The organism is Serinicoccus shuyuelongi (assembly GCF_045032955.1).
GTDB lineage: Bacteria > Actinomycetota > Actinomycetes > Actinomycetales > Dermatophilaceae > Ornithinicoccus.
The window spans coordinates 57672-114780 of record NZ_JBJFZU010000003.1 but is presented as its reverse complement, the minus strand read 5'-3'; the positions used below and the strand labels follow the sequence as shown (position 1 = coordinate 114780).

The following is a 57109-nucleotide window of genomic DNA, read 5'->3' as shown; positions in this document are numbered from 1 at the left end:
ACCCCGCGCCGAAGAAGGGTCTCTTCGGGCGCACCAAGAAGCCCAAGAAGGTCAAGGACCCGAACAACCCGGGACGCATCGCGCAGATGCGCCAGGTCTTCACCATGACCCGCAAGGCCGACCCGGCCGCGGTCTGGTGGATGGCCCTGGCGGCCCTCGCCGTGCTGGTCGTCGCCGTCCTGATAGGCCTGTGGTGGGGCCAGGTCGCCTACATGCTCATCCTCGGGGTGCCGCTGGCCGTCCTGGCCGCGGTCATCGTGCTCGGCCGGCGCGCCGAACGGGCTGCCTTCGCCCAGATCGAGGGCCAGCCCGGGGCCTCGTCGGCCATCCTGCAGCAGCTGCGACGCGGCTGGTTCTACGACCAGGAGCCGGTGGCCGCGGAGGCCGGCGGCCAGGTGCGCGGTATGCGCGACCTGCACAACGCGGCCATGGTCTTCCGGGCGGTGGGACGGCCCGGGGTCGTGCTCATCTCCGAGGGGCCGAAAGGGTCCGCACAGCGGCTGTCCAAGGCCGAGCAGCGCAAGGTCTCGCGGGTGGTGGGTGACGAGGTGCCGGTGCACACGATCAACGTCGGCAAGGGCGAGGGGCAGACACCCTTGCGCGACGTCGTGAAGACCATCAAGAAGCTCCCCAAACGGCTCTCCAAGGACGAGGCGCTGGTGGTGCAGCAACGGATGAAGGCCCTGGGCGGTAGGCAGCGCTCCTCCGTCCCCGCCGGCATGGACCCGACCCGTCCCCCACGCGCCAGCCGCAAGTCCCTCCGGGGGCGCTGACAGCCTCCCAGCACCCTCCCTGAGGCCCGACCGTCGAGAGACGGTCGGGCCTCTCTCGTTCCCGCTGGTTCATCGTTGTCATACCCCTGCTTTCTTGCGTCCTTTCCCTGGCGTCACCGAACGCATTCCTTACCCGTTCTCGGCGACCGATTCTGCACCACCTGCCACATCGTTCACCCTCCCTCGCGCGCGCGGATTCATCCGCGCGGGCGCGCGTACGTCGCCGGATTCAGTTCCGTTCAACGTCTCATGGTGACGATTCGTTCAAGAAAGGGCAACAGGAACGCGTCGATCTTCACCCTTTGGGGTGATTTCGTCACGACTTGGCAAAGAGCCTTGCCGCCCTTCTTCTCGTCACATATCTTTCGTAGCGACTTGGGACGACGAAAGGACGACGGAATGTACAAAGTTGGCGGCGGAGGAGCTGTGGCTGCCGGTGGAGGACTTGCCTACACCGGAGCACCACTCTTTGCTTATGCGCTCGTGGGCGTGGCACTCCTGGTGCTCTCGCTCATGGCGTACCGGTTCGCCTCGGTGCGCGGCGAGGGCTGATAGTGCACCCTGTCCAGGACGAGCAGGACGCGAACGCCCCCGTGGCGCACGCGCCCCGGCTGCAGCCGCACGTGCGCAGCTCACGGCCCACGGCCGTGCTGCTGCTGGTGCTGGCCGTCGCCCTCGTCCTCGGCGGCCAGACGGTCCGCTCGCTCGAGGCAGGGGCGCAGGCGCTGCTGCTGAACGTGGTGGGCATGAACGCCCAGGCCCTGGGCCAGGCGGTGATCTTCCCCCTCGACGGTCGCTGGGTCGGGGTCGGGTTCACCCTCGGCTGCAGCGTCGCCCCGCTGACCGCGCTCTTCCTGGGCGGGAGCGCCGTCGCCGCCTGGGTGCGCCCGCTGCGGCTGCGCTCGGTCGCCCTCGGGGTGGGCGCCCTGGTCCTCGTCTTCGTCCTCGCCAACCAGATCCGCATCGCCACCATCGTGGCGATGATGCGTCTCCTCGGATTCGAGCGAGGATACGAGGTCAGCCATATCTTTCTGGGTTCGGCGATCAGCACCCTGGGTTTCGTGGCGGCCGTGATCGTGTTCGTGCGACTGGTTCTGCGTGAGCCGGCCGTCGTTTCCCCGGCGGGCACCTCGTGAGCCTGACGCTGGCCCCCTGGATCGACGTCCTGGCGCTGGCCCTGTGCATCACCTTCCTCAGCTATGTGCTCGCCATCCTGCTTCCTTTCGTGCGTCTCGAGGAGACGCCCGAAGGTGACGCCGACGAGCTGGACTGGCACCTTCTCATTCCCTGCCTGAACGAGGAGGCCGTCATTTCCCGGACCATTTCGCGGCTGCGTCGGACGCACCCCCGCGTGCATGTCTGGGCCATCGACGACGATTCATCCGACGCCACCCTGGCGCTCATCGAGGCGGCCGCCCGCGACGACGACCAGGTGCACCTGGTGCGGCGTACCGCGCCGGAGGCGCAGCAGGGCAAGGGGGCCGCGCTGAACGCCGGCTGGCGCGCGATCCACCAGTACCTCACCACCACCTCCGGACAGGCATACCCGACCCGGGCGGAGCAGACCATCGTGGGCGTCATCGACGCCGACGGGATGCTCGACCCTCGGGCGCTGACGGTGCTCAGCGGGCCGCGACTGTTCGGCGACGCGAAGGTCGGCGCCACCCAGCTGCAGGTCCGGATGATCAACCGCGGCGTCGAGGGGCGCATCGACGCCTCCGACCCGGCCGCCCCCACCTGGCTGGGGCGGATGCTGGTGACGCTGCAGGACATGGAGTTCCGCACGGTCATCGCCGCCATGCAGCACCTGCGCCGCACCCTCGGGTCGGTCGGGATGGGTGGCAACGGCCAGTTCACCCGGATGTCGGTGCTGGACACCATCGCGCAAGAGCACGGCACGCCGTGGCACGGGGCGCTGCTCGAGGACTTCGAGCTCGGGCTGCACGTGCTGCTGGCCGGTCGGCGCAACGAGTACTGCAACGACGTGTGGGTCGCCCAGGAGGGTCTGCCCTCGGTCCGCGCCCTGGTGCGGCAGCGGACCCGGTGGGCCCAGGGCGGTATGCAGTGCTCGCGCTACCTGCCGGCCGTGCTGCGGTCCCGGCACCTGACCACCCCCGCCGCGCTGGAGATCTGCTACTTCCTGCTCATCCCGTGGACCCAGCTGGTCGGCACGGTCGTCTACACCGCGGCCTGGACGTTCGTGGCCACCGTCGCGTTCTCCTCGGTCGGCGGGGTCGGCGGCTGGTTCCTCGGCGGCGCGTGGGGCCTCATCCCGCTCATCGTCGCCTTCGGGATCGCCCCGCTCGCGCTCTGGGGTCCGGTCTACCGGATCAAGGCCGAGCCGGGCACCGGCAAGGGCGGCGCGGTCCTGCTCGGGCTCGCCTACTGGCTCTACAGCTACCTGATGATCATCTCCGTCTGGCGGGCGGCCTTCCGTCTCCTGCGCAGCCGGAGCGACTGGGTCAAGACCGACCGCATCTACACAGACCTCCACCCGGAGCCCATCCCCACCCCATCCATGAAGGAGAAGCATGAACAGCACACGTCCTAACCGCTCGGCACGCCGACTGGCGCTGGCCGCGATGGCCGGAGGGATGGCCACCATCCTCGGCGCGACCGCCGCCTCCGCCGCACCGTTCGCCACCCAGGCGAGCGCCCAGGCGCTCTACGTCGGGGTGCTCGACCCGGCGGTGGTCATCGACACCGGCACCGAGACGGCCCAGAACGACGGCAGCGAGGACTCGGTCACCGCGTCCGAGGAGCCGCTCCTGACCGTCCTGGACGGCCAGGACGTCGTCACCGCGGGGGCCCTCGGCGAGGTGGCGGTGGCCAACAACGACGGCACCAGCGCCGCCTGCGCAGGGGTGGTCGGCGAGGGTGGCTCGGTCGACGTGGGCGACCCCCTCGACTGCGGCATCCCCGGCACCGACCCGGTGGAGATCCAGCTCGCCGACGTGGTGGGCGCGGTGTCGGCCTCCATCCAGGCCGACGCGATCACCGCCACCTGCACCGGAGCCGCGGACGGCACGGTCACCGGCGACGCGGTGCTGACCAACGCCCAGCTGGTGGTGTCGGCGCCGCCGCTCGTCAACGTGGAGGTCGACCTGGCATCCGACGTGGCGCCGAACACCAACGCCCTCGACGTGCTCTCCCCCACCGTGGCGGCACTGCTGTCGCCGCTGGTGGACGTCACGCTCAACGAGCAGGTCCCGCTGGACCCGGAGGAGTCCGGTGACGGCTACTACGGCGGCCTGAGCGTCACGGCGATCAGCGTCGACGCCCTGGACGGCGGCCTGGCCGACGTGGACCTGGGCACGGTCACCTGCGGGCCGAGCGCCGACCTGGCCCTCGTCCCCGCGGTGCCGCTGGCCGGTCTGCCGATCGCCCTGGGCACGCTGGCCGTCGCCGGCGGCGGTGCCGCCCTCGTGACCCGCCGTCGTCAGCGCCCCACCAGCTGACAGCGGCGTACGCGCCCGGTCACCCTCGTCCCAGGGGTGGCCGGGCGTTCCGCTGCCCTGCGGCTCCCCGGGGGACGGTGACCGCTCGCCGGCTACCGCTCGACGGTGCCGTCGTTGAAGGGCATCAGCGGTGCCAGCGCCGGGAAGACCCACCCGAAGAGGACCACCACGGCACCGGCCAGCGCGAGCAGCACCAGCAGCAGACGCACCGGGACGGGCCCGGGCAGGTGGCGCCAGATCCAGGCATACATCAGCGGTTCACCCCTCGCCCACGGCCCGGGCGTCCCCCAGCTCGGGCGGCGGCCCCGCCGAGCGCGGCACCGAGCGGTCCAGGACCGCATACCCGATCAGACGCTCCTGCGCGCTGAACCGGGGGTGACAGGCGGTGAGCACCATCCGCGCCTCCTCCGGCTCGGCCTTGGGCTCCCCCGGCACCGGGGCCAGCACCTGCCAGCGGCCCGGGTCCACCACCTCCAGCTCCTCGAACCGGTAGACGTGGTAGTTGGCTGCCGTCTCCACCACGATCGGGTCACCGGGTGCCATCTCGCCCAGGTCCCACAGCGGTCGGCCGTAGGTGGTCCGGTGGCCGGCCAGGGCGAAGTTGCCCACCTGCCCCGGCCCCGCGGTGTCCGGGTAGTGGCCGAGGACCCCCTGGTTCAGGACGTCGCCCTCGGTCCCCTCCTTGACCACCCGCTCCTCGCCGATGGTGGGCAGGTATGCCACCGCGAGCGCGTCCCCGTACTCGAAGGTGGCCGGGTCCGGTTCCGGGAGGGGCTCGCCCGGTGTCTCCTGCGGTGCCTGGTCGTCCTCCGAGCCCTGCTCCGGGGCCGGGCTGCTCGGCGCGGCGGGTGCTGCCGCGGCGAAGTCCGAGCGCACCTGGGCCAACGTGTCGGAGGCCTGGGCGTTGGCCTGGACGTCGGTCCACCACCCCTGCCAGACGACGAAGAGCAGCAGCGTCACCCCGACGGTGAGCAGGAGGTCACCCAGCCCCTGCGCCCCGCGGCGCAGCAGGGTCGGCAGGGTCCTCGCACGGGACCTCGGCATGGCCCTCCTCCACGTCGGTCGTTGGGCTGTCCTCGATGGTACCGAGTCGCGCGCGACCTCCCGGGCCCGAAACGCTCCCGTAACACCCGGGTGACTCTGCGGAAACCCCCTCCCTCTAGGTTTGAGGTCACCGAACCCCTACCCCGAGCTCTCGCGTGGTTCGCGACCAGGAGGACACATGTTCAACAACGCTGACGAGGTCATCGCCTACATCAAGGACGAGGACGTCAAGTTCATCGACATCAGGTTCTGCGACCTGCCGGGTGTCATGCAGCACTTCAACGTGCCGGCCGCCACGTTCGACGCCGAGGCGTTCGAGACCGGTCAGATGTTCGACGGATCCTCGATCCGCGGCTTCAAGTCGATCCACGAGTCCGACATGAAGCTCATCCCGGACCCGGAGACGGCATACCTCGACCCCTACCGGGTCGAGAAGACGCTGATCATGAACTTCTCCATCGTGGACCCGTTCACCGACGAGCCCTACGAGCGCGACCCGCGCCAGATCGCGCGCCGCGCCGAGGAGTACCTCGCCTCCACCGGGATCGCCGACACCGCCTACTTCGGTGCCGAGGCCGAGTTCTACGTCTTCGACGACGTGCGCTTCTCGACCGGCCCCAGCGGTGGGTACTACCACATCGACTCGGTCGAGGCCGCGTGGAACACCGGTCGCGCGGAGGAGGGCGGCAACCGCGGCTACAAGACGCGGTACAAGGGCGGCTACTTCCCCGTCCCGCCGGTCGACCACTTCGCCGACATCCGCGACCAGATGGTCCTGGACCTGGGCAAGGTCGGCCTGGACGTCGAGCGTGCGCACCACGAGGTCGGCACCGCGGGCCAGCAGGAGATCAACTACAAGTTCAACACCCTGCTGCACGCCGGCGACGACATGATGAAGTTCAAGTACGCCATCAAGAACCGTGCCTGGGCGGCCGGCAAGACGGCCACCTTCATGCCCAAGCCGGTCTTCGGTGACAACGGCTCCGGTATGCACACTCACCAGAGCCTCTGGAAGAACGGCGAGCCGCTGTTCTACGACGAGAACGGCTACGGCGGCCTGTCCGACATGGCGCGCTGGTACATCGGTGGCCTGCTCGCCCACGGCCCGGCCCTGCTGGCGTTCACGAACCCGTCGCTGAACTCCTACCACCGCCTGGTGCCCGGCTTCGAGGCCCCGATCAACCTGGTCTACTCGGCCCGGAACCGTTCGGCCTGCGTCCGCATCCCGATCACCGGCAGCTCCCCCAAGGCCAAGCGCATCGAGTACCGGGTGCCGGACCCCTCGGCCAACCCGTACCTGGCCTTCTCGGCACAGATGATGGCCGGCCTGGACGGCATCAAGAACCGGATCGAGCCGCCGGCGCCGGTCGACAAGGACCTCTACGAGCTGCCGCCGGAGGAGATGGCCGACATCGCCCAGCTGCCGACCTCGCTGCCCGAGGTGCTGGAGGCCCTGGAGGACGACCACGCCTTCCTCACCGAGGGAGAGGTCTTCACCGAGGACCTGCTCGGGGCCTGGGTCGACTACAAGCGCGCGCACGAGATCACCCCGATCCGGCTGCGCCCGCACCCGCACGAGTTCGAGCTGTACTTCGACATCTGATCGACGCACGCCCGGCATCTGAGTCGGGCCGGAAGGGGCAGGTGGCGGTTGCGCCACCTGCCCCCTTCACGCGTCCCGGATGGGATCATGACCGGCATGAACCGCCTGGAACGGTGGGAGGCGCGCACCCAGACCTTCATGCTGGTCCTGGCCTTCGTCTTCCTCCTCGCCTTCGCCCTGCCCATCGTCGACCCGAACCTGCCCGCGCCCGTGCGGCGGACCAGCCTGGTGGTGCAGGACGTCGTCTGGGCGATCTTCCTGGTCGACTACGCCTACCGGCTCGTCGTCGCGCCGAAGAAGTGGGCCTTCGTGCGGGCCCACCTCATCGACCTGGCCGCGGTCGCCCTGCCCGCCCTGCGCCCGCTGCGTCTGGTGGCCGCGCTCTCGCTGCTGCACCAGGCCGCCGGAAACAAGCTGCGAGGCCACGTCGCGATGTACGTGAGCGCAGCCACGGTCATGGTCGTCACCATCTCCTCGCTGGCCGTGCTCAACGCCGAGCGCGGCTCGTCGGAGGCCACCATCACCCGGTGGCAGGACGCCCTGTGGTGGGCGGTCGCCACGGTCACCACCGTGGGCTACGGCGACTTCTACCCCGTCACCCTGGAGGGACGCCTCTTCGCCTTCGGCCTGATGCTCTGCGGGATCGGTCTGCTGGGCGTGGTGACGGCGAGCCTGGCCTCCTGGCTGCTGGAGCGGATCGCCGACGACGACAGCGACGACGGGGGCCCCGACCCGGCCACCGCCCAGGACGTCCGGGAGCTGAGTGCGCAGGTGCAGGCCCTGCGGGCGGAGGTGCTGGCGCTCAGGCCGGACGGCGGCGCGAGCCCGCCCCGCTGAGGCTCACAGCACTGCCCTCAGCCGTGCCGCGACGTCCTGCGCCTGACCCTCGGCATACCGGACCCGGGGCCAGAAGAAGCCGCGCAGCCCGTCACCCTTGGTGCGGGGGACGACGTGCACGTGCAGGTGCGGGACCGACTGGCTGACCGTGTTGTTCATCGCGACGAAGCTGCCCTGGGCGCCGAGCACGTCCTTCACCGCGGCCGCCGTCTCGCGCGCCGCGGCGAAGAGCGGGACCAGCAGCTCGTCCGGCAGCTCGGTCAGCGTGTCGACGTGCACCCGCGGCACCAGCAGCACGTGCCCCGGGAAGACCGGCCGCACGTCGAGGAACCCGACGACCTCGTCCCGTTCCAGCACCACCTCGGCCGGCTCCTGGCCCGACACGATCCGGCAGAAGAGACAGCTCATGCCGGGCACGCTACGCGGCCGACCCGCCGAGCACCTCGCGGGCCGCGTCCCCGACCACGGCGGCCATCTCCTCGACCTCGGCGTCGGTGACCACCAGCGGCGGCCCCAGCAGGAGGGTGTCACCGCGCACCCCGTCGGCGCAGCCGCTCCCCGGGTAGACGAGGACCCCGCGGTCCCGGCAGGCCTGCTGCAGCCGTTCGGTGACCCGCTCCGAACGCTCGAAGGGCTCCTTGCTCGCCCGGTCGGACACCAGCTCCACCGCCTGCAGCAGCCCCCGGCCACGAACGTCGCCGACGGCCTCGACACCGCCGAGCTCGCGCCGCAGCGCCTCGTGCAGCCGCTGCCCCTGACGGGCCGAGGCCCGCACCAGGTCCTCGCGCTGCAGCACCCGGAGCACCGCGAGACCGGTGGCGGCACCCACGACGTGGTGGGAGTAGGTGTAGCCGTGCACGAAGCCGGAGCCGGACAGCACCTCGTGCACGGGACCGCTGGCCACCGCGAGACCCAGCGGCCAGTAGCCGGAGGCGGTCCCCTTGCCGGCGACCAGCAGGTCTGGTCGCAGACCCCAGTGGTCGCTCGCGAACCAGGTCCCGGTCCGGCCGAACCCGGTCATCACCTCGTCGGCGACGACCAGGACCCCGTGCTGCCGGCATACCTCGGTGACGGCGTCCCAGTAGTCGTCCGGGGGGACGCAGGCACCCAGCCCGGCACCGGAGATCGGCTCCGCGACGAAGGCCGCCACCCGCCCAGGCCCGATCCGGGTGATCAGCTCCTCCAGCGCCTGTGCGTGCCGGCCGGCGCACCCGTGCGGGTGGTCCTCGCCGAAGGCGCACCGGTACTCGTACGGCGTCCCCGTGTGCCGGGCGTGGTCCAGCCACGGCAGGTAGGGCGCGCGCAGCCCGGCCCGGCCGGAGACGTCCAGGGCCCCCCGGGTGTTGCCGTGGTATGCCCCGTCCCGGCCGATCACCACGTCCCGGTCCTCGCCCCGGGCGCGGTGGTAGGAGCGGGCCATCTTCAGCGCCGACTCCACCGCCTCGCTGCCCCCGGAGACCGGGTAGAGGTGCGGGTCGTCCATCGGCAGCAGCGGGGCGAGCGCCTCGGCATACTCCTCCAGCGCCTCGCTGGCGAAGGTGGAGCCGTGCACGTACGCGACCCGGCCCGCCTGCGCCGCGGCCGCCTCGACCACCTCGGTGACACCGTGGCCGATGCCGACGACGATCGCGCCACCGGCCGCGTCCAGGTAGCGCCGACCGTCGACGTCGAACAGCTCGCTGCCGCGGCCGTGGCTGATCCGGGGCCGCTCGGCCCCACCGCGGGAGAAGATGTGCCGGTCGCTCACCGGCGTCTCAGCGCTGTGCAGCCGCGGCGACCGCCTCGCCGAAGATGCGCAGACCGGTCCGCGCCTCCTCTTCGGTGACCACCAGCGGCGGGGACATCCTGACCACGCTCTCGCCGGCCTCCAGCACCAGCAGACCGCGCTCGTAGGCGGCTTGCTGGACCGCGGACGACACGGACCCGTCGGTGAACTCCACGCCGATCATCAGGCCGACACCGCGCACGTCGACCACCAGCTCCGGGTGCCGGGTCTGGATCTCGCGCAGCCCGGCGAGCAGCATGTCGCCGACCTCGGTGGCGTGCGCCAACAGGCCCTGCGACTCGATGACCCGCAGGGTGGCCAGGCCCGCGGCGCACGGCACCGGGCTGCCGCCGTAGGTGGACCCGTGCGTCCCGACGCCCCAGGCCTCCATCAGCGAGGCCCGCGCGATGATCGCGCCCAGCGGCAGACCGGAGGCGATCCCCTTGGCGGAGAGCAGCATGTCCGGCTCGACCCCCGTTTGCTCGATCGCCCACATGGTGCCGGTGCGACCCATCCCGCACTGCACCTCGTCGGCGATGAGCAGGATGCCGTGCTCGTCGCACAGGTCGCGCAGGCGACGCATCCACCCCTCGCCGGGGACGATGTAGCCGCCCTCGCCCTGGATCGGCTCGACGAAGATGGCTGCCACCTCGGTGGGGGCCACGTCGTGCCGGAAGATCTTCTCGAGCTGCTCGAAGGTGGCGTTGTCCTCGGTGCCGGCGCGGACGGCGGCCGGGTCGGCATAGGGCACGTGCAGCACGCCGGGAAGCAGCGGCCCGAAGCCGGCGTGGTACTTCGGCTTGGAGCTGGTCAGCGACACGGCGCCGTAGGTGCGGCCGTGGAAGGCACCGTAGAAGCTGATCACGTAGGGCCGCTTGGTCGCGTACCGGGCCAGCTTGAGCGCACCCTCGACCGCCTCGGCACCCGAGTTGGTGAGGAAGACGCGCACCTGCTCCGACATCGGCGCGGTGTCGGCCAGCGCCCGGCACATCTGCGAGTAGACGGGCAGGAAGAAGTCGCTGGCCGAGTAGTGCAGCAGGTCGGCGGCCTGCTCCTGCACCGCACGCACCACCTCCGGGTGCGCGTGCCCGGTGGAGTTCACCGCGATGCCGGCGTTGAAGTCGAGAAACAGGTTGCCGTCCACGTCCTCGATCCGGGACCCCAGGCCCCGGCGCGGCGCGAACGGGTATGCCCGCGGCAGCGACGGGCTGGTCACCGCCTGGTCGCCCTCGACCACCTCGCGGGTGCGGGGTCCGGGCAGCTCGGTGCGCAGGTCGGGCACCGGGCGCGAGGGATCGGCCCAGCCGGTGCCGGTGTTGGTGGGGGTGCCGGTGAGGGTGTCGGTCATCAGGGTCTCTTTCACAACGATGTCGGGTGGGACGAGTGGGGCCGGGCGTGGTCAGCCGACGACGGTCTGGGACTGCTCGCGCATGAAGAGCTGGACGTAGTGCAGGCCGCCACCGGCCTTGCCGGAGCTGCCCGAGCCCTTCCAGCCGCCGAACGGCTGCACGCCGGGCCAGGCGCCGGTGGTGGCCCCGGCCGGGCGGTTCACGTAGACAACGCCGGCCTCGATGCGGGCCAGGAACTCCTCGATCTCCTCCTGCCGGCCGGAGAACAGCCCTGCCGTGAGACCGAAGACGGTCTCGTTGGCGTGCCCCAGCGCCTCGTCCAGCGAGTCGACCGGCGCGACGACCGCGAGCGGGACGAAGAGCTCCTTCTCGAAGAGCTCGTCGTCGGCGGGGAGCCCGGAGATGAGGGTCGGCTGCACGTAGTAGCCGGGGAGCCCGTCCCGTCCCTGCAGCACCTCACCACCGGTGACGACGGTGCCACCGGCCGCGCGGGCGTGCTCGACCGCGTCCCGGAAGCGCTCGACGGCGTCGGCGTCGATGACCGGGCCGGTGAACGTCTCCCGCTCCAGGGGGTCACCGACGACGACCTCACCGAGGGCGGCGCCCAGGCGCCGGACCAGCTCGTCGTGCACGGACCGGTCCACGTAGACCCGGGAGCACGCCGAGCACTTCTGCCCGGAGGCCCCCGCGACCGAACGGGTGATGCCCTTCGCCGCGGCGTCCAGGTCCGCGGTGGCGGTCACGATCGTCGGGTTCTTCCCACCCATCTCGGTGATCACCGGACGGGGGTAGGAACCGCGGAAGGCGTCGATCACAGACATCCCCCCGGTGTAGGAGCCGGTGAAGGTCAGCCCGTCGACCCCCGGGTGCGCCACCAGGGCCTTACCGACCTCGTCGCCGCCCGGGAGGATCTGCATCAGGCCCTCGGGCAGACCCGCCTCGAGCATCGTCTCGTAGAGCTTCCAGGCGACGTGGGTGCCCTGCACGGACGGCTTGAGCACCACCGCGTTGCCGGCGACCAGCGCCGCGGCGGCCGGGCCGGCGGCCAGCGCCATCGGGAAGTTGAAGGGGCTGATCACGGCCCAGACGCCGTGCGGCTTGAGCACCGACCGGGTCAGCTCGGTGCTGCTGAGCTGCTCCATCGCGGCCTCGAAGCCGCCGTTGTTCTCGACCTGGTCGCAGTAGTAGCGGAAGAAGACCGCCGACTCCTCCACGTCACCGAGTGCCTCGAGGCGGTTCTTGCCCACCTCCATGGTCATCAGCGCCGCCATCTCCGGGGCGCGCTCGCTGATCAGGTCGGCCACTGCCCGCAGCACCCGCAGACGCTCCTGCCAGGGGGTCGCTGCCCACCGGACGCCCGCCGCTCGGGCCGCGGCCACCGCGCTCTCCAGTGCCTGCGGGGACGCTGCGCTCACCCGGGCGATCAGCACCGACGGGTCGGCCGGGCTGTGCACCTCGACCGGGTCGCCGGGCGACGGGTCACCAGGTGCCCCGATCTGTGCCCCCAGCCATCCCCGGGCGGTCCTGACGCCGTCGTCGTAGGCGGCGTTCAGCTCCTCGTTGTCAGCGGTCAGCGTGGCGTAGGTCACCTGGGTGGTTCCGGACACAGCGGCGTCTCCTCATCGCTCGTGACACGTGCAGTTCATCCGTCACTATGCCAGATTGACAGGACGATTCACTGTGCCATCGACGTTCTACCGGAAGATCTCCGGCGTCTGACGCCAGCGATGCTACCTCAGGAGAGGCGTCGTCGCACCGAGCTGGTCCAGCACGAAGGCGATCTCGAAGGACGCCTCCCGCCAGGCGTCATACCGTCCGGTGCGACCACCGTGACCGGCCACCATCTCGGTCTTCAGCAGGATCGGGCGCTCCTCCTGGTCGCTGGTCACGGTCTCCCGCAACCGGGCCACCCACTTGGCCGGCTCGACGAAGAAGACGCGCGTGTCGTTCAGGCCGGTGGTGGCCAGGATCGCCGGGTAGCCGACCGGGCGGATGTTCTCGTACGGCGTGTAGGAGCGCATCAGGGCGTAGATGTCCGCGGACTCCAACGGGTTCCCCCACTCCTCCCACTCCCCCACGGTCAGCGGCAGCGCCGGGTTGAGGATGGTGGTCAACGCGTCGACGAAGGCCACCCCGGCGTGCACCACCCGGAACTTCTCCGGCGCCAGGTTCAGCACCGCCCCCATCAGCAGGCCCCCGGCCGAGCGGCCCTCGGCGGCGAGCCGGTCGGGCGCCACCCAGCCGGTGTCCACCAGGTGCTCGGCACAGGCGACGAAGTCGGTGAAGGTATTGTTCTTCAGCTCCATGCGGCCGTCCTCGTACCAGCCGCGGCCCATCTCCCCACCACCGCGCACGTGGGCGACCGCGTAGACGACGCCGCGGTCCAGGTAGGACAGCCGGGAGATGGAGAAGTAGGGGTCGACGGAGATCTCGTAGGAGCCGTAGCCGTAGAGCATCCCGGGGTGGTTCCCGTCCGGCTCCAGGCCACGCCGGGACACCAGCGAGATGGGGACCCGGGTGCCGTCCGGGGCGGTCGCCCACAGCCGCTGCTGCTGGTAGTCGGCAGGGTCGTACCCACCGAGCACCGGCTGCCGCTTCACCAGCGTGAGTCCGCCGGTGGCCAGGTCGAGGTCGTAGACGCTGCGCGGGGTCACCATCGACTCGAGCTGCACCTGCACGGTGCTCGCCTCGAAGGTGGGGTTGGCGCCGGTCTCGATGGAGTAGACCTCCTCCTCGACCGGGACCTGGTAGCCGGAGCCGACCGGGCGACCGTGCCCGGACAGCGGCAGCACCTGCAGCTGGGTGAGGCCCTCCCGGCGCAGCGACAGCACCAGGTGCCCGGCGAAGGCCTCGACCCCGCTCATCCGCACCCCGTCCTCCCCCGGGACGACCGTGCTCCACTCCTGCGCGGAGGTGGCACCGATGGGCGCCACCGCGAGCTCGAAGTCGCGGTGCGCGCGGTTGTGCACCACCCACAGGTGCTCACCGGCCGGCTCGACGTCGTACTCGACGCCCTCCTCGCGGGGTGCCACCACCCGCAGCTCGCCGGTCGGGTCCTCGGCGTCCAGCAACCGGCACTCGGAGGTGTTCTTGCTGCCCAGCCAGAGGATGACGTGCCGGTCGTCGCGCGAGGCGCCGATCCCCATCCAGAAGCGCTCGTCGTCCTCCTGGTGGACCAGGACGTCCTGCTCGGCGGGGGTGCCGACCTCGTGCCGCCACACCTGGAAGGGGCGCCAGGCCTCGTCGACCCGGGTGTAGAAGAGGTGGTCCCCGGCGGTGGACCAGGCGGTGCCGTAGCCGATCCCGCGGACCGCGTCGTCGATCACCTCGCCGCTGGCCAGGTCCTTGACCCGCAGGTCGAAGCGCTCGTCCCCGGTGGTGTCGACGGCATACGCCAGGCGGTCACCGGCCGGGCTGACGTCGAAGGCGCCGAGGCTGAAGAACTCCTCCCCTGCCGCCTCCCGGTTGCCGTCCAGGAGCACCTCCTCACCCTCCGGCGCCAGACCCGGGTCCAGCTCGGGACGCTCCGGGGCCACGCCGACCGCGATCCGGCCGTGCACCGCGTACTGCTCACCCTCGATGGTGCGGGCGTAGTACCACCAGTCCCGGTGGCGGACCGGGACCGAGAGGTCGGTCTCCTGGGTGCGTCCCTTGATCTCCGCGAAGACGGCGTCCTGCAGCGGTGCCAGGTGCTCGGTGCGCGCCCGGGTGTAGGCGTTCTCCGCCTCGAGGTGAGCGATCACGTCCGGGTCGTCCTTGTCCCGCAGCCACTCGAACGGATCGTCGACGTCCTCCCCGTGGTGCGAGCGGACGGTGTCCACGTGGGCTGCGGCAGGAGGGGTGGGTCGACCAGTCACCCGGCCACGCTACCCCGGCCCGACCCGCGGGTCCGCCGTGGGCGGTGCCCTCCCGTCTACGGTGGAACCATCATGATCCAGCAGCCGATCCGTCACCGCCGCGCCTGCTGGGTGGTCCGCGGCGCCGGGCGCGGGGGCGCCCCGGGGCTGCGCCGTTCCCGGTATGCCCGGATCACCCTGCGCGAGGCCGAGGGCCTGCTGCTCGGGCCCGAGGGCGCCGACATCACCGAGGTCCACGGGGCCGCCCCGACCGCGCACCCGTTGTCCGGGCTCGAGGACTGCACCGGCCAGTGGGTCGGTCTGCTCGCCGACGAGCGGGACGCCACCTGGGTGGCGATGACCGACTTCCACGGCTTCGGCCACCTGTTCTACTACCTGCACCGGCACGCCGACGGCCAGGACGTGTACCTCGGCACCACCCTCGACGTGCTGGTGGACCGGCTCCGCTCCGACGGGATCACCCTGTCCGTGGACTGGGCGTACACCGCCACCACCCTCGCCTCCACGCACACCCTGATGCGCAACCACTGGGCGGAGGAGACCCTGGTGGCCGGGGTCAGCTGCCTCAAGCCCGACCAGCTGCTGATCATCTCCGGGACGGGCGTCGGCACCGTGCCGCGGCCGATGACCGACGACCCGCAGGGACGTTCCTCCGCCGAGCTCCTGGAGGCGGGCATCGCGCGCTCCACCGCGCTGCTGCAGCAGATGGGTGGCGCCTTCGAGGACCTGCGGGTCTTCGCCTCCGGCGGACGGGACACCCGGGTGGTGCTGGCCCTGCTGGCGGAGGCCGGGGTGCTGCCCCGGGTGAGCTTCGCGTCCGCCGACCCGGTGCGCTGGGCCGAGCCCGCGGCGCGACCGGGCCTGTGGCGCGACCTGGTGGTGGCCGACGAGCTGCGCCGGGAGTTGGGGCTGCCCTGGTCCGTCGAGCCCGAGCACGAGGACCGGATGATGGGCCTGGAGGAGAGCATCGCCCACCACCAGAGCTTCTACGCGGGCAGCCAGTGGGCGTTCGCCGCCGAGCGCCAGCTGCGGTGGCCGGTGCGGCCCTACGTCGCGGTGCGCGGTGGCGCCGGTGAGGTGATGCGGACGGCGTACTCCGCGATCCGCCGCAGCACCCCCTGGCAGGTGATGACCGACACCCCCGGGACGCTGCGCCCGGACATCAACCGGCTGCACAAGATGGTCGTGCACCCCGAGGCGCGGCTGGGTGCCGACCTGAGGGACGCCGGGCGGGAGGTCTTCGCCCGGGCCTTCTCCTCACCGGTGCCCGGAGCCGCCATCGGGGAACAGCTGGACGGGCACTACCGGCTGCACCGCAACCGCGTCCACTTCGGGCACGTGCTGCACTCGCTGCACCGTCGTTCGCCGGCGTTCTACCCGTTGGCGATGCCCGAGTTCCTCCGGGCCGCCCAGCTGACACCCTTCGAGCAACGGGACCTCGGGACGACGGCCTTCGACGTCATCGAACGCCTGCAGCCACGCCTGAACAGGCACCGGTTCGCCGACGGCACCTGGCCCGCCGCGCTGTGGCAGCAGCGGGACCCCACGTTCACGGAGCGACCGGAGCCGCCGCAGGGGCCGTTCCGCCCCGACGACCTCCCCGACTACTTCGCTCAGGAGGAGGTCAACCACGGGCGACGCGGGCACCGCAGCGGCGCCCACCGGTTCGAGATCCGCGGCGCGACCCAGACCGAGGCCGTCCGGCTGCTGTGGCGCACGCACGACCTCGCTCCGGACGACCTGCCCGCCGACCTGACGGCGCGGCTCGGCGAGCTGGTGGGGCTGGGGGGCGTCAACGCCGCCTCCACCCTCGTCCGGCTGCGTTCGGTGCTCCGCGCGATCGACTCCCCGGTCACCGACACCCCACCGGCCGCGCTCGAGATCCGACTCTCGCCATGCCCGCGTGGGCGTGGACCGCTGGCGGTGCTGCGACGACGAGAGACCACACCCCCGGAGGTGGTGCGCACCGGCTCCGGAGGCTCGGTGCGCTCGCTGGCCGACATCGTGGACCTGCGCCCCAGCGCGGGGCTGGAGACGTTCGACGCCGACCCCGCCACCCCGCCGGCCGTGTTCTGCCACGCGGCCTTCACCGACGGTCGGCTGGTGGCTCAGCGGGTGGGTGGTGAACGGGCCGGGTGGACGTTCGACCACACCTTCACCCTGCTGCGGGGCAGCACCGTGGTGGCCGAGGAGTCGACCGGGCCGGAGCCGCACGTGCTGCTCGCCACCGCTCCGAAGCCTGGGCGGTACCGGGTACGGCTCACCGCCAGCTGCGCCTCCCGTCCCGAGGTCACCTTCCGGCCGCTGTCGATGCCGGTCGAGGTCCCACGACCCGACTGACCGGTGCTGGCATGCCCTGCGAGGCCAGCCTCGTCGGTCGGGGGCGGTGGGGGGCGTGGTGGTGTGGCCGGCCGGTGGGGGCCGGCGTTGGGGCGGGGTGGTCAGGTGTGCCAGCGGACGGTGCCGCCGGTGATGGTGGCGTGCAGGTCCAGCTGGTGGACGAGGGTGTGGTGGCGCCCGCAGAGCAGGGCCAGGTTGGTGGTGTCGGTGTGTCCGCCGCGGGCCCACCCGTGCAGGTGGTGGCTGTCGCACCATTGCGGTGGGGTGCTGCACCCGGCGAACGTGCACCCGCCGTCGCGGGCGGCGAGGGCTTTCCATTGCCCGGGGGTGGCGTACCGGGCGGTGCGGCCCAGCACCAAGGGTTCTCGGTCGGTCGACAGCCAGATGGGTGTCACGTCCGCCGTGCACGCGAGCTGCGCGGCCTGGCGTGCTGGGACATGTGCGCCGGTCGCCGTGGTCGCGGGGCCGGTAGGTGTCCCGGTGGTCTGGTCGAAGGGGATCATCAGGATCACTGCTGCCCGTGCGCTCGAGGGTGCCGCACCCGGGCGGGACAGGCCGCGGCCGATGACGGCCAGCAGCGCATCGAAGCGGCGCTGGCCCGGGGTCCGCTCATCGGGTTCACCACTGGGGCCGGGGGCGGGTGCGGCGAGGTGGCAGGTCAGCACCCCGTCCAGGGTGGCTGCGGCACTGTCGGGGGCATCGATCGTGAACCGGGTCAGGCCCGGGCCCACGGTCCGGTGGGTGATGGTCCGCAGCTCGTGCGCTGCCCGTTCACGCTCACCCGGTGCGGCCTCGATGAGCAGGTCGTGCACCAGACGCTGGCACACCACCGCCAGGTCCCGATCGGCCAGGTCGACCCGTGCCGCAGCGGCCGTGGCGAGGTCGGTGTACGCCTGGCGTTGGTCCGGGTCCAACGACGACTCCAGGCGCAGCAACGTGCGCGCCACCACCGCACCGCGGTGCACCGCGACCTCACCCCTGGTGACCGCGTCGGCCAGCACGGCGCCCGTGGGGCTCGCCCCGAGCCGGGCCAGGACCGCCACCCGGGACGCGGCCTCGGTACTCAACCACGGGATCCGTACCCGCAGCCAGTCCACCAACGACAACCCGACCTGGGTGTGCAACCCCCGCCCGTAGGCCTCCCGGGCCAGGGTGAACGCGACCGCCTCAGCCTGGGCCTGCACCCGCCCGACCTCCTCCAGGCACGCCACGAGCTGCTCATCCAGGACCTGCACCACCTCATCGCCCGACAGGGCGGCACGGCGCAACCCCCGCCGTGCGGCGTCCAGACCGCCCTGCACCTCACGCGCCGGCAGATCACCGCACTCACCCCGCAACGAGGCGACCACGTCATCCATCACCAGTTGGAACTCATCCCCGTCCAGCCCCTCATCCCACCGGGCCTCGTCCACCCCAGGCTCCACCCCGAACCCGGCCACCGACACGTCACCCGCGCCGCCGCCTTCCCCCCTGAGAACCTCCATACCTCAACCAACCACACCCCACCGACAGACCCGCTGACCTGCGCCTTCGCCGGCACATCCGCTCATATCAGCGTCACACGACCGCCTCCGTCGACCGATCCGTCCGGCGGACGGCATACTCCTCGATCACGACGCCCGACGTGAAGGACCGGGTCCGGGTCAGGTCGAACGCATGCGGCCGGTACGGGCCGGTGCCGAACAGGGGGACGCCGGCGCCCAGGACGACGGGGTGGCGCTTCAGGACCAGCCGGTCGATCTCGGGCAGCAGCGCGCCCGCCAGGTCCCCGCCACCGCACAGCCAGACATCCAACCCGTCCTCCTGCTTCAGGCCACGGACCAGGGCCAGCGGATCGTCGGTGAGGGTGATCGCCGGGTCGACCTCACGCGAGCGCCGGCTGGCGACGACCTGGCGCAGGTGCGGGTAGGGGCTGGTGATGCCCTGGTCGAGTGCGGGGGTGAGCGTGTTCCACCCCATGACCACCGTGTCGAAGCGGGTCCTCGGTGGTTCGGTGCCCCGTGCGGCGTGCGCATGTGCGGGAAGGGCGTCGGCGTACTCGCCGAACACCACCGGCGCGTGGCCCCCGTCGACGAGGAACACGTCGAACCCACCAGCGGGGTCGGCGATGTAGCCGTCCACGCTGACGGCCACGTAGTACACGAGTGCGCGCATCACCTCTCCTATCACGACATCTGTTGTGGCTAAAGTACAACAGACGTCGTGGTCTGGCTAGCATGGGCACCATGGTCCGCAACGACGAACGACGCTCCGGCCTCGCCGACGCCGGTATCCGGGTGCTCGCCGAGGAGGGGGCCCGTGGTCTCACCCATCGCGCCGTCGATGCGGCAGCAGGCACGCCCCGCGGCACCGCGTCGAACTACTTCCCGACCCGCGACGCACTCGTCTCGGCGCTGGTGGACCGCATCGAGGAGCGGCTCACGCCGGATCCCGAGGCCGTCCCCTCGGCGGGCGTCCGGCCTCCCGACCGGGCTCTCTTCGCCGACTACCTGCGTGACGTCGTACGACGGCTCAGCGCCGACCCGCACGTGTCGCTCGCGCTCTTCGAGCTGCGCCTGGAGGCCGCTCGCCGACCCTCCGTCGCCGCGACGCTCGGGGCCTGGCGACAACGGGCGTTCCAGCAAGACGTCACCTTCAACGACGACGCCGGCCTGCCCGGCGGGCGGACCGAGATCGCCCTCTTCCACTACGCCGTCGACGGGTTGATGCTCGACCACCTCACCGTGCCGCTCGACACCGGGCTGTCCGTCGACGCCGCGGTCGACGAGCTCGTCGACCGCATCCTCCGCTGAGGGGCCCTACGTCCCGACGCTCGCCGGGCCGAGCAGGGCCTTCAGGTCGCCGAAGAGCTCCGGGGTGGCGGTGACCCGCAGGCTCTCGTCGAGCTTGAGCAGGACGGTCCGCCCGGGCTGCATCAGGTTCACGTGCACGTCTGTGGTCCCCGGGTGGTCGGCCAGCACGCCCTTCAGCTTGTGCGCGAGGCCGTCGGTGACCCGGGTCAGCGGCAGGTTGAGGACCACCGGCCCGCGGGGACCGGTCTTGATCTCGGGCAGGCTCATCTCGTTGGCCATCAGCTCGGCCCCGTCGTCGCCCTTCTTCAACCGCCCCTTCACCACCACCACGGTGTCCTCGGCGAGCATCGTCGAGATGGTCATGTAGGTCCGCGGCCAGAAGACGACGTCCAGCGAGCCGGCCATGTCCTCCACCGAGGCACGGGCATACGGCTCACCGTTCTTGGTGCGCTTGAGCGCCAGGTTCGTCAGCAGCCCGGCCACGGTGACGAAGTCCCCGTCCTTGGCGCCGTCCTCGCCGACCAGCTGCAGGATCGAGGCGCTGGCGTGCTGGCTGAGGATGTGCTCGATGCCGTTCAGCGGGTGGTCGGAGACGTAGAGCCCGAGCATCTCGCGCTCGAACGCCAGCCGGGCGGTCTTGTCCCACTCGATGCTGGGCACGGGCGGCAGGGTGACGATCTGCAGACCGGCACCCTCCTCGCCGTCGCTGTCGTCGAACCCGAAGCCGGAGAACAGGCTGTCCTGGCCGATCGCCTCCTGCTTCTTCTCGTCCGCCAGCGCGTCGACATACCTCTCGTGCACGGTGACCAGACCCTGCCGGGCGTGCCCGAGGCTGTCGAACGCCCCGGCCTTGCACAGCGACTCCACGGTGCGCTTGTTGCAGACGACCGCGGGGCACTTGCGCAGGAAGTCCTCGAAGGAGGTGAAGCTGCCCTTCTCCTCCCGGGTGCGGGTGACCGCCTCGACCACGTTGGCCCCGACGTTGCGCACCGCCTGCAGCCCGAAGCGGATGTCGTCGCCGACGGCCGCGAAGGTCCCGATCGACTCGTTGACGTCCGGCGGCAGCACCGGGATCCGCAGCCGCCGGCACTCGGCCAGGTAGAGCGCGGTCTTGTCCTTGTCGTCGCCGACGCTGGTCAGCAGGGCCGCCATGTACTCGGCCGGGTAGTTCGCCTTGAGGTAGGCCGTCCAGTAGGAGATGAGCCCGTAGGCCGCGGTGTGCGCCTTGTTGAAGGCGTAGTCGGAGAACGGCACCAGCACGCCCCACAGCGCCGCCACCGACTGCTCGGTGAAGCCCTGGGCCTTCATCCCGTCGGAGAAGGGGATGTACTCGGCGTCGAGCACCTCCTTCTTCTTCTTGCCCATCGCCCGGCGCAGCAGGTCGGCGTTGCCGAGCGTGTAGCCCGCGAGCTTCTGGGCGATCTCCATCACCTGCTCCTGGTAGATGCAGAGCCCGTAGGTCGTCTCCAGGATCGGCCCGAGCGCCTCCTCCATCTCCGGCTGCAGCTTCCCCTTCAGCTGCGGGTCCAGGGGGGTGTTCTCCTGCTTGCCGTTCTTGCGCAGCGCGAAGTTGGTATGCGCGTTCACGCCCATCGGGCCCGGCCGGTAGAGCGCGAGCGCCGCGGAGATGTCCTCGAAGTTGTCCGGCTGCATCAGCCGGAGCAGCTGGCGCATCCCGTTGCCGTCCAGCTGGAAGACGCCGAGCGTGTCGCCCCGCCCGAGCAGCTGGTAGGTCTTCGCGTCGGTCATGTCCTTGGACAGCACGTCCAGGTCGATGTCCTCCCCCCGGTTGTCCTTGATGTTGTGGATCGCGTCGTCCAGGACGGTGAGGTTGCGCAGCCCCAGGAAGTCCATCTTGACCAGCCCTAGCGTCTCGCACGTCGGGTAGTCGAACTGGGTGATGATCTGGCCGTCCTGGTCCCGGCGCATGATCGGGATCAGGTCCAGCAGCGGCTCGCTGCTCATGATGACGCCGGCCGCGTGCACACCCCACTGCCGTTTCAGGCCCTCCAGGCCGCGCGCCGTCTCGAAGACCTCGGCGGCCTGCTCGTCGTCGGCCAGCAATTCACGGAACTCGCCGGCCTCGCCGTACCTCTTGTGCCCGGTGTCGTGGATCCCGGACAGCGGGATGTCCTTGCCCATCACGGTGGGGGGCATCGCCTTGGTGAGCCGCTCCCCCATCGCGAAGGGGTACCCCAGCACCCGGGAGGCGTCCTTCAGGGCCTGCTTCGCCTTGATCGTGCCGTAGGTGACGATCATCGCGACCCGGTCGTCGCCGTACTTGTCGGAGACGTAGCGGATGACCTCGGAGCGTCGCCGGTCGTCGAAGTCGACGTCGAAGTCGGGCATCGACTTGCGCTCCGGGTTGAGGAAGCGCTCGAAGATCAGCCCGTGCGGGACCGGGTCCAGGTCGGTGATGCCCATCGCGTAGGCGCACATCGACCCGGGTCCCGAGCCACGTCCCGGCCCGACCCGGATGGCGTTGTCCTTGGCCCAGTTGATGAAGTCGGCGACCACCAGGAAGTAGCCGGGGTAGCCCTTGCCGATGATGACCTCGGACTCGTACGCCGCCTGCTTGCGCGCGTAGTCCGGCACGCCCTCCGGGAACCGGCGGTGCAGCCCGGTCTCGACCTCCTTGATGAACCAGCTGGTCTCGTCCTCCCCCTCGGGCACCGGGAAGCGCGGCATGAAGCGCCCCTCGCCCTCGGTGAAGGAGACGTCGCAGCGCTCGGCCACCAGCAGCGTGTTGTCGCACGCCTCGGGCAGCTCGCGCCAGATCTCGCGCATCTCGGCGGCGCTCTTGAGGTAGTAGCCGTCGCCGCCGAACTTGAACCGGTTGGGGTCCTGCATGGTGGAGCCGGACTGCACGCAGAGCAGCGCCGAGTGCGCGAGCGCGTCCTCCTGCGCCGTGTAGTGCAGGTCGTTGGTGGCCAGCAGCGGCAGCGACAGGTCCTTGGCCAGGCGCAGCAGGTCCTGGCGGACGACGCGCTCGATCTCGATGCCGTGGTCCATCAGCTCGAGGTAGTAGTTCTCGGCGCCGAAGATGTCCCGGAAGTCGGAGGCCGCCTGGACCGCCTTGTCGTACTGCCCCAGCCGCAGCCGCGTCTGGATCTCCCCGGAGGGACAGCCGGTGGTCGCGATCAGCCCCTGCCCGTAGGTCTCCAGCAGCTCGCGGTCCATCCGCGGCTTGAAGTAGTAGCCCTCCATCGAGGCCAGCGAGGCCATCCGGAAGAGGTTGTGCATCCCGTTGTTGTTCCGGGCCAGCAGCGTCATGTGGGTGTAGGCACCGCCACCGGAGACGTCGTCCCGGGAGCTGCTGTCCTTGTCCCCGTACCGGACCCGGGTCTTGTCGGTGCGGTGGGTGCCGGGGGTGACGTAGGCCTCGAGGCCGATGATCGGCTTCACGTCGTAGCGCTGGGCCGTCTTCCAGAACTCGTAGGCACCGAAGATGAACCCGTGGTCGGTGGTCGCGATGGCCGGCATACCCAGCTCGGCGGCCTTCTCGAACATGTCGGTGATCCGCGCTGCACCGTCGAGCATCGAGTACTCGGTGTGGTTGTGCAGGTGGACGAAGTTCTTCTCAGGGGTGGTCGCGGAGGCCTGGGCCGACGGGACACGGGTTGGCGCTGACATCACCGATGATCTTAGTTCGCCCCACCGACAGGTATGCCGCCCCGGTCGGCTCCCGGACGTCCCGGCACCCCCGGGTCAGGGGCGGATCCGCTCCAGGGCGCGCTCCAGGTCCTCCGGGTAGCCGGAGGTGAACTCCACCCGTTCCCCGCTGCCGGGGTGGTCGAAGCCGAGTGCGGTGGCGTGCAGCCACTGCCGCTCCAGCCCCAGCCGGGTCGCCAGCGTGGGGTCCGCGCCGTAGGTCAGGTCCCCGCAGCAGGGGTGCCGCAGCGCCGAGAAGTGCACCCGGATCTGGTGGGTGCGCCCGGTCTCTAGGTGCACCTGCAGCAGGCTCGCCCGCCGGTGCGCCTCCAGCAGCTCGTAGTGGGTGATGCTGGGACGCCCCTCGGAGCGCACCGCGAACCGGTAGTCATGACCCGGGTGGCGTCCGATCGGGGCGTCGATGGTGCCCTGGTGCGGGTCCGGCAGGCCCTGGACCAGCGCGTGGTAGGTCTTGTCCACGTCCCGGTCGCGGAAGGCCTGCTTGAGCACGGTGTAGGCACGCTCCGACTTCGCCACCACCATCAGCCCGCTGGTCCCGACGTCGAGCCGTTGCACTATGCCCTGACGCTCCGGAGCCCCCGAGGTGGAGATGCGGTAGCCGGCCGCTGCCAGGCCCCCGACCACGGTGGGGCCGGTCCACCCCACGCTGGGGTGGGCGGCGACGAAGGCGGGCTTGTCGACGACCACCATCTCGCTGTCGTCGTGCACGATCCGCATCCCCTCGACGGGCTCGGCGACGACCGGGATCTCGGCGGCGGGGGTGGGGGGCAGCTCGACCTCCAGCCAGGCTCCCGCGCTCACCCGGTCCGACTTGCCGACGACGCGGCCGTCCAGCTGCACGTGCCCCTCGGCCGCCAGGGTGGCAGCGCGCGAGCGGGAGAGCCCCAGCACCCGGGCCAGCGCGGCGTCGACCCGCTCCCCCTCGAGACCCTCGGGCACGGGCATCGCGCGCGACTGGTTCACGAGCCGCCACCGGTGCTGGTGGCGTCGTCGGTCGTCGTCGACGCGGTGCTCCCCTCACGGGTGCCGTCGGGGTGCAGCCCGCGCAGGGACAGCAGCACGATGAGCACGGCGGCGGTGGTCACGCCCATGTCCGCGACGTTGAACACGGGGAAGTTCGGCAGCCGGAGGAAGTCGACGACGTGCCCCAGCCCGAACGACGGGTCGCGCAGGTAGCGGTCCGTGAGGTTGCCCACCGCGCCACCCAGCAGCAGACCGAGGGTGAGGGCCCAGGGCAGGCTCCGGGTGCGCAGCGCCACCCAGACGATCCCGATCGATATCAGGGTCGCCACCGTGGTGACCACACCGGTCCAGCTGGTGCCCATCGAGAAGGCGGCGCCCGAGTTGTAGATCAGGTGCAGCTGCAGCACCTCGCCGACCACGGGGACGGACTCCCCCCGGGTGAGCGCGCGCTCGGCCCACAACTTGGTGGCCTGGTCGATGCCCCACCAGAGGACCGCGACCACGAACACCACGAGGGTGCGGCGGGGCGGGAGGACGGTTACCGGCGTTCCTGCTTCTGCTTGCATGACAGGCATAGCGTCGCACGCGGGAACGCCTGGAGCCGCATCTTGCCGATCGGTGTGCCGCAGGACTCGCAGTCACCGTAGGTGCCGGCGTCGATCCGGGCCAGGGCCTGTTGGTGCTGGTCGACCAGGTTCCGGGCGTTGTTGGTGACCGACAGCTCGTGCTCCCGCTCCCAGGTCGCGGCGCCCGCGTCCGCCTGGTCGTCCCCGGCCCCGTCGCCGAAACTGCGCTTGAGGTCGACGAGGTCCTGCTCGGCCTCCTCCACCTCGGCCCGCAGCCGTTCCATCTCACCCTCGAGCTCGCCCCGCACCTCGGCCAGCTCCTCGGCGGTCCAGGGATCTTCGCCCTCTCGGACGCTCAGCACCTCGTGCCGGTCCCCTGCGCCTGCCCCACCCTGCTCGCGCGTCGCCGCGCCACCCTGCTTCGCTGTCACGGCCACCGCTGTCCTTCGTCGATGAGAGGCGTCCGCGCCGGATGTCGGCACGGACATGGCGTGAGGATAGTTCAGCCCCGAGATGCTGACAACGTAGAACGACACCACCCCGGGCCCACCTCCCGCATACCCCGTACGCAGGAACGCCCCGACCGTGGCCGGGGCGTTCCTGCGTGCGGGTATGCGGGACGGGTCAGTCCCGGTGGCCGTCCAGCTTCTCCATCTGGTCGGTGAGGAAGGCGCGCAGCCGGTCCCGCAGGTCGGCCTCCTGCGTGCGCAGGCTCTGGATGGTGGCGCCCAGCGAGGTCTGCTGACGCTCCAGGTCCTCCAGCACGCTGGCCCGCTGCTGCTGGGCCTCCGCGATCAGCTGGTCGTGGGTGCGCTGACCCTCGTCGAGCAGACCGTCGCGGGTCTGCTCACCGGTGCCGACCAGCTCGTCGTGACGCGTCTGGCCCTCCTCGACCAGTCGGTCGTGGGTCTCCTGGCCGGTGCGCTCCAGCTCGGCCCGCCGCTCGTCCGCCTCGGCGACGACGGTGGAGCGGTACTGGTCGCCCTCCTCCACCAACCGGACCTTGGTGCTCTCGCCCTCGGCCACGTGCTGGTCGTGCAGCCGCTGCGCCAGCGAGATGATCGCGCTGGGGTCCTCACCCTCGGTGCCGGCCGCCGTGGCGCCCACCCCGCTCAGCTCGGCCGCGTTCCGCTCGGCGTCGTCGGCGCGCTCCTGCGCGGCGTCCAGCTGCTCCTGCAGCTCCTGGACGCGGGCCTGCTCGGCGGCCACCTGGCCACGCAGCTCCTCGAGCTCGGGGGCGGAGGACCCGTCCCCGGCGGTGGTCACCGTGGTGCCGACCGTAGCGTCAGCGCGCTCCTGCGCGACCCGGGCCCGCTCCTCCGCCTGGGCGCGTGTCTCCTGGCACTCGGCGAGCTGACGGCGCAGCTCGGCGACCTCGTCGTCGGACGACTCCTGCGAGGCGTCCCCGGTGTCGACCGGCGCGGCGGCGGCGCCGGTGTCGGCACTGCTGATGCCGCGCCCGGCACGGCAGTCCTCGAGGTCGGTGCGCAGGCCGTCGTTCTCGGCGATCAGCCGGCGCAGCTCGACGACGACCTCGTCGAGGAAGTCGTCGACCTGGGTCTCGTCGTAGCCGCGGCGCAGGTGGGTCGCGCTGAAGCTCTTCTTGATCACGTCCTCGGGGGACAGCGACATGTTTCACCTCTGTCAGGGAAGTCACCGACGCGCCCGGGACGTCCGGGGGCGGATGCGGTGACGTGCGGTCGTGCAGGTGGCGGAGTCACTCTAACGCAGACTCCGGCGCGGCCCCTAGCGTCGCGCACGACGGGTCCGGGACCTCGGTTCGGGGCCTCAGAACGGGAGGGAGGCCGCCAGCCCGCGGGCGATGCCCACGGCGATGATGAGGACCAGGAAACCGAGGTCGAGGGCCACCCCGCCCAGCCGCAGCGGGGGGATCACCCGGCGCAGTGCGCGCAGCGGCGGGTCGGTCAGCGAGTAGATCCCGTTGGCCAGCACCAGCACCGGGCCCTTGGGGCGCCAGTCGCGGGCGAACACCTGCACCCAGTCGAAGATCAGTCGGCCGATGAGGACGAAGAAGTAGAGGTTGAGCAGGAGTGCGAGGATCTGGCCGACCATGGGGGCAGCCTACGTCAGCACCCTGGGCGTTCCCCGCACCACCGCGCCCGTCACCTCTCGGCACGGGTGGCCGGGGTTCAGCTCTGGTTGAACGGCCCCGTGGGGTTGCGGGGGGGCTCGCTGGGGGTGCCGGTGTCCACCGCGACGTAGGAGGGGCTCAGCAGGAAGACCTTGCTGGTGACCCGCTCGATGGAGCCGTGCAGCCCGAACGCCAGACCGGCGGCGAAGTCGACCAGCCGCTTGGCGTCGGAGTCGTCCATGTCCGTGAGGTTCATGATCACCGGGATACCGCCGCGGAAGGCCTCCCCGATCGTCTTGGCCTCGTTGTAGGTGCGGGGGTGGATCGTGGTGATGCGGTTCAACTCGCCGACCTCCGGCTCGCGGACGACCTGGGAGACAGGGGTACGGGTGGGCACAGCAGCGGCCTCGACGTGCGCCGGCTGGTCCTCGCGCAGCGCGCGCACGGTGGCGTTGTTGCCCCGCGTGGTCGGCTCGTCCTCGGCATACGTGTCGTAGTCGTCGAACCGCTCGTCAGACTCGGCCAGGCCGAGGTACTCCATGGTCTTGCGCAGTGCCCCGGCCATGTGTGCGAGCTCCTTGGTGCGTACGGGTGGTGACTCCCGTGGTGAAACGGACAGGGACGACGCTACCGGGGGTCGGGACGGGAACCCAGGATTGCGCTCCCGACACGCAGGTGTGTCGCGCCCGCCGCGACGGCGACCTCGAGGTCCCCGCTCATCCCGGCCGACATCCACGTCGCCTCCCGCTCCGGGCCGGTCCCCGCGGTATGCCGGATCCGCTCACCGAGCGCGGCCAGCCGGTCGAAGGCGGACCTGACCCCGGCCTCGTCCAAACCCAGGGGGGCGATCGCCATCACCCCGCGCAGGCGCAACTGCTCGGCCTCGGCGACGGCACCGGCGAGCGCGTCCAGGTCGGCCGGGGCGACGCCGCCCCTGCCGGCCTGCTCCCCCTCCCCCAGGTCGACCTGGAGCAGCACGCCCAGCGGCCCGTCCACCTCGCCGTCGGCCCGCGCCTGGACGCGCCCGGCGTCCAGCGCCGACACCAGCCGGGCCCGGTCCACCGAGTGGACCACGTCGGCATACCCGGCGACCCGGCGTGCCTTGTTGCGCTGCAGCTGCCCCACGAAGTGCACCTGCAGGCGCTCCCGGACGGAGGCGGGCAGCGAGGCGACCTTCTCCCCCGCCTCCTGGTCCCGGCTCTCACCGATGTGCTCGACGCCGAGCCCGGCGAGGATCTCCACGTCGGCGGACGGGAAGAACTTGGTCACCGCGACCAGGGTCACCTCGTGCGGGTCCCGGCCGGCGGCCGCGCAGGCCGCGTCGATGCGTGACCGGACGGCGCCCAGCCGCTCCCGCAGCTCCTCGGACCGACCCATCTCAGGCCGCCTGCTCGGGCGCCAGCAGGCGGACGACCCCGGCGAAGCGACCGGTGCTGCCGTCCCGGCGATAGGAGTAGAGATCGGGTCGCTCCCGGGTGCAGCCCGGCAGCCGGCGCAGGACGACGCCGGCTGCCGTCAGCTGGTCGACCACCCCGGCCCCCACGTCGATCGCCGGGGTCCCCGACCGGCTGACCGCGACGGCGGCCGGGACGACCTCCGCCGCCCGGTCGCGGAGCTCGGCGGGGACCTCGTAGCAGAGGGGGCACACGGAGGGACCGACGACCGCCTCGAGGTCCCGCGCACCCAGGTCGGTGAGGGCCTGCACCGCCGCGGGCACGACGCCCGCGAGCAGGCCCGGCCGGCCGGCGTGCACGGCGGCCGCGAGGCCTGCGGTCCGGTCCACCAGCAGCACCGGGACGCAGTCGGCGACCAGCACCACCAGCGCCTCGTCGGCGCGGTCGCCGACCAGGGCGTCGGCCGCCGGGGCGGGCGGTGCGGCGTCAGTGGACGCCGTCGTCAGGGCGGTCGAGGCGGTCGCGACGGCTGTCCCGGTCCCGGTGCCAGGGGTGAGCGCGACGGAGCACCCGTGCTGCTGGTCCATCAGGCGCAGGTCGCCGAGCCGCAGACCCAGCGCGTGGGCGAGGCGGTGCCGGTTGGTCTCCACCGCCTCGGGGAGGTCACCCACGTGCGCGCCGAGGTTCAGCTCGCCGTAGGGCCCTCGGCTCGACCCGCCGTGCCGGTCGGTGACCAGCCACTCCACGCCGTAGCGGTCACCGTCCGGCTCGATCCGCTCTCTCCAGAAGAACACGGTCTGCAGGGTAGCGGGCGGCGCCGGCCGGGCCTCACATGCCCGAGAAGGTGTTCATCGTGTTGATGATCGCCGGACCGAGGACCACGATGAAGAGCACCGGCAGGATGAAGAGGACCAGCGGGAAGACCACCTTGACGGGCACCTGCATGGCCTTCTCCTCGGCCCGCTGGCGGCGCTTGGTCCGCATCTCCTTGGCCTGGGTGTTGAGCACCCGGGCGATCGAGATGCCGTGCTGCTCGGCCTGGATGATGGCCCGGACGAAACGGCGCAGGTCGGGGACGTGCACCCGGTCGGCCATCGCGCCGTAGGCGACCCTGCGGGGGGCACCCACCTGGATGTCCTGCAGCAGCCGGATGAACTCGTCGGCGAGCGGCCCCTGGCTGTTGCGTGCCACGTGCGCGAGCGCGGCCTCGAAACCGAGCCCCGCGTCGACCGAGATGGTGAGCTGGTCCATCACGTCCGGCAGCGCCTGCTGCACGGCCTGTCGGCGCTTGATCCCGGCGTTGTAGAGCAGCAGGTCGGGCAGGAACCAGACCGCCAGCACCACAGCTACCCAGAACAGCAGCGCCCTCAGGCCCGGGGACACCCCCACCAGGAGCACGGCGACCCCGGCCGTGACCGCCGTGCTGACCAGCTTGGTGACGAGCACCCGCTCCAACGGCCAGGCGGCCGGGCGGCCGGCCAGGGCCAGCGACCGGTCCAGCGCCCGGACCCTGCCCGCCGGGGTGAGGCTCGCGGCCAGCTGCACCAGGCCGCCCCCGGACACCTGCGGGCCGTCGGGGGCCGTCTGCCCACCGAGGTCCCGCTGCAGGTTGACCAGGGCGCGCTCGCGCACCGGGTCGGGGCGGGCGGTGAAGGACCACACGAGCAGGGGCAGCGCGAGGGCGATGCAGGCGGCGGCAAGCAGGACGACAGGGGCCATCAGAACGTCACCGTGATGACCTTGCGCATCCACAGCGCCCCGATGCTGAGCATGACGGCGCCGAGACCGATCATCAGGAAACCCAGGACGTTGCTGACCATCGGTGCCAGGTAGCCGGGGTTGATGACGAGCAGCAGCAGCATGACGGCGAACGGCAGCCCCAGCAGGACCAGCGCGGACAGCTTGCCCTCGGCGGCGAGCGCCTTCACCTGGCGGCGGATCTGGTTGCGCTCCCGGATGGTCTCCCCCACCTGGTCGAGGACGTCGGCCAGATTGCCGCCCACCTGCCGGTGGATGGCGATGGCCTGGGCCACCCACCGGAAGTCGTCGCTGTCCATCCGCTCGCCCGCGTCGTTCAGGGCGTCGCCCAGGTCGCGGCCGACCCGGGTCTGGTTGACCACCCGGGTGATCTCGGTGGCGCCCGGCTCCTCCAGCTCGGTGGCGAGGGAGTCGAAGGACTGCAGGATGCTGTGCCCGGCCCGCAGGTTCCCGGCCAGCAGCTGCAGCATGTCGTCCAGCTGATCGGCGAAGGCGCTGCGCCGGGCGCCGGCGCGCATACTGACGAAGACGACCGACCCGGCCACCGTGAAGCCGGCCAGCAGCACCCCCACCACGAGGTTGCCGACGACCAGCCCCACGGCCAGCGCGGCCAGGGCCGCCGCCCCGACGAGCAGCACGAACTCGGGCAGGGCCACCTTGATGCCGGCCAGACCGAGGGCGGTGGCCCACGCCTGGGTGCCTCCCCGGCGGGCCAGGGTCCGCTCGATCACCACCGTGGTGGCCCCGGCCGCCTGGGTGAGCAGGCCGGGCTCCTCCGCGGCACCGTAGCGGCGGCGCGCCACCGGGAGCCGGCCCGAGGGCACCACGAGCAGCCATACGGCGAGCGCCAGCGCGGTCGCCAGGGAGGCGGCGCCGGCCCACAGCGCCACCCCGGCGGGCAGCGCGCTCACCGTCGACCGCCCGTTCGCAGCACCACGTCGAAGATCCCCGGGGGCAGCGAGATCCCCTGCTCCTCGAAGCGTTCGGTGAAGTGCGGGCGCACCCCGGTGGACCGGGTGGAGCCGAGGAACTTGCCGTCGGCGTCGACCCCGGCCGAGAAGTCGAACGCGAACGCGTCCTGCAGGGTGACGATGTCCCCCTCCATGCCCTGGACCTCGGTGACCTGGGTGACCCGCCGGGTCCCGTCCCGCAGCCGGGTCAGCTGGACGATGAGGTCGACGGCGGAGGAGATCTGCTCCCGGATCGCCCGCAGCGGCAGGTCCATCCCGGCCATCAGCACCATCGTCTCCAGCCTGGACACCGCGTCCCGGGGGGAGTTGGCGTGCAGCGTGGACAGGGACCCGTCGTGGCCGGTGTTCATCGCCTGCAGCATGTCCAGGGACTCCCCGCCGCGGACCTCGCCGACGATGATCCTGTCGGGGCGCATCCGCAGCGAGTTGCGGACCAGGTCGCGGATGCTGATCTCGCCGCGGCCCTCGATGTTGCGCGGCCGGCTCTCCAGCCGGACCAGGTGCTCCTGCTGCAGCTGCAGCTCCACCGCGTCCTCGATGGTGATGATCCGCTCCTCCGCGGGGATGAAGGAGGACAGCACGTTGAGCATGGTCGTCTTGCCGGTGCCGGTGCCGCCGGAGACGAGGATGTTGAGCTTGGCCTCGACGCAGGCCCGGAGCAGGTCCACCATCTGCGGGGTGAGGCTGTCGCGGTCGACGAGGTCCTGCACCCGCATCGGCACCTTGCCGAACTTGCGGATGGTGAGGGTGGACCCGGAGAAGGCCAGCGGGGGGATCACCGCGTTGACCCGGGACCCGTCCTCGAGGCGGGCGTCCACCAGCGGGGACGACTCGTCGATGCGCCGGCCCACCTTGCCCACGATCCGTTCGATGACGCGGCGCAGGTGCTCCTCGGAGGTGAACCGGGCCCCGGACCGGGTGAGCCGCCCACCGACCTCGACGTAGATGTTGTCCGGTCCGTTCACCATGATCTCGGTGACCGCGTCGTCGTCCAGCAAGCGCTGCAGGGGCCCGTAGCCGAGCACGTCGTCGGTGACCTCGGCCACCAGCCGTCGGCGCTCGTCCGCGCGCAGCGGCACCGAGGTGCCGTTGATCAGGCCGGTGACCTCCCGCCGGACCAGCGCCTGGAGCTGATGCTCGTCCAGGGAGGTGTCGGAGATCCGGGACCCGAGCCGGCTGAAGAGCTGCTCGCGGGTCTCGGCCTTGATCTTGGCCAGCGCGTCGGTCTGCGGCTCGGCGGGAGCAGGGGGCGGCGTCTCCGGGACGGGCCTGGCCTGTGGTGCGGGCGGGGGCACCGGCGCGGGGGTGGGCTCCCCGGACGGGGCAGGGGCGTCACCGTCCTGCTCGTCCGGCGCCGGGGGGACGGCCGGAGGCGTAGAGGGTGGTGGGCTCTCTGGGGTCCCTGGGGTCTCGGGGTGTGCCGCGGCGGAGCCGGGACGCTCCCGGGTCGCCCGCAGCCGGTCGGCGAGGTTCATCGGCCCAGCCTTCCCCGGTGCCGGCCGCTAGGGCCGCCACCGTCGGTGACCGGCGCGAGCCGGCTGATGAGGGTCTGCAGGCCCTTGCTGACGGCGTCCCGTGGCTGGCCCAGCACGATCGGGCGGCCCTCGTTGGTGGAGCGCACCACCTTGCGGGACCGGGGCACCACCAGGTCGACGCCGCGCCCGATGGTCGCCTCGACGTCGGCGACGGACAGCCCGCCGGAGGTGTCGGCCATGTTGACGACGACGTGCCGGGTCGCCGGGTGCAGGTCCAGCTCGTCCAGCAGGGCCAGCTCCTTGCGCAGCCCGCGGACCCCCGGGACGTCCAGGCCGGTCACCAGCACCAGGTCGGTGGTGTGGTCCAGCGCCGCCAGGGTCTGCTCACCGAGCCCCGGCGCGGTGTCGATGATGACATAGCGGAACTCCCGCTTGAGCAGCTCCACCAACGCGGAGACCTGGGCGGTGCTGATCCGGTCCGCCTCCACCGGCGAGGCCACCCCCGGGATGACGTGCAGCCCCGAGCCGTGCCGGCTGAGCAGGCTCTTCATCGCGATGACGTCCCGGGCCGCTGCGCCGGTGACGAGATCGCCCAGGGTGGAGGCCGGCTCCAGGTCCAGCGCAGCACCGACGTCCCCGAACTGCAGGTCCAGGTCCAGCAGCACGGTGCCCTGCGGCGACTGGCCGGCCAGGCCGACGGCGAGGTTCGTCGCGATCGTCGTCTTGCCGACCCCGCCCTTCGGCGAGGCCACGGTGATGACCCGTCCGGTGAAGACGTCGTCCACCCGTGGCCCGGGGGTGCGGGTGGCGGAGGCCTCCTCGGTGCGCCGCAGCACCCATCGCAGGTCCTCAACCCCCAGGTCCGGGCTGAGCACGTCGCGGACCCCGGCGCGCATCGCGCGCAGCGCCAGCTCCTCCCCCCGGGTCGTCGCCAGCAGGACGCCCACCTGCGGGAACGCCTGCTCCAGGCGGGTGGAGAGGTCCATGCACCGGTCCGTCACGGCGTCGTCCTCGCCGACGTCGACGAGCACGACCCGCACCGCGTCCGGATCGGTGGCCAGCGCCAGCAGCTGCGCCGGACCGGCCGGCAGCTGCTCCGGCGCCAGCACGGTGAGGTCGTCACCGACCGCGGTGCGGACCCGTCGGGCCAGGTCCCGCGACGGACTGACCAGCATCACCCGGCTCACTCGAGCACGCTCCGGGCCCGGTCGGGCAGCCCACCGACGATGGCGTCGATCGGTTCGTCGTCTGCGCTCTCGGGCTCCAGGGTGAACCAGACCAGACCGTGGTCCATGGCGTAGATGACCCGGGCCGCCTCCTGCGCCTCCAGGGCGATGGTGACGTTCAGGCTGTCCTGGGCCGCCTCCGCGGAGACCTCCTCCCCCTCCAGCGCGGGCGGCGGGGCCACGTACCCGCCTTCCACCCGCACCACGAGGGCCTTGTGCATCAGCAGGTCGGTGAAGTTGATCTCCTCGGGGTCTTCCTCTGTCCCCTCGTCCGTCCCCTCCTCGGTGGCGTCCGGGGCCGGTGCGTCCGGGTCCGGGATGAGCTGCCCGTCGTCGGTGAGGACGTACCCCGGGATCGGGGCGAAGCTGAAGCTGCCGAAGACCCCGACCCGGTCCCCGGGGGCGATGTTGCCGCCGAGGGCGCGTGGGTTCTGCAGGGGCACGGTGAGCTGGTGCAGGTCCTCGGCCTCCTCGGGCAGGGTGAAGGCGTCCCGGGAGCGCAGCTCCTCGGGGGTGAGGAACCTGCTCGCGAGCAGCTGCTCACCGGCCGCGACGTCGACGACCGCCACCGTGCCGTCCAGGTCGTCCACGTCGGTGAGCACCCCCTCGGGGAGGAAGGTCCGGGGCACCTGTCGGACGGTCACCGCCCCGGTCAGCGCCTCACCGGTGGTGCCCTGGTCGATCGCCACCTCGGCCACCAACACCTCGACGGTCTCCTGGTCCTCCATGGCCCGCCGGTCGGCGGACCCGGCGTAGGAGAGCACCAGCAGCACCCCGACGCCGGCCAGGACCAGGGCGGCGACGGCGGCGATGACACGACGGATCACGGGGGGGTCTGCTCTCTGTGGTGGGTCAGTCGACCAGGGTGACGACGGAGGCGCCGAGGTTGGGGCCGGTGCCGTACTCGAAGGCGTCGGCCAACGACACCCACTCGACGAAGCGGCCCCGGATGCAGCGGTCACTGCCGCTGCAGGGCGGCGAGGAGCGCAAGCCGCCGAAGTGGAAGCCGTGCAGCTCGAAGGCGGCGAACGCATGGATCCGGTAGGCACGGTCACCGGCCGGGGAGGAGGAGGCCGTGCACCCCGGGGCGTTCCCCGGGTTCTTGGTGACGCACTCGTCGAAGATGGGCAGCAGCACCACCTCGCCGACCAGCGGGGTCAGGTCGCTCGCCGAGCAGTCCTTGGGCGTGTTGCCGGTGGTGGCCTCGACCCAGCCGTCGACGCTCACCTCGGCGCCGCAGCCGCCGCCGTCACCGATGTAGCCGAACCCACCCGGCATGGTGTTGCCGCTGGTGGGAAGCACGCACTCGGCGTCCGAGGACTTGGTCAGGTAGACCGTCGCAGCGGTCCCCGAGCTGCCTCCCTGCTTGTCGAACTGGCACAGCGAGAAGGTGAGCGGAAGACCGGAGACGCCGCGGGTGGGCGCCCCCCAGACCGCGGTGGCCGTCTCGCGGACGGTGAACGAGTCCACCCCGAAGAGCCGGACGAAGGCGTTCTCCGACTCCGCGGAGACGGTGGCACGGACCTGGGTGGCCGCCGGGTAGTCCACCGCGGTGGTCACCGTGTCCACCTGGTGCCGGACGTTGGCGGTGGCGAGGTCGTGCGCCATCGGCTGGTCGCCCGCCCCCGGGCAGGTCAGCTCGTCGGTGGCGCAGGCCTGGGCCAGGCCCAGCGCGGCGGCGTCGGCACCGTTCTGCGCCTCCTGGGTCTTGGCGTAGGCGGCGGTGACGTCCACACCCAGCCCGACGAAGCCGATCAGCACGACGAGCAGCAGGGACACGATGACCGCGACCGCGCCGTCGTCCGGGCGCGCCAGGGGTAGCGGGGCACAGCGTGAGCGTCGGGTCAGCCGTTGCATCGCATCGCTCCCTGGGCACCGAGGGTGAAGCTGCCGCCGAAGAAGCCGGTCACCGAGGTGGCGACGTAGGAGCCCTCGACCACCTCGCGACACCCGGGCGTGCCGGGGGTGCCCTCCCGGCTGATGCTCACGGTCGCGGCATCGGGGTCCCCGCCGAGCGGGGAGAAGGTCGCGTAGAACTGGGCGCTGGCCTCACCGGTGTCGTCCCGGACCGCCATCGTGCGGGCCGCGTCGCGAGATGCCTGGGCCAGGCTGGCCTGGATGCTGAAGAGTCGGCCGAACTCCAGGATGCCCATGAGCAGGGTGACGAGCAGCAGCGCGACGAGGGCGAACTCGACGGCGGCGGCACCGCGGTCACGGGGCGGTCTGGGCAACGGGCGCTCCTGGCAGGGGTCAGAGCAAGGGCTGCGGGAAAAGGCAGAACACGAGGTGCGGGAAAGAACGACGACCGGGGCGCGGGGTCAGGGCCGCGCCCCGGTCATCGAGGTATGCCGTGGGTCACTCGTCGCCACCACCGACGGTGCCAAGCCGCTCCCCGACGCCCTCGAAAGCGTCATTGAGCTGACCACCGAGAGCCAGCACCGCAGCGATGATGACGACCGCGATGAGGGCCACCATGATGCCGTACTCGACGGCGGTGGCGCCGCGCTCCTTGTCGGCGTCCTGCAGGCGGGCCTTGAGGGTGGCGAGGGCGAAGAAGATGCTGGACATGACGATTCCTCCAGGGAAAGGGGGGACGGGGCGATGCCGCCCTCACGTCGTCAGAGTGCCGGCATCTGGATCTTTTGTGATCGGCCGGGCATTCACTCCGGCCGAGGCAGACTCTGTCATGAAGAATGCATTCTCCACAAGTGGTGAATGATGCATTGATGGTCACGATCTGGTAACGGACATACCTTGGAGCGAAACCCCAAGAATCCTTGACCAACCCTTTACCCAGAATGGTCAGGACGGGCGAAAAGGTGTGCTTTCATGCGGGCCATTCCGTCGGACCGTCCGCCGAGCTTCCGCCGGTGAGGACGGACAGGACGCAGACGGCAGCAGGCCCCCACCGTGGCGGTGGGGGCCTGCTGGCCGGCGGCTCGGACGAGCCGGGGAGGTCACTTCAGGAAGTCGGGCACGTCCAGGTCGTCGGAGTCCTCGAAGGTCACCTGGCGCGGCGGCTGCGCGGGGCGCTGCTGGGCCGGCGGGGCCTGCGCGGAACGCTGGTCGTCTCCGCCCTCGGACCCCTCGGGACGCTGCTGCTGGCCGCCCTCGTCGCTGCCGGCGCGCTCCGGCTGGGCCTGCGGCTGCGCGGGACGCTGCTGCTGGGCGGGCGGCGCCTGCGGGGGACGCTGCTGCTGGGTCGGCGCCTGCGCGGGGGCCGTGCGGGTGGCGCCACCGCCCGGCTGCACCTGACCGAGCGCCCGCTCGTCGCTACGGGTCTGCGGGGAGCCCCCGTCGAAGCCGGCGGCGATGACGGTGACCCGCACCTCGTCGCCGAGGGAGTCGTCGATGACCGCCCCGAAGATGATGTTGGCCTCCGGGTGGGCGGCCTCCTGCACCAGGCGGGCGGCCTCGTTGATCTCGAAGAGGCCCAGGTCCGAGCCGCCCTGCACGGACAGCAGGACACCGTGTGCACCCTCGATGCTGGCCTCCAGCAGCGGCGACGAGATCGCCAGCTCGGCGGCCTGGACCGCCCGGTCCTCGCCCCGCGCCGAGCCGATGCCCATCAGCGCCGAGCCGGCCCCCTGCATGACCGACTTCACGTCCGCGAAGTCCAGGTTGATCAGGCCGGGGGTGGTGATCAGATCGGTGATGCCCTGCACACCGGAGAGCAGCACCTGGTCCGCGCTGCGGAAGGCGTCCAGCATGGAGACCGTGCGGTCCGAGATGGACAGCAGCCGGTCGTTGGGAATGACGATGAGGGTGTCGACCTCGTCCCGCAGGGTGGCGATGCCGGACTCCGCCTGGTTGGCCCGGCGGCGACCCTCGAAGGTGAACGGGCGGGTCACCACACCGATGGTCAGCGCACCCAGCGACTTGGCGATGTGGGCCACCACCGGCGCACCACCGGTGCCCGTGCCGCCGCCCTCACCCGCGGTGACGAAGACCATGTCGGCACCGCGCAGGGCCTCCTCGATCTCCTCGGTGTGGTCCTCCGCCGCGCGGCGCCCGACCTCGGGGTCGGCACCCGCGCCGAGGCCACGGGTCAGCTCCCGGCCCACGTCGAGCTTGACGTCGGCATCGCTCATCAGCAGGGCCTGGGCGTCGGTGTTGATCGCGATGAACTCGACCCCCTTGAGGCCGACCTCGATCATCCGGTTGATGGCGTTGACGCCGCCACCACCGATCCCGACGACCTTGATGACGGCCAGGTAGTTCTGCGCTGCGGACACGGTGGACCTTTCGAAACGGGTGCGGGTTCTCACGCCGCGATGCGGTGCGTAGCGCGAGCATACGCGGGACGTCCGTGCCCGACCGTGAGCGTGAATCTCAACTTCAGGTCGAGGGTCGAGGTCGGCTCAGCCCGTACCCTCGGGGAGCCCGGTGACCACCGGCGCGTCGGGCAGCCGCACGTCGATCGTCATCTCCAGACCACCCTGCGGGTCGATCGTCTCCTGGCCCATCAGGGCGGTGACCACGTTCCACTTCTTCTCGTTCTCGACCGGCGGTCCCCACAGCAGGGTGACGACGCCGACCTCCATCTCGATCGAGCCGTCCCCGTCCACCTGGGGCGCCCCCAGCTCCCCCTCGAGCTCCTCGTCGTCCGGGCGCAGCTGCCATAGGTCCACCAGCCCGGTGACCGTCTCCCGGTCCAGACCGGTCGGGTCGCCGCGCAGCGCGATCACCGGCAGGTCGTCCTCGACCTCCTCCACCTCGTCAAAGACGACACCGGAGGCGTCCGCCAGCCAGGTCGCGCCCTCGCCGAGCAGGGCCACCGCCGGCTCACGCTCCTGCACCACCAGCCGCACCGCCGACGGCCAGTCACGTTCGACCTCGACCCCCGCGATCCGACGGTCCTCGAGGACACGCTCGGAGACCCGTGCCTCGGACACCCGGGCGAGCGGACGACCGTGCGGGATCTGCGCGAGCTCGACCGCCCGGGCCGCGACCTCGTCCCCGGCCCCCTCGGACTGCACGTCCTGCACGGTGAACGCGGCGGAGTAGTAGAAGAGGAAGACCATGCCACCGGCGAGGGCGAGCACCGCGGCGCACCACAGCAGCACGGTGCGCCGGCGCAGCCCACCCAGCCGGGCGCGCAGCCGTCCGCGGCTCATCGGCCCTCCCCCTGCCCCAGCAGCTCCAGCAGCCGCGGGCCCACCTCGGTGACGTCCCCGGCGCCGACGGTCAGCACGAGGGCCTCACCGCCGGCGACGATCCTGGCCAGCACCGCGGGCGCGTCCGCGACCGCATCGACCTCGTGCACCCGGGGCCCGTCCGGGCGCTCCCGCAGGGCGTCGGCCAGCAGCGCCGAGCTCACCCCCGGGAAGTCCTCGGCCCGCTCACGGGCCGCGTAGATCGGCAGCAGCAGCACCTCGTCGGCCCCGGCCAGGCCGGTGACGAAACCCGGCGAGAACGCCTGCACCCGGGAGAACATGTGCGGCTGGAAGGCCACCACCACCCGGCGGCCGGCGGCGGCGCTGCGCGCGGCCTGCACCACCGCGGTGACCTTGGGCGCGTTGTGCGCGTAGTCGTCGACGACCTCCACGCCGGCCCGCTCCCCCAGCCGCTCGAACCGGCGGTGGGCACCGGCGAAGCGCTCCAGCCCGTCCACCGCGCGGTCCAGCGCGAGCTGGTAGCCGGCGGTGGCGACCATGACGGCGGCGGTCGCGTTGTGCACGGTGTGCAGGCCAGGTGCCGGCAGCCGCAGCTGGACGGAGGTCCCTGCCTGCACCGACCCGGCGTCCACCGTCCAGGTGAGGGTGCCCGAGGCCGTCATCCCGTGGCTGTCCAGCTCAGAGAGGAGCACGTCCGGCCCCTCCGCGCATGGGCCGCCGGTCCCCCAGGTGAGCACCCGGAGACCGTCCGCGCGGGCCCGGTGCGCCAGCCGCACCGCACCGGCGTCGTCGGCGTTGGTGATCAGCAGCCCGCCCGGGGTGATCGTCCGGCTGAAGTCGAGGTAGGCCTGCTCCAGGGTGGCGACGTCGCCGTAGTGGTCCAGGTGGTCCGGCTGCACGTTCGTCACCACGGCCACCTGGGGCCGGTAGGTGAGGAAGCTGCCGTCGCTCTCGTCCGCCTCCACCACCACGGGTGAGCCGGGCGCTCCGGGGGCGGCGCTGGTCCCGGACCCGGGCAGCGGCGCGCCGATCACGTAGCCGGGGTCGACCCCGGCGGAGGTCAGGGCGGCGGTGGTCATCGCGCTGGTGGTGGTCTTGCCGTTGGCCCCGGCGACCGCGACGGCGGACCGCCCGTGCAGCAGGGCACTGATGCCCTGGGCCCGGTGCAGCACCCGCAGCCCGGCCGCGCGGGCGGCAGCCAGCTCGGGGTTGTCCTCGGGCACAGCGCCGGAGACGACCACGGTCCGGGCCGCGCCCAGGTGCGCGGCGTCGTGCCCGACGTGCACCCGGGCACCGTCGCGTTCCAGTCCCCGCAGGGTGGCGCTGTCCTGCCGGTCGGACCCGGACACCGGTATGCCCCGGGCCAGGAACATCCGCGCGACGCCGGACACCCCCGACCCGCCGATCGCCACGAAGTGGACCGGTCCCAGCTCCTCGGCGGGGGGGACGGGCGCGGTGAAGTCGAAACGCCCGCCGCTCATCCCTGGTGTCCTGCGGCCTCGAGGATGAGGGCGACCAGCCGGTCGGCGGCGTCCCGTTGGCCGTGGCCCGCGGCGGCGTACGCCATCCGGGCCAGCCGGTCCCGGTCGGTGACCAGCGGGACGACCTCGGCGCGGACCCAGTCGGCGTCGACCCGCGCGTCCTCGACCAGGGTCCCCCCACCGGCGGCGACGACCCCGGCGGCGTTGAGGCGCTGCTCGCCGTTGCCGACCGGCAGCGGCACGTAGACGGCCGGCACCCCGACGGCGGCCAGCTCGCACACGGTGCCGGCGCCGGAACGGCATACCGCCAGGTCCGCCAGCGCGTAGGCCAGGTCCATCCGGTCGGTGTAGGGCAGCGCCACGTACCGGGCGGAGCCGGGCTCACCCGCGGCCACCTCCACGTCCTTGCCGGCACCGGTCAGGTGCAGCACCTGGACCCCGGCGGCCAGCAGGTCGCCCGCCGCCCCGGCGAAGGCCTGGTTGATCCGCTGCGCGCCGAGCGAGCCCCCGAAGACGAGCAGCGTCGGGCGACCCTCGTCCAGCCCGAACTCGGCCAGCGCCTCTGCCCGGAGAGCGTCCCGGTCCAGCCCGCGGATCTCCTCGCGCAGCGGCAGCCCCACCGTGGTGGCGTGCGGCAGCCGGGTGCTCTCGAAGGTCGTCGCGACCCGCCGGGTGAACCGGGCACCGAGCCGGTTGGCCAGGCCGGGGCGGGCGTTCTGCTCATGGATGACGATCGGCACCCCGGCCCGCCTCGCAGCGAGGTAGGCCGGCGTGGAGACGTAGCCGCCGAACCCGACGACCACGTCCGCGTCGGCCCCCCGGACCGCGGCCAGCGCGGTGCCGACGGCCCGCCGCAGCGACCCCGGGAAACGGACCAGGCCGGGGCCGGGACGGCGCGGGAAAGGGACCTTGGGCACCACGGTCAGCTCGTACCCGCGGGCCGGCACCAGCCGCGCCTCCAGGCCCTCGGCCGTCCCCAGCACGCCGATCGTCACGTCCGGCACGTGCCGGCGCAGGGCGTCCGCGGTGGCCAGCAGCGGGTTGACGTGGCCGGCCGACCCGCCTCCGGCCAGGACCACGGACAACGGCCGACGGGTGCCGGCGCTCACCGTCGCCCGCCGGTGCGGGAGCCGCCCCGCCGGGTCCGTGCGCCGGTGTCCCGGCTCCGGCCGGAGGCCGTGGGCACCGCGGCGAGGGTGCGGCTGAGCACTGAGGAGCGGCCGTTCAGCGAGGCCTCGGCACCGGGCAGCGACCGGGCCAGCGCCAGCAGCAGACCGACCCCGAGGAGGGCCGAGATCAGCGCCGACCCGCCGCTGGAGACCAGCGGCAGGGGCACCCCGATGATCGGGAACATCCCGATGACGGAGCCGATGTTCAGCAGCGCCTGACCCAGGAACCAGACCATGATGCCGGAGGCGGCGAGCCGGGTGAAGGGGTCCTCGGCCGCGGTGATGATGCGGAAGCAGGCGTAGGCGAGGACGGCGAAGAGCACCAGCACCGTCAGGGTGCCGGGCAGCCCCAGCTCCTCACCGATGATCGCCAGGATGAAGTCGTTGTGCGGCTCCGGCAGCAGGCCCCACTTCTCCCGGGACTCGCCCAGGCCGAGGCCCCACCAGCCGCCGTCGGCGAGGGCGTACTCCGCGTGCACCTTCTGGAAGCAGCCCTCCACGTGCGGGTTGTCGCAGATGCCGCCGATCCAGGTCTGGATGCGCTGCATCCGGTTCGCGCTCCCCGCGGCGAGCACCGCGACGCCCACGCCGGCCACCGCGCCCAGACCGAGGAACCAGCGGGCCGGCAGGCCGCCGGCCCAGAGGAGGCCGACGACGATCGCGAGCATGATCATCCCGGTGCCCAGGTCATGGCCCTGCAGCACCAGCCCGACCAGCAGCAGACCGAAGGGCAGCACCAGCGGCACCGCCGCGTGCATCGGCCGGTGCATCACCTTGCGCTTGGTCGCGAGCACCGCGGCGCCGAAGACCACCAGGGCCACCTTGCCGAGCTCGGAGGGTTGCACGGTGCGGCCGCCGAGGGAGATCCAGTTCCGGTTGCCCTGGAACTCGATGCCCATCGGGGTGAAGACCGCCAGCTGCAGGGCCAGCGCGAGGAAGATCGCCGGCCAGGCCAGCCGGCGCCAGACCCGGACCGGGAGCCGTGAGCCGATGACCGCGAGCACCACACCGGCGGCGGCGTAGGCGAGCTGGTTGAGGAAGACGGTGTAGGAGCTGCCGCTCTCCAGGTAGGAGCCGACGCTGGAGGCGGAGAGCACCATCACCAGGCCGAGGCCGGTCAGCACCGACGCCGCGACGAGCACCAGGTAGTAGGGCGCCACCGGGGAGCGGAGCCACTGGCCCACCGACTCGCGGCTCCAGCCCGGCTCGGGTGTGCCCGACGAGCCGGCGCCGCTGCGCGGGCGCGCCGCGGAGGTCCGTCCGGCGCTGGGCCGGTCCAGGGTGGCGGTCATCCGCCCTCCCCCAGGCCCAGGTGCCGGCGCACGGCGGCGGCGAAGGTGTCGCCGCGGCTGCCGTAGCTGGGGAACATGTCGAGGGAGGCCGCGGCCGGGGAGAGCAGCACCACGTCGCCGGGCCGGGCGAGGACCGCGCTCCGGGCGACGACGTCGTCCATCATCCGGGTCAGCGCAGGCATGTCCCCATGGTCCGTGACGCCCACGTCCTGCACCGGCACATCCGGGGCGTGTCGGGCCAGGGCGAGGGCGATCTGCTCGCGGTCGGCGCCCAGCAGCACCACGCCGCGCAGCCGGGGCGCCACCTCCGCCACCAGCGCGTCCACGTCGGCGCCCTTGAGCTGGCCGCCGGCCACCCAGACGATGTCCGGGTAGGCCCGCAGCGCGGCCAGCGCGGCGTGCGGGTTGGTGGCCTTGGAGTCGTCGATCCAGGTGAGGCCGTCCTGCTCGGCCACCACCGTGGTGCGGTGCGCGTCGGTGCGGAAGCGGCGCATACCCTCCCGCACGGCGGCCGGGGTGATCCCGGCGGCGCGGGCCAGCGCGGCCGCGGCCAGCGCGTCGGCGACCAGGTGCGGCGGCGGCGCGGTGCCGCCGTCTCCGCCGGAGGCGCGGGCCAGGTCCTCGAAGGTGCCGAGCTCGGCCGCGGAGGTGCGGCGCTCCTCGACGAAGGCCCGGTCCGCCAGCACGTCCTCGACGACGCCCAGCATGGACAGCGCGGGGGTGCCAACGGTGAAGCCGATCGCCCGGCACCCGTCGACCACCTCGGCCTCCTCCACCATGGCTTCGGTCCGCGGGTCCTGGACGTTGTAGACGCAAGCCACCTGGGTGCGCTGGTAGATCTTCGCTTTGTCGGCGGCGTACGCCTCCAGCGAGCCGTGCCAGTCCACGTGGTCCGGGGCCAGGTTCAGCACGCAGGAGGCCAGCGGGCTCATGCTGTGGGTGAAGTGCAGCTGGAAGCTGGACAGCTCGACCGCGATCACGTCGTAGGGCTCGGGGTGCTGCACCGCGTCCAGCACCGGGGTGCCCACGTTGCCGGTGGCGATCGCGCGCAGCCCCGCCGCCCGCAGCATGCTCTCCAGCAGCTGCACGGTGGTGGTCTTGCCGTTGGTGCCGGTCACCACCAGCCAGGGCGCGGCACCGACCCGGGGCCGCAACCGCCAGGCCAGCTCGATCTCGCTCCACACGGGTATGCCGTTCGCCGCCGCGGCGGCGAGCACCGGCTGGTCCGGGCGCCAGCCCGGCGAGGTGACGACCACGTCCACCTCGACGTCCTCCGGCCAGGCCAGGGTGTGCTCGGGGCCCAGCCGGACGTCGGCGCCGAGGATCCCCAGGATCCCGGCCTGGGTCTGCTGCTGCTCGCTGTCGTTGCCCGCGTCCAGCACGACCACCTGCGCCCCGTGCTGGATCAGCGCGTCGGCGGCCGCGAAGCCGGTGACGCCCAGCCCGGTGACCAGGACGCGCAGCCCGGTCCAGTCGGCGTCCCGGTGGGTCAGCTCCTCCAGCGGTGCGCTCACAGGTTCGCCACCCACTCGCCGTAGAAGAGCCCGAGACCGGTGGCCACGCAGATGCCGGCCACGATCCAGAAGCGGATCACGATGGTGACCTCGGCCCAGCCGAGGAGCTCGAAGTGGTGCTGCAGGGGTGCCATCCGGAAGACCCGCCGTCGGGTCAGCTTGAACGAGGTGACCTGGATGATCACCGACAGGGTGATGATGACGAAGAGCCCGCCCAGCACCGCCAGCAGCAGCTGGGTGTGGGTGAGGATCGCCATCCCGGCGAGGCCACCGCCGAGCGCCAGCGAGCCGGTGTCGCCCATGAAGATCTTGGCCGGGGCGGCGTTCCACCACAGGAAGCCGAAGCAGGCGCCGGCCACCGAGCAGGCGACCACCGCCAGGTCCAGGGCGTCCCGGACGTCGTAGCAGTTGGGTCCCGGCGCCAGCTGGCAGTTCTGGTTGTACTGCCAGATGCCGATCACCGAGTACGCGGCGAAGACCATGACGCTGGCCCCGGTGGCCAGGCCGTCCAGGCCGTCGGTGAGGTTGACGCCGTTGGAGGCGCCGGCGATGAGCACGTTCGCCCACAGGATGAAGAGGATGACCCCAATCACCGGCCCGAAGAAGGCCAGGTCGACGGCGGTGTCCCGGACGAAGGAGATGGCGGTGGAGGCGGGCGCGCGGGAGCTGTCCCCGCGGACCAGCAGGGCGAGCAGCGCGAAGACGATGGCGATGACCGTCTGCCCGGCCAGCTTCTCCAGCGAGGTCAGGCCCAGGCTGCGCTGCTTGGTGATCTTGGTGTAGTCGTCCAGGAAGCCGATGAAACCCAGCCCGGTGATGAGGAAGAGCACCAGCAGCGCGCTCAGCGTGAACCGGCTGTGGGTCACCTCCAGCACCCCGGTGACGTCGAGCAGGATCAGCGCCAGGTGCGAGACCACGTAGCCGACCAGCGTCGAGGCGATGATCACCGCGCCACCCATGGTCGGGGTGCCACGCTTGGTGTGGTGGGAGGTGGGGCCGTCGTCGCGGATGAACTGCCCGTAGCCGCGGCGCACCAGGAACTTGATGAACAGCGGGGTGCCGAAGAGGGCGCAGACCAGCGCCACCCCACCGGCCAGCAGCACGTTGACCATCAGCGACCGACCTCCGCGAGCTCGTCGCCGAGCAGCCGCAGCCCGGAGTCGCGGCTGCTCTTGAGCAGCACCACGTCACCGTCGCGCAGCAGGCCCTCGAGAAGGGCGCGGGCCTCGTGCCGGTCGGCGACCCGGTCGACGTGGGCGCCGCCCCCGTCCAGGTATGCCGTCGCCGCCGGCCCGGCGAGCTGCCCCACCGTGACCAGGTGGTCGACGCCGAGCCTGGCGGCGAGCGCCCCGACCCCGGCGTGCTCGGCGTCGCTGTCGGCGCCGAGCTCGAGCATCCCGCCGAGCACGGCCACGGCCCGGCCCTGCTCACCGCGCATCGAGGCCAGCGCCCGCAGGGCGGCGGCGGTGGAGTCGGGGTTGGCGTTGTAGGCGTCGTTGACCACCCGCACCCCGTCGGGGCGCTCGGTGACCTCCATCCGCCAGCGCGAGGTGGCGCCGGCCGCGCCGAGCGCGTCCGCGACCCGGGGCCAGGGCATACCCCACTCGTGGGCGACCGCCGCGACGGCCAGCGCGTTGCCGACGTGGTGCTCGCCGACCAGCCGCAGGGAGACCGGCACCCCACCCTCGGGGGCGTCCGGGGCGTGCAGGACGAACCGGGGACGCCCGCCGGCGTCGGTGCTGAGGTCGGTGGCGCGCACCTGCGCGTGCTCCCCGCGCCCGACCAGCAGGGTGCGGGCGCCGACCGCGGCGGCCCGGTCGGCCATCGCGGCCACCACCGGGTCGTCCGCGTTCAGCACCGCCAGCCCGCCGGCGGGCAGCGCGTCGACCAGCTCGCCCTTGGCGACCGCGATGGCCTCCCGGGAGCCGAACTCGCCCAGGTGGGCGGTGCCCACGTTGAGCACCACGGCCACCTCGGGCGGGGCGACCCCGGTCAGGTGGGTGATGTGCCCGGCCCCGGAGGCGCCCATCTCGGCGATCAGGTAGCAGGTGTCCTCGGTCAGCCGGCAGACCGTCAACGGGACGCCGACCTCGGAGTTGTAGGAGGCCTCCGGCGCCAGCGTCGGGCCGAGGGCGGCCACCACCTGGGCCATCAGGTCCTTGGTGGAGGTCTTCCCGGAGGAACCGGTGATCCCGACCACGTGCAGCCCTCCGCTGGCCGAGCACCGGTCCAGCACCTCGCGCCCGAGCGCCGCGAAGGCACGGGTGACCGCGTCGTAGGGCGGGCGGTCGGGCCGCTCCGAGAGGCGCTGCGGGTCCTCGGTGACGACCACGCAGGGCAGGTCCTCGACCGGGCGGGTGGTGAGCGCCGCGGTGGCCCCGCGTCCGGCGGCGGCCGCGACGTAGTCGTGGCCGTCCGCGTGCTCGCCCCGCCGGGCCACGTAGAGCGCGCCGGCACCGGCCTCCCGGGAGTCGGTGACCACCGGACCGGTGACGAGCAGGTCCTGCGTCCCCGGGTCACCGGGGTGCACCTGGCCGCCGGTCAGCCCGGCGATCTCGCGGAGGGTCAGGGGGATCACCCACCGGTCCTTTCGTCCTTGATGGCGTTGTCGTCCAGTGTGGCACCGGGCTCGTCCGGGTCCGGGTCCTCGGGGTCGTACTCGAGCTCGACCTCGACCGGGGGCGTGGAGGCCGGCGGCACGCCCTCCTTCTGCAAGGTGTAGCGCATGATGTCGGAGAAGACCGGTCCGGCGATGATCCCGCCGTACTCGCTGATCTTGGTGGGCCGCTGGATGACCACGGCGACCACGTACTTCGGGTCGTCCGCGGGGGCATACCCCATGAAGCTCGAGGTCACCCCGCCGGTGTAGCGGCCGGTGTCGGGGTCCACCCGGGTCGCGGTGCTGGTCTTGCCCGCCACGTGGTGACCGGGCACCGCGGCCAGCGGTGCGGTGCCGCCGGTGGAGGGCACCCCCTGCATGATCTCGGTGAGGGTGGACGCCGTCTCCTCGGAGATCACCCGGGTCCCCTCGGGGACGCTCTCCTCGGTGTACCGGCCCTCCTCGTCCACGGTGCCGGCGATCACGCTGGGTGGCACCCGGACGCCGCCGTTGGCCACCGTCTGGAAGACGCCGAGCTGCTGCAGCAGGGTGCTGGACAGCCCTTGGCCGAACATGAAGGTGTACCGGGTGGTGGCGCTCCAGGTGGCCGGCTCAGGGACCAGGCCGGCGGACTCCCCCGGCAGCCCGAGGCCCGTGGTGTCGCCGATCCCGAAGGTGCGCATCCAGTCGTAGAGCTGCTGGTCGGAGAGCTTCTCGCCGTAGAGGATCGTGCCCATGTTGGAGGACTTGGCCAGCACCCCGCCGAAGGTCAGGTTCTGCAACGGGTGCTGCTCGGAGTCCCGGAACCGGGTCCCCGCCCGGGACATCGTGGTCGGCACCTCGATCGGGCTGTCGGCCTCCACGATGCCCTCCTCGAGGGCGGCGGCGGCGGTGATGAGCTTGGAGGTGGACCCCGGCTCGTAGACGTCCTCGACGGCCGCGTTGCGCATGTCCTCGGCCTCCTGCGTGGAGTCCGTGGGGTCGAAGGACGGGTAGCTGGTCAGCGCCATCAGCCGGCCGGTCTCGACCTCCATGACGGCGGCGTAGCCGGAGAGCGCCCCGGCCTCCTTGACCCGGGTGCGGACCGCGTCGTAGGCGCGCCACTGCAGGTCGGCGTCGATGGTCAGCCGCAGGTCCTCGCCGGGGACGGCGGGGTCCTCCTCGGAGAGCCCGGTGCTGATGATCTCGCCGCTGCTGCCCACCTCGTAGACGGCCTCGCCGGGCTCGCCGGTGAGGTCCTCGTCCCGGACCAGCTCCATCCCGCCGGCGGGCAGCTCCCCGGCCCCCACCCAGCCGACCAGCGGGGCGGCCGCCTCGCCGATCGGGTAGTCGCGGCGCATGACCTCCTCGGCGGCGAGGCCGCGCACGCCCTCGGCGCGCAGCTCCTGCCACTCCTGCGGCGAGGCGTCCGCGACCAGCACCGTCCAGCGGGGCTCGTCGGGATCGGTCAGCTTGGCCAGCACGTCCGCGGCGTCCTCGTCGGTGATCTCGGCGACGACCTCCGCGGCGGCGACGTAGCCCTCGCCGACGACCTCGTTGGTGCCGTCCGGGCCCTCCTCGCGCCGCTCGTAGTCCACGACCAGGGTGGGGTCGGCCACGATGCGGCGGCGCTCGACGCTGACCGCCAGGGCGTCGCCGTCGACGTCGGTGATGCTGCCGCGGGCGGCCGGGATGGCCTTGACCTGCAACCGTCCGTCGAGGGCGGCCGCGGAGACGCTGGCCGCGTCCAGGCCCTGCAGCCGCACCAGCTGGGCGGCGAAGAGGCTGAGGACGATCATGACGCCGACCATGAGGACGCGGGCCCGTCGGGCGGGGTGGGCGACCCCGGCGGCGACGGCACCGCGGCTGCGGGGCCGGCGACCGTTGCGTGCTGATGCCACGGTCACCCCTTGATCAGTTGTCCTTCGGCGGAGCCGTGCCCGTCGACGGCAGATCAACGGTAAGCGTGCGCGAGCCGTCCACCTTGGACGCCACGCCGGTGATCGACCCGTCGGAGAGGCGCAGCGTCGCGGTGGACGTCGACGGCACCATCTTGAGCTTGTCCGCGGCGCGGGCCAGGCTCTCGGAGGACTCCTTGCCGGCCAGCTCCTCGGCCAGCGTCGCCTTCTGGTCGTGCAGCGCGGTGGCCTCCACCCCGAGCCGGCTCAGCACGTAGGAGCCTTCGGCGCGGACGGTGTTGAGCAGCAGCACCGCGGTGAAGGTCAGTGCGACGACGAGGGCGCACAGCAGCAGGAAGCCGGCGTTGCGGTTGGTCGGGGCGGCGTCCACCACGCGGGCACCCACCCGGGCCTGACGGAAGGGCGTACGCCCCAGCCGGGCGGAGACGGTCATCTGGCTCATACGGACTCCTCGCGGGAAGGCTCGGACGGGTCCGGTCGTCGTGCGGACGGCCGGTCGGGGCGCTGGTCGGGGGTGGAGCGGAGACGCTCGGCGGCACGCAGCCGGACCGAGGCGGAGCGCGGGTTGGCCGCCTGCTCCTGCTCGTCCGCCCGTTCCGCGCCCCGGGTCAGCAGGCGCAGCCAGGGCTGGTGCTCGGGCAGCTCGACGGGCAGGTCCGGCGGCGCCGAGCTGGTCGCTCCTGCGGCCAGCCCACGCTTGGTGATGCGGTCCTCGAGCGAGTGGTAGGACAGGACGACGATGCGGCCGCCGACGGCCAACGAGGCGAGCGCCCCGGTCAGCCCCTCGCGCCAGACGGCGAGCTCGGAGTTCACCTCGATCCGCAGCGCCTGGAAGGTGCGCTTGGCGGGGTGCCCCCCGGTGCGCTGGGAGGCGTCCGGCACCACGTCGTGCAGCAGCTGCACCAACGGGCCGGAGGTGGTGAAGGGCTCGGTCTCGCGGCGTCGCAGCACGGCCCGGGCGATGGGGCGGGCGAAGCGCTCCTCGCCGTAGTCGCGCAGCACCCGCTGGAGCTCGTCGATGCCGTAGGTGTTGAGCACCTCCGCGGCGGTCGGCCCGGTGCTCTGGTCCATCCGCATGTCCAGCGGGGCGTCGTGCCGGTAGGCGAAGCCGCGCTCCGGCTCGTCCAGCTGGAGCGAGGACACCCCCAGGTCGTAGAGCACCGCGTCGGCACGGGCGAGCCCCAGCTCGGCCAGTGTCTCGGGGAGGTCGTCGCTGACCGCGTGCACGGGGGTGAAGCGGTCCCCGTGGGCGGCCAGCCGCCGGGTGGCCAGCTCCAGGGCCTGCGGGTCCCGGTCGATGCCGACGACCCGGGCCGCGGGACAGGCCTGCAGCACCGCCTCGGTGTGCCCGCCCATCCCCAGCGTGCCGTCCACCAGGACGGACCCGGGGTGCTGCAGGGCGGGGGCCAGCAGCTCCACGCAGCGCGACAGCAGGACCGGGACGTGCCGGTCCTGGGTGTCCCGTGGTGCGTTCGTCGTCATCGTGCGTCGGTCCCTGGATGGTGATGCTGCTCCCACCCCCGGCGCCTGGTCCCCCACCGTCCACCTGCCGGCCCCGGCCCGGGGGAAGTCGGGTCGGGAGCGGTGCTGCGTCCCGGCTCCGGGGAAGTGGAGTCGGGGCGCCGGGTGGACGGGAGAGGGCCGGGCGCCGGCCGTGGAGGGCCGCGGTCACATCAGTCCGGGGACCACCTCCTCCGACTGCTCGGCGAAGGCCTGCTCCTGGCGCTCCAGGTAGGTCGCCCAGGCCTGGCTGTCCCACACCTCGAGCCGGTTGCCGGCACCGATGACGGTGCACTCCGAGCTGAGGCCGGCGTAGGTGCGCAGCAGGGTGGGGATCGTGATCCGTCCCTGCTTGTCGGGGATCTCGTCCGAGGCACCCGAGAGGAAGATCCGCTGGTAGTCGCGGACCACCTTGCTGGAGGTCGGGCTGTCCTGCCACTGCTGGACGACGCGCTCGAACTCGGACTGCGCGAAGACGTAGAGGCAGTGCTCCTGGCCACGGGTGACGACCAGGCCACCGGCGAGGCGCTCGCGGAACTTGGCCGGCAGGAACATCCGTCCCTTGTCGTCGAGCTTGGGTGTGTGGGTGCCGAGGAAGAGCACGCGCACCACCCCCTTCGCTCGCTCGATGGCCTGTGCAACTCCAAGTGCCCCCACCCTACTCCACTTTCCCCCACCCCGGCCAGCAACTCACCCCGCCCGACGGCAAAATTTCCGATGAAACAGCAGGTCAAGAGCGGTGGGGCGGAGTGGAGGAGAGTCACCGCTCGAGGACGGCCCCTCAGGCCCTCACCGGAGTCCGACTGTCCCGGCCGACGGCATACGCGCAGGTCAGCGGGGCGCACCTCGTGGCAGATGCACGGCAGGGCGGCCAGGTGGAGCAGGGTGGAGGACGGTGGCACACGCAGGGGTCCGTCGGGGATCCGGACCCACCACCTGCGGCGGACCCGCCGCACGTTTGGCAAGATCGAGTCATGTCTGCGCCTTCTCCCGCCCCCGAGACCGTCGACCTGGACGCGGTCAAGTCCGTCGCCGGCGCGGTGCACCACGCCATCGCGACCGTGATCGAGGGCAAGGACGAGGCCGTCTCCACCGCGGTCACCGTGCTCCTGGCCCAGGGGCACCTGCTGGTCGAGGACGTCCCCGGGGTCGGCAAGACGATGCTGGCCAAGGCCCTGGCCCGGGCCATCGACTGCCGGGTGAGCCGGGTGCAGTTCACCCCCGACCTGCTGCCCAGCGACATCACCGGGGTCTCCGTCTTCAACCAGGACACCCGGGCGTTCGAGTTCCGACGGGGCGCGATCTTCGCCAACGTGGTCGTCGGTGACGAGATCAACCGGGCCTCCCCCAAGACGCAGTCCGCGCTGCTGGAGTCAATGGAGGAGCGTCAGGTCACCGTCGACGGGCAGACCTACCCGCTGCCCGACCCCTTCCTGGTGATGGCCACCCAGAACCCGATCGAGATGGAGGGGACCTACCCGCTGCCCGAGGCGCAGCGGGACCGCTTCATGGCGCGCATCTCCATGGGCTACCCGTCCGCCGGGGCGGAGATGACGATGCTCGAGACGCACGGCGGGGTGAGCCCGCTCGAGCACCTCACCCCGGTCACCACCGCGGAGGCGGTGCAGCAGCAGATCGAGAACATCCGCCTGCTGCACGTGTCCCCGGCCCTGCGGCAGTACGTGGTCGAGCTGATGGCCGCCTCCCGTTCGCACCGGCTGCTGCGCCTGGGCGCCTCGCCCCGGGCCGGTCTGCAGCTGCTGCGTGCGGCCAGGGCGCACGCAGCGCTGGCCGGCCGTGAGCACGTCCTCCCCGAGGACGTGCAGGCGATGGCCGTCCCGGTGCTCGCCCACCGGGTGCTGCCCACCGGCGAGGCGTCGCTGTCCCACCACGGCACCCCCGACATCGTCCGCGACCTGGTCGAGCGCACCTCCGTGCCCTCGGGGCGCTGACCCGCCCGGGTCGCTCGCTCGATGACGTCACCGTGGCGCGTGCTGACCACGAGGGGAAAGGCCTTCCTTCTCCTCGGGGCGGTAGTGACGGTCGCCGGCATGACCCTGGGGTACGAGGACATCACCCGGATCGGGGTGGCGCTGGTCGCCCTGCCCGGGCTGATGCTGCTGCTGATGCCCCGCCGCCCACCCACGGTCCGGGTGGTCCGTGACGCCGAGCCCGAGCGGCTCGCCCCCGAGGAGCGCGGCGCCGTGGAGGTGCGCTTCACCAACGTGGGCCGCCGGACCTCGGTCTACCTGGCCGAGGAGCACCTCGACTACCAGCTCGGCGACCGCCCCCGCTTCATCCTCCCCCGGATGGAGCAGGGCGAGGAGCGCCGGCTGCGCTACCCGGTCCACTCCCGCCATCGCGGCGCCTACATGCTGGGGCCGGTGCTGCTGCGTCAGCGCGACCCCTTCGGCCTGACCTTCCGCACCCTGCAGCTGTCCTCCCGCTCCGAGGTGCTGGTGCTGCCCCGGGTGTATGCCCTCGGCACGGACAGGGTCCGGGGCAGCTCCCGCGGCAGCGAGGGCGAGATGCCGCAGATGGTGGCCCTGCACGGTGAGGACGACGTCAGCATCCGCAGCTACCGGGACGGGGACGAGCTGCGCCGGGTGCACTGGCCGGCCACCGCGCACCGCGGTGAGCTGATGGTGCGCCAGGAGGACCGCCCCGCCAGACGCCGGGCGCTGCTGCTGCTGGACTCCCGGGCGTCCGCCCACCACGGCACCGGGTCGGCCAGCTCCTACGAGTGGGCCGTCTCGGCGATCGCCTCGGTGGCCCGGCACCTGGTCGCCAACGGCTTCGTGGTGCACCTGCTCACCGATGCCTCGCTGCGCGACGGGACGGCCGCCCACGCGGTGGACATCGACTCCGTGCTGGACGCCCTGGCCCGGGTGCAGCCCGAGGACGACGCCCGCCTGGACCGGCTCGCCGGTGCCGCTTCCCCCTTCACCGCCGGTGGCGTGCTGCTGATCGGTGCCGTCGTGGCGCACGACGAGGAGGCGCTGCGGACACTGGCGGCCGTCCGGCAGCCGGGGTCCCGGGCGCTGGCTTTCGTGCTGGACCCCGCCCGCTTCGGCGGCCCCGAGACCGACCCGGCCGCCCCCGGGGTGCTGGCCGACGCCGGCTGGCGCACGGTGTCCTGCGGACCGCACACCGAGGTGCCGCAGGCCTGGGTCGGTCTGCGGGCCGGGTCCACGGCAGGGAGCGCGCGATGAGGCCGGACCAGGAACGCTTCGCCCGTGGTCTCTGGCTCGAGGGGCTGGTCGCGGCGCTGGCCACGCTCTCGGTGGCCTGGCCGCTGACCAACCTGCTGCGCGAGGACACCTGGGTGGTCCCGGCGGTGCTGATGGTCGCGCTGGTCGCGCTGAGCGGGGCCGTGCTGCGCACCCTCGACGTGCCGCCCACCGCGGTCGCCCTCGGCCAGCTGTTCCTCGGCCTGGCCGCGCTGGCCGGCACCTACCTGCGCGAGACGCTGTGGCGGGGAGTGGTCCCCACCAGAGACACGCTGGAGCTGATGGGCAGCCTGCTGGCACAGGCCGGCAGCGTGCTGCAGACGTATGCTGCCCCGGCCCCCACCACCCAGGGCGTCTCCTTCCTGGTGGTCGCGGTGCTCACCCTGACCGCCGTCTCCGTCGACTCGATGGGGGTCACCGGACGCGCCCCGGCGAGCGCCGGCATACCCCTGGCGGCGGGGTTCCTGGTCTCGGTGTCCAACACCGGCAGCGCGATGGCGCCCTGGTACTTCGTCGTGGTCGCCGCGATGTGGCTGCTGATGATCGTCCAGCAGGGCCGTCGGATGACCACGGCGTGGCCGTCGGCGAACCGGCAGGAGTCGCGGGGCGGGTCCGACGTGTCCCAGGGACCGCGCACCCACCGGGGGCTCGCCCAGGTGGCCGGGGTGCTGGCCCTGGTCGCGTCGGTGCTCGGCGCGGCCGCGCTCCCCCACCTGCCGCCCACCTTCTTCGGGGACGGGCTGGCCCGCAACCAGGACGCCCGCACCCCCGGCTCGGACGCCGGGGACGTCGCCTTCACCGAGACCATGGACCCGGCGCAGGACCTGCGCAACCAGTCCCGCGCCCCGGTGCTGAGCTACCGGGTCCGCTCCGGTGCGCTGCAGCCGCTGCGGGTGACCGCGACCCAGCGGTTCGAGGACGGCCGGTGGGAGGCGCCCGAGCGGCGTTCCGGCGACCTGCTGCCGGACGACGCGCCGCTGCCCGACCCGCCCGGCCTGCGCGAGGACGTGCCGGTGACCTCGGCCGAGTTCGAGGTGCTGGGCAACGAGCTGGAGCCACCGCACCTGGCCACCCCCACACCGGTGACCGAGCTGCGGCTGGGCGGCACCGGCTACCGCTTCGACCCCGGCGACTCGACGGTGGTGCTGGAGGGGGCGGTCGAGTCCTACCAGGCCGACTACCTCAACCTGGCCTCCGGCGGCGAGCTGCCCGCCGGGATCGGGGACGCCGCCGCGGACGCCGGTGCCTTCGAGGAGGACCTGCTGGCCCTGGACCCGGTGTCGCAGGACGCCGTCGCGTCCCTGACCGACGAGGTGGTCGGGGACGAGCAGAACGCGCTGCTGGCCGCCGTCCTCATCCAGGACCACCTGCGCACCGACGGGGGGTACTCCTACTCCCTGGAGCTGGAGCCGGCCGCCGAGGCGGGCACGGACGACCCGATCGGCGGCTTCCTGGAGACCCAGCAGGGGTACTGCGTGCAGTTCGCGACGGCGATGGTGATGATGGCCCGGCACGAGGGGATCCCGGCCCGGATGGCGGTGGGCTTCCTGCCCGGCACCACCCAGCCCGACGGGACCCGCCAGGTGGTGGCCTCGGACGCCCACACCTGGCCCGAGCTGTGGATCGACGGGCTGGGCTGGACGCGCTTCGAGCCCACCCCGGGCCTGCGGGCCGGCAGCCCTCCCTCCTACGCGCTGTCCACCGAGCCCGCCGACGACGTCACCCCGAGCACCGCCCCGGTGCCCGAGGAGATCACCCCGACCCCCGAGCCCGCCCCGGAGCCCGCCCCCGCCGACCGGTCCTGGACCGACGACGTGCGTGACCTGCTCCCGGCGCTGGGCCGCGCCCTGCTGGCGCTGCTCGCGCTGGCGGTGCTGCTGACGCTGCTGCCGCTGCTCGGCCGCCGTCACCGGGAGGCCGGCGTCCGCTCCGCGGACGGCCCCCGGGCCCGCATCGAGGGTCAGTGGCTGCTGCTCACCCGCTCGCTGGAGGACCTCGGCGTGACGGCTCCCCCACCCCGCAGCCCGCGCCTCATGCATCGCCACTACCTGGCCGGCAGCACGCTCGGGACCCCCGGCGAGGAGGCGCTCGAGCGCGTCACCGCGACCCTGGAGCGTTCCCGGTATGCCGCTCCCTCGGATCTGAGCGAGGCCGAGGCCGACCGGATGGGCGAGGACGTGCGCACCGTGGTGGACGCGGTGCGGCATACCTGCCCGTGGAACGTGCGTGCCAACGCGGCGCTGATCCCGCGCAGCGGGCTGGAAGGACTGCGCGAGGGGGCCCGGAACCTGTTCCGAAGGTAGCCAGGACCCGGTCCGGGGGTGGAGGGTGGACCCCATGACCGCCCCGCTGACCGTCGTCCTCTTCGGTGCCACCGGTGACCTGGCCCGCCGCAAGCTCATCCCCGGGCTGCTGCACCTGTCCCAGTCCGGGCTGGTGGACGACCTGCGGGTGGTGGGCACCTCGCTGGACGACCTCTCGGTCGAGGACTTCCGGGAGCTGTGCGCGCAGGCGGTCGAGGAGTTCGGGCTGCGGGACAACGACGAGGCGTCTCTGCGCGAGTTCGCCGACCGGCTCGACTACGTCCCCGGCTCCCAGGGACCGGAGGCGCTGGGTCGGGCGGTCGAGGCCTCGGAGGAGGCGCTGGGCGGAGGGGAGCTGCTGCGCCTGCACTACCTGTCGGTGCCGCCGCGGGCCGCTCTGGCGGCGGTCGGCACCATCGCGGCCGCCGGGCTGGTGGAGCGCAGCCGCATCATCATGGAGAAGCCCTTCGGCACCGACCACGCCTCCGCCGTCGAGCTCAACCGGCAGCTGCACGAGGTCTTCGACGAGGAGCAGATCTTCCGGATCGACCACTTCCTGGGCAAGGAGCCGGCCCAGAACATCCTCGCCTTCCGCTTCGCCAACGGGCTCTTCGAGCCGATCTGGCACCGCAACCACATCGACCACATCCAGATCGATGTTCCGGAGACGCTGGGGCTCTCCCAGCGCGGTGACTTCTACGAGCAGACCGGGGCCTACCGGGACATGGTGGTGACGCACCTCTTCCAGATCCTGGCCTTCACCGCGATGGAGCCGCCCACCTCGTTGGAGCCGGCTGCCATCAGCCGGGAGAAGAGCAAGGTGTTCCGGTCGATGCTGCCGCTGGATCCTGCGGACGTGGTCCGCGGGCAGTACGTCGGCTACCGGGACGAGCCGGGCGTGCAGCCGGACTCCCAGACCGAGACCTTCGTGGCGCTCAAGTGCTTCGTCGACAACTGGCGCTGGGCCGGGGTGCCGTTCTACCTGCGCACCGGCAAGCAGCTGGCGGAGGGGGCCCGGATCATCTCCATCGCCTTCCGGGAGCCGCCGCAGTCGATGTTCCCCGCGGGATC

At 72.3% G+C, this 57109-nt stretch carries 51 protein-coding genes (2 of these 51 only partly in view); 13 read left to right on the top strand and 38 right to left on the bottom strand.

The features are described 5' to 3' along the window. From ACI3EY_RS04990 to ACI3EY_RS04970, 5 genes are all read left to right on the top strand, one after another. Window positions 1–773, top strand: partial view of a DUF4191 domain-containing protein gene (locus ACI3EY_RS04990; protein ID WP_405039620.1) — the 3' portion only. Its footprint begins 19 nt before the window's first position; only the last 773 of its 792 coding nucleotides appear in the window; its start codon lies off the left edge, out of view; it ends in the stop codon at window positions 771–773. Window positions 774–1025: 252 nt separating this feature from the next. Next, window positions 1026–1325, top strand: a complete 300-nt coding sequence (locus ACI3EY_RS04985; protein WP_405039619.1) for a hypothetical protein — start codon at window positions 1026–1028, stop codon at window positions 1323–1325. A 2-nt stretch (window positions 1326–1327) separates the two neighbouring features. Further along, entirely contained in the window at window positions 1328–1909 is a 582-nt protein-coding gene (locus ACI3EY_RS04980) for an exosortase/archaeosortase family protein (RefSeq protein WP_405037779.1), read from the top strand. Continuing rightward, window positions 1906–3324: a glycosyltransferase gene (locus ACI3EY_RS04975; protein ID WP_405039618.1), complete on the top strand. Its 1419-nt coding sequence runs from the start codon at window positions 1906–1908 to the stop codon at window positions 3322–3324. Before ACI3EY_RS04980 ends, ACI3EY_RS04975 begins: the two co-directional genes overlap by 4 nt. Continuing rightward, window positions 3305–4231: a hypothetical protein gene (locus tag ACI3EY_RS04970; RefSeq protein ID WP_405039617.1), complete on the top strand. Its 927-nt coding sequence runs from the start codon at window positions 3305–3307 to the stop codon at window positions 4229–4231. Before ACI3EY_RS04975 ends, ACI3EY_RS04970 begins: the two co-directional genes overlap by 20 nt. A 92-nt stretch (window positions 4232–4323) precedes the next feature. Here the strand turns inward: ACI3EY_RS04970 and ACI3EY_RS04965 are convergent, their stop codons facing one another. Continuing rightward, entirely contained in the window at window positions 4324–4482 is a 159-nt protein-coding gene (locus tag ACI3EY_RS04965; RefSeq protein ID WP_405039616.1) for a hypothetical protein, read from the bottom strand. A gap of 7 nt (window positions 4483–4489) precedes the next feature. Further along, a complete protein-coding gene (locus ACI3EY_RS04960) occupies window positions 4490–5275 on the bottom strand; it encodes a class E sortase (protein WP_405039615.1) in 786 nt (261 codons plus the stop codon). A 178-nt stretch (window positions 5276–5453) separates the two neighbouring features. Here ACI3EY_RS04960 and glnA point away from each other — a divergent pair, with 178 nt between their 5' ends. Together glnA and ACI3EY_RS04950 are read left to right on the top strand one after the other, a co-directional pair. Beyond that, entirely contained in the window at window positions 5454–6878 is a 1425-nt protein-coding gene (gene glnA, locus ACI3EY_RS04955) for a type I glutamate--ammonia ligase (protein ID WP_405037774.1), read from the top strand. Between the two features lie 87 nt (window positions 6879–6965). Next, window positions 6966–7715, top strand: coding sequence for a potassium channel family protein (locus ACI3EY_RS04950; protein ID WP_405037773.1), 750 nt, complete (start codon window positions 6966–6968; stop codon window positions 7713–7715). Between the two features lie 3 nt (window positions 7716–7718). On the opposite strand, the gene ACI3EY_RS04945 is transcribed toward ACI3EY_RS04950, so the two are convergent. The 5 genes from ACI3EY_RS04945 to ACI3EY_RS04925 form a co-directional block, all read right to left on the bottom strand. Continuing rightward, complete coding sequence (locus ACI3EY_RS04945) at window positions 7719–8123, bottom strand: HIT family protein (RefSeq protein WP_405037772.1); 405 nt, start codon at window positions 8121–8123, stop codon at window positions 7719–7721. A 10-nt stretch (window positions 8124–8133) separates the two neighbouring features. After that, the gene (locus ACI3EY_RS04940; protein ID WP_405039614.1) at window positions 8134–9462 is read right to left on the bottom strand and encodes an aminotransferase family protein; all 1329 of its coding nucleotides are present in this window, start codon (window positions 9460–9462) and stop codon (window positions 8134–8136) included. Window positions 9463–9469: 7 nt separating this feature from the next. After that, window positions 9470–10828: an aminotransferase class III-fold pyridoxal phosphate-dependent enzyme gene (locus ACI3EY_RS04935; protein ID WP_405039613.1), complete on the bottom strand. Its 1359-nt coding sequence runs from the start codon at window positions 10826–10828 to the stop codon at window positions 9470–9472. A 51-nt stretch (window positions 10829–10879) separates the two neighbouring features. Next, window positions 10880–12436, bottom strand: coding sequence for an aldehyde dehydrogenase family protein (locus tag ACI3EY_RS04930; RefSeq protein ID WP_405039612.1), 1557 nt, complete (start codon window positions 12434–12436; stop codon window positions 10880–10882). A 123-nt stretch (window positions 12437–12559) separates the two neighbouring features. After that, window positions 12560–14686 carry a S9 family peptidase gene (locus ACI3EY_RS04925; RefSeq protein ID WP_405039611.1) on the bottom strand — a complete coding sequence of 709 codons (2127 nt, stop codon included), beginning with the start codon at window positions 14684–14686 and terminating at the stop codon, window positions 12560–12562. A 72-nt stretch (window positions 14687–14758) separates the two neighbouring features. Between ACI3EY_RS04925 and ACI3EY_RS04920 the strand changes: the two genes are divergently transcribed. Beyond that, window positions 14759–17026 carry a hypothetical protein gene (locus ACI3EY_RS04920; protein WP_405039610.1) on the top strand — a complete coding sequence of 756 codons (2268 nt, stop codon included), beginning with the start codon at window positions 14759–14761 and terminating at the stop codon, window positions 17024–17026. 101 nt (window positions 17027–17127) lie between these two features. On the opposite strand, the gene ACI3EY_RS04915 is transcribed toward ACI3EY_RS04920, so the two are convergent. Beyond that, window positions 17128–18510, bottom strand: coding sequence for an HNH endonuclease signature motif containing protein (locus ACI3EY_RS04915; protein ID WP_405039609.1), 1383 nt, complete (start codon window positions 18508–18510; stop codon window positions 17128–17130). Between the two features lie 73 nt (window positions 18511–18583). After that, a complete protein-coding gene (locus ACI3EY_RS04910) occupies window positions 18584–19180 on the bottom strand; it encodes a dihydrofolate reductase family protein (RefSeq protein WP_405039608.1) in 597 nt (198 codons plus the stop codon). Between the two features lie 71 nt (window positions 19181–19251). Here ACI3EY_RS04910 and ACI3EY_RS04905 point away from each other — a divergent pair, with 71 nt between their 5' ends. Further along, complete coding sequence (locus ACI3EY_RS04905; protein ID WP_405037764.1) at window positions 19252–19818, top strand: TetR/AcrR family transcriptional regulator; 567 nt, start codon at window positions 19252–19254, stop codon at window positions 19816–19818. Window positions 19819–19824: 6 nt separating this feature from the next. On the opposite strand, the gene dnaE is transcribed toward ACI3EY_RS04905, so the two are convergent. The 29 genes from dnaE to mraZ form a co-directional block, all read right to left on the bottom strand. Further along, the gene (gene dnaE, locus ACI3EY_RS04900; protein ID WP_405037763.1) at window positions 19825–23451 is read right to left on the bottom strand and encodes a DNA polymerase III subunit alpha; all 3627 of its coding nucleotides are present in this window, start codon (window positions 23449–23451) and stop codon (window positions 19825–19827) included. A 75-nt stretch (window positions 23452–23526) separates the two neighbouring features. Further along, window positions 23527–24435: an RluA family pseudouridine synthase gene (locus tag ACI3EY_RS04895; RefSeq protein ID WP_405039808.1), complete on the bottom strand. Its 909-nt coding sequence runs from the start codon at window positions 24433–24435 to the stop codon at window positions 23527–23529. Window positions 24436–24449: 14 nt separating this feature from the next. Next, on the bottom strand, window positions 24450–25019 hold the full coding sequence (lspA, locus tag ACI3EY_RS04890; RefSeq protein WP_405037762.1) for a signal peptidase II: 570 nt from the start codon (window positions 25017–25019) through the stop codon (window positions 24450–24452). Continuing rightward, the gene (locus ACI3EY_RS04885) at window positions 24992–25450 is read right to left on the bottom strand and encodes a TraR/DksA family transcriptional regulator (RefSeq protein ID WP_405037761.1); all 459 of its coding nucleotides are present in this window, start codon (window positions 25448–25450) and stop codon (window positions 24992–24994) included. The genes lspA and ACI3EY_RS04885 overlap by 28 nt, the downstream gene beginning before the upstream one ends. 193 nt (window positions 25451–25643) lie before the next feature. Further along, complete coding sequence (locus tag ACI3EY_RS04880; RefSeq protein ID WP_405039607.1) at window positions 25644–26651, bottom strand: DivIVA domain-containing protein; 1008 nt, start codon at window positions 26649–26651, stop codon at window positions 25644–25646. Window positions 26652–26807: 156 nt separating this feature from the next. Beyond that, window positions 26808–27092, bottom strand: a complete 285-nt coding sequence (locus ACI3EY_RS04875; RefSeq protein ID WP_405037759.1) for a YggT family protein — start codon at window positions 27090–27092, stop codon at window positions 26808–26810. A 77-nt stretch (window positions 27093–27169) separates the two neighbouring features. Next, window positions 27170–27676, bottom strand: a complete 507-nt coding sequence (locus ACI3EY_RS04870; protein ID WP_405037758.1) for a cell division protein SepF — start codon at window positions 27674–27676, stop codon at window positions 27170–27172. A gap of 62 nt (window positions 27677–27738) precedes the next feature. Continuing rightward, window positions 27739–28488 (bottom strand): YggS family pyridoxal phosphate-dependent enzyme, encoded by a 750-nt coding sequence (locus ACI3EY_RS04865; RefSeq protein WP_405039606.1) that lies wholly within the window; start codon window positions 28486–28488, stop codon window positions 27739–27741. A gap of 1 nt (window position 28489) precedes the next feature. Beyond that, complete coding sequence (locus ACI3EY_RS04860; protein WP_405039605.1) at window positions 28490–29299, bottom strand: purine nucleoside phosphorylase YfiH/LACC1 family protein; 810 nt, start codon at window positions 29297–29299, stop codon at window positions 28490–28492. 34 nt (window positions 29300–29333) lie between these two features. Beyond that, window positions 29334–30224, bottom strand: coding sequence for a type II secretion system F family protein (locus ACI3EY_RS04855; RefSeq protein ID WP_405039604.1), 891 nt, complete (start codon window positions 30222–30224; stop codon window positions 29334–29336). Continuing rightward, the gene (locus tag ACI3EY_RS04850; RefSeq protein WP_405039603.1) at window positions 30224–31174 is read right to left on the bottom strand and encodes a type II secretion system F family protein; all 951 of its coding nucleotides are present in this window, start codon (window positions 31172–31174) and stop codon (window positions 30224–30226) included. The genes ACI3EY_RS04855 and ACI3EY_RS04850 overlap by 1 nt, the downstream gene beginning before the upstream one ends. Further along, on the bottom strand, window positions 31171–32709 hold the full coding sequence (locus ACI3EY_RS04845; RefSeq protein WP_405039602.1) for a CpaF family protein: 1539 nt from the start codon (window positions 32707–32709) through the stop codon (window positions 31171–31173). Before ACI3EY_RS04845 ends, ACI3EY_RS04850 begins: the two co-directional genes overlap by 4 nt. Further along, window positions 32706–33896, bottom strand: a complete 1191-nt coding sequence (locus ACI3EY_RS04840) for an AAA family ATPase (protein WP_405039601.1) — start codon at window positions 33894–33896, stop codon at window positions 32706–32708. Before ACI3EY_RS04840 ends, ACI3EY_RS04845 begins: the two co-directional genes overlap by 4 nt. Beyond that, the gene (gene cpaB / locus ACI3EY_RS04835) at window positions 33893–34762 is read right to left on the bottom strand and encodes a Flp pilus assembly protein CpaB (protein ID WP_405039600.1); all 870 of its coding nucleotides are present in this window, start codon (window positions 34760–34762) and stop codon (window positions 33893–33895) included. The genes ACI3EY_RS04840 and cpaB overlap by 4 nt, the downstream gene beginning before the upstream one ends. Window positions 34763–34787: 25 nt before the next feature. Beyond that, entirely contained in the window at window positions 34788–35792 is a 1005-nt protein-coding gene (locus ACI3EY_RS04830) for a pilus assembly protein TadG-related protein (protein WP_405039599.1), read from the bottom strand. Next, entirely contained in the window at window positions 35780–36166 is a 387-nt protein-coding gene (locus ACI3EY_RS04825; RefSeq protein WP_405039598.1) for a TadE/TadG family type IV pilus assembly protein, read from the bottom strand. Before ACI3EY_RS04825 ends, ACI3EY_RS04830 begins: the two co-directional genes overlap by 13 nt. A 124-nt stretch (window positions 36167–36290) precedes the next feature. Further along, window positions 36291–36503, bottom strand: a complete 213-nt coding sequence (locus ACI3EY_RS04820; RefSeq protein WP_405039597.1) for a Flp family type IVb pilin — start codon at window positions 36501–36503, stop codon at window positions 36291–36293. 389 nt (window positions 36504–36892) lie between these two features. Then, complete coding sequence (ftsZ, locus tag ACI3EY_RS04815; RefSeq protein WP_405039596.1) at window positions 36893–38170, bottom strand: cell division protein FtsZ; 1278 nt, start codon at window positions 38168–38170, stop codon at window positions 36893–36895. A gap of 126 nt (window positions 38171–38296) precedes the next feature. Further along, window positions 38297–39052, bottom strand: a complete 756-nt coding sequence (locus tag ACI3EY_RS04810) for a cell division protein FtsQ/DivIB (protein ID WP_405039595.1) — start codon at window positions 39050–39052, stop codon at window positions 38297–38299. Continuing rightward, complete coding sequence (gene murC / locus ACI3EY_RS04805; RefSeq protein WP_405039594.1) at window positions 39049–40533, bottom strand: UDP-N-acetylmuramate--L-alanine ligase; 1485 nt, start codon at window positions 40531–40533, stop codon at window positions 39049–39051. The genes ACI3EY_RS04810 and murC overlap by 4 nt, the downstream gene beginning before the upstream one ends. Beyond that, on the bottom strand, window positions 40530–41642 hold the full coding sequence (gene murG / locus ACI3EY_RS04800; protein ID WP_405039593.1) for an undecaprenyldiphospho-muramoylpentapeptide beta-N-acetylglucosaminyltransferase: 1113 nt from the start codon (window positions 41640–41642) through the stop codon (window positions 40530–40532). The genes murC and murG overlap by 4 nt, the downstream gene beginning before the upstream one ends. After that, window positions 41639–42994 (bottom strand): putative lipid II flippase FtsW, encoded by a 1356-nt coding sequence (gene ftsW, locus ACI3EY_RS04795; protein ID WP_405039592.1) that lies wholly within the window; start codon window positions 42992–42994, stop codon window positions 41639–41641. The genes murG and ftsW overlap by 4 nt, the downstream gene beginning before the upstream one ends. After that, window positions 42991–44508 (bottom strand): UDP-N-acetylmuramoyl-L-alanine--D-glutamate ligase, encoded by a 1518-nt coding sequence (murD, locus tag ACI3EY_RS04790; RefSeq protein ID WP_405039591.1) that lies wholly within the window; start codon window positions 44506–44508, stop codon window positions 42991–42993. Before murD ends, ftsW begins: the two co-directional genes overlap by 4 nt. After that, window positions 44505–45620 (bottom strand): phospho-N-acetylmuramoyl-pentapeptide-transferase, encoded by a 1116-nt coding sequence (mraY, locus tag ACI3EY_RS04785; protein ID WP_405037741.1) that lies wholly within the window; start codon window positions 45618–45620, stop codon window positions 44505–44507. Before mraY ends, murD begins: the two co-directional genes overlap by 4 nt. Next, the gene (locus ACI3EY_RS04780; RefSeq protein ID WP_405037740.1) at window positions 45620–47086 is read right to left on the bottom strand and encodes a UDP-N-acetylmuramoyl-tripeptide--D-alanyl-D-alanine ligase; all 1467 of its coding nucleotides are present in this window, start codon (window positions 47084–47086) and stop codon (window positions 45620–45622) included. The genes mraY and ACI3EY_RS04780 overlap by 1 nt, the downstream gene beginning before the upstream one ends. Further along, window positions 47083–48987, bottom strand: coding sequence for a peptidoglycan D,D-transpeptidase FtsI family protein (locus tag ACI3EY_RS04775; RefSeq protein WP_405039590.1), 1905 nt, complete (start codon window positions 48985–48987; stop codon window positions 47083–47085). Before ACI3EY_RS04775 ends, ACI3EY_RS04780 begins: the two co-directional genes overlap by 4 nt. A 13-nt stretch (window positions 48988–49000) precedes the next feature. Then, the gene (gene ftsL, locus ACI3EY_RS04770; RefSeq protein ID WP_405037738.1) at window positions 49001–49447 is read right to left on the bottom strand and encodes a cell division protein FtsL; all 447 of its coding nucleotides are present in this window, start codon (window positions 49445–49447) and stop codon (window positions 49001–49003) included. Next, window positions 49444–50487 (bottom strand): 16S rRNA (cytosine(1402)-N(4))-methyltransferase RsmH, encoded by a 1044-nt coding sequence (rsmH, locus tag ACI3EY_RS04765; RefSeq protein ID WP_405037737.1) that lies wholly within the window; start codon window positions 50485–50487, stop codon window positions 49444–49446. Before rsmH ends, ftsL begins: the two co-directional genes overlap by 4 nt. Window positions 50488–50673: 186 nt before the next feature. Then, window positions 50674–51108 carry a division/cell wall cluster transcriptional repressor MraZ gene (mraZ, locus tag ACI3EY_RS04760; protein WP_405037925.1) on the bottom strand — a complete coding sequence of 145 codons (435 nt, stop codon included), beginning with the start codon at window positions 51106–51108 and terminating at the stop codon, window positions 50674–50676. 371 nt (window positions 51109–51479) lie between these two features. Between mraZ and ACI3EY_RS04755 the strand changes: the two genes are divergently transcribed. The 4 genes from ACI3EY_RS04755 to zwf all read left to right on the top strand — a co-directional run. Then, complete coding sequence (locus tag ACI3EY_RS04755) at window positions 51480–52457, top strand: AAA family ATPase (protein ID WP_405039589.1); 978 nt, start codon at window positions 51480–51482, stop codon at window positions 52455–52457. A gap of 99 nt (window positions 52458–52556) precedes the next feature. Beyond that, window positions 52557–53717 carry a DUF58 domain-containing protein gene (locus ACI3EY_RS04750; RefSeq protein WP_405037735.1) on the top strand — a complete coding sequence of 387 codons (1161 nt, stop codon included), beginning with the start codon at window positions 52557–52559 and terminating at the stop codon, window positions 53715–53717. After that, window positions 53714–56038: a transglutaminase TgpA family protein gene (locus ACI3EY_RS04745; RefSeq protein ID WP_405039588.1), complete on the top strand. Its 2325-nt coding sequence runs from the start codon at window positions 53714–53716 to the stop codon at window positions 56036–56038. Before ACI3EY_RS04750 ends, ACI3EY_RS04745 begins: the two co-directional genes overlap by 4 nt. A 34-nt stretch (window positions 56039–56072) precedes the next feature. After that, window positions 56073–57109 carry the 5' portion of a glucose-6-phosphate dehydrogenase gene (gene zwf, locus ACI3EY_RS04740; RefSeq protein WP_405039587.1) on the top strand. Its footprint extends 397 nt past the window's final position, so only the first 1037 of its 1434 coding nucleotides appear in the window; the start codon lies at window positions 56073–56075; its stop codon lies beyond the right edge, outside the window.

Coding starts and splice junctions, on each gene's coding strand:
- ACI3EY_RS04970 (WP_405039617.1), top strand. CDS start 3,305: ATGAACAGCACACGTCCTAACCGCTCGGCACGCCGACTGGCGCTGGCC.
- ACI3EY_RS04965 (WP_405039616.1), bottom strand. CDS start 4,482: ATGTATGCCTGGATCTGGCGCCACCTGCCCGGGCCCGTCCCGGTGCGT.
- ACI3EY_RS04960 (WP_405039615.1), bottom strand. CDS start 5,275: ATGCCGAGGTCCCGTGCGAGGACCCTGCCGACCCTGCTGCGCCGCGGG.
- glnA (WP_405037774.1), top strand. CDS start 5,454: ATGTTCAACAACGCTGACGAGGTCATCGCCTACATCAAGGACGAGGAC.
- ACI3EY_RS04950 (WP_405037773.1), top strand. CDS start 6,966: ATGACCGGCATGAACCGCCTGGAACGGTGGGAGGCGCGCACCCAGACC.
- ACI3EY_RS04945 (WP_405037772.1), bottom strand. CDS start 8,123: ATGAGCTGTCTCTTCTGCCGGATCGTGTCGGGCCAGGAGCCGGCCGAG.
- ACI3EY_RS04935 (WP_405039613.1), bottom strand. CDS start 10,828: ATGACCGACACCCTCACCGGCACCCCCACCAACACCGGCACCGGCTGG.
- ACI3EY_RS04920 (WP_405039610.1), top strand. CDS start 14,759: ATGATCCAGCAGCCGATCCGTCACCGCCGCGCCTGCTGGGTGGTCCGC.
- ACI3EY_RS04915 (WP_405039609.1), bottom strand. CDS start 18,510: ATGGAGGTTCTCAGGGGGGAAGGCGGCGGCGCGGGTGACGTGTCGGTG.
- ACI3EY_RS04910 (WP_405039608.1), bottom strand. CDS start 19,180: ATGCGCGCACTCGTGTACTACGTGGCCGTCAGCGTGGACGGCTACATC.
- ACI3EY_RS04905 (WP_405037764.1), top strand. CDS start 19,252: ATGGTCCGCAACGACGAACGACGCTCCGGCCTCGCCGACGCCGGTATC.
- dnaE (WP_405037763.1), bottom strand. CDS start 23,451: ATGTCAGCGCCAACCCGTGTCCCGTCGGCCCAGGCCTCCGCGACCACC.
- ACI3EY_RS04895 (WP_405039808.1), bottom strand. CDS start 24,435: ATGCCCGTGCCCGAGGGTCTCGAGGGGGAGCGGGTCGACGCCGCGCTG.
- lspA (WP_405037762.1), bottom strand. CDS start 25,019: ATGCAAGCAGAAGCAGGAACGCCGGTAACCGTCCTCCCGCCCCGCCGC.
- ACI3EY_RS04880 (WP_405039607.1), bottom strand. CDS start 26,651: ATGTCGCTGTCCCCCGAGGACGTGATCAAGAAGAGCTTCAGCGCGACC.
- ACI3EY_RS04875 (WP_405037759.1), bottom strand. CDS start 27,092: ATGGTCGGCCAGATCCTCGCACTCCTGCTCAACCTCTACTTCTTCGTC.
- ACI3EY_RS04870 (WP_405037758.1), bottom strand. CDS start 27,676: ATGGCCGGGGCACTGCGCAAGACCATGGAGTACCTCGGCCTGGCCGAG.
- ACI3EY_RS04865 (WP_405039606.1), bottom strand. CDS start 28,488: ATGGGTCGGTCCGAGGAGCTGCGGGAGCGGCTGGGCGCCGTCCGGTCA.
- ACI3EY_RS04855 (WP_405039604.1), bottom strand. CDS start 30,224: ATGGCCCCTGTCGTCCTGCTTGCCGCCGCCTGCATCGCCCTCGCGCTG.
- ACI3EY_RS04845 (WP_405039602.1), bottom strand. CDS start 32,709: ATGAACCTCGCCGACCGGCTGCGGGCGACCCGGGAGCGTCCCGGCTCC.
- ACI3EY_RS04830 (WP_405039599.1), bottom strand. CDS start 35,792: ATGCAACGGCTGACCCGACGCTCACGCTGTGCCCCGCTACCCCTGGCG.
- ACI3EY_RS04820 (WP_405039597.1), bottom strand. CDS start 36,503: ATGTCCAGCATCTTCTTCGCCCTCGCCACCCTCAAGGCCCGCCTGCAG.
- ACI3EY_RS04810 (WP_405039595.1), bottom strand. CDS start 39,052: ATGAGCCGCGGACGGCTGCGCGCCCGGCTGGGTGGGCTGCGCCGGCGC.
- murC (WP_405039594.1), bottom strand. CDS start 40,533: ATGAGCGGCGGGCGTTTCGACTTCACCGCGCCCGTCCCCCCCGCCGAG.
- ftsW (WP_405039592.1), bottom strand. CDS start 42,994: ATGACCGCCACCCTGGACCGGCCCAGCGCCGGACGGACCTCCGCGGCG.
- mraY (WP_405037741.1), bottom strand. CDS start 45,620: ATGGTCAACGTGCTGCTGGCCGGTGGGGTGGCGCTGGTCTGCGCCCTC.
- ftsL (WP_405037738.1), bottom strand. CDS start 49,447: ATGAGCCAGATGACCGTCTCCGCCCGGCTGGGGCGTACGCCCTTCCGT.
- rsmH (WP_405037737.1), bottom strand. CDS start 50,487: ATGACGACGAACGCACCACGGGACACCCAGGACCGGCACGTCCCGGTC.
- ACI3EY_RS04755 (WP_405039589.1), top strand. CDS start 51,480: ATGTCTGCGCCTTCTCCCGCCCCCGAGACCGTCGACCTGGACGCGGTC.
- ACI3EY_RS04750 (WP_405037735.1), top strand. CDS start 52,557: ATGACCCTGGGGTACGAGGACATCACCCGGATCGGGGTGGCGCTGGTC.
- ACI3EY_RS04745 (WP_405039588.1), top strand. CDS start 53,714: ATGAGGCCGGACCAGGAACGCTTCGCCCGTGGTCTCTGGCTCGAGGGG.